We start from the raw sequence: 57,671 nt of genomic DNA on the forward strand, positions 1-57,671 counted from the left end.
GCTGACCGAAAAATGACCGGCTGCACCCGGTATAGATTCAACTGACGTATTGCGTGCATCGAGAGGGAATTAGCGTGATCGATCGGAGCAATGGTGGGCAAGCCGTTCTTGCCTTGAACGCGGTGACGTTCCGCCGCAACGGGATTCAGATCCTCGATGGAGTCGATTTCACGGTCCGAACGGGGGAACGATGGGCGCTGCTCGGTGAGAACGGCGCCGGTAAGTCCACCATCCTGTCGCTCTGCGGAGGGCTCGCGCACCCGTCGAGCGGGACAGTCGACATTCTTGGGCACCGAGTTGGCAGAGTCGACCTTCGCGAAATTCGGTGCCTCATTGGCCACGTCAATCCCAGGCATCCGCTCCGCGGTGCACCGTCGGTCACCGAGGTCGTCCTGACGGGAATCACCGGTACCATCGAGCTTCCAATGAGATGGGAGCCAACCGACACCGATCTTAAAAAAGCCCACTCGCTCATTACCGACATTGGGCTCGATAGCCACCGCGAGGCACCATGGCCCACCCTTTCTCAGGGTGAGCGTGGCCGGGCTCTTATTGCTCGTGCTCTTGCCGGCGATCCCCAGCTCCTCCTGCTTGACGAGCCAACGACGGGATTGGATTTAGCGGCGCGGGAACGACTGCTTGAAACACTCGATGGTCTTGCCGAATCGAACGTCACTTCTCTGCTTGTCACTCATCACCTGGAGGAGCTTCCCGCAACGACAACGCATGCGGCCCTGATCCGGCAGGGTACGTTGACAGCCGCTGGTCCTGTCAAGCAAGTCGTGACGAGCGAGAATATTTCGAAGGCCTTCGACTATCCGATCAGGGTAACGCGGGATGAGGGGCGCTGGGGAGCTCGCCGATCCCGCTAAGGGAAACGAAGGTCTGACTGAAGATGCTGGGTGCCCGCGGGAATGGCAGGAGACTGAATGGGGCTGCTGCCACCGGCCCCGCGGGACAGTCAGGGTCGCCAAGGATTCGGCGTTAGGCACTATTCGTTCAGGGCATCAACGATCGTGCGGTAGCCAGCGGCGGTATTGAGCCCCGACGTTCCCGACGCCTCGGACATGGGAACGAGGTAGACGCGATCGTTCGCGACCGCGGGAACATCCGCGAGCGCCGGGTTGCTCAGGGTCTCTTCAAACGGTTCGAGGCCCATCCCCTGAAAGTCCTCCACAAAGATGACATCAGGGTTGGCAACGGCAATCATTTCGGCATCGATCGGGCGTGTCTGCGTCAGGCCAATGGTCTCCTCCGCATTCACCGCCCCTGCCCGCACGGCCATGCCCGGGAGCATGATCGAATCATCCATTGCCATGATCGAATCTCCGCGCGCCATGAGCGCGAGGAAGCGCGTCCCGGAGTTGGTTGCCTCGGCGTCAATCTCTTCGATGTCGGCAAGGAACTGAGCCGAGAGTTCGGCAGCGAGGTCTTCTTCCCCGAGGGCTTCGCCAAGGAGAACGAGAGTCTCGGCAATGTCTTCCGGTGTCGAGAACGATGATGGGTCGAGGTTGAGCACGGGCACTCCCGTCTGTTCGAGCTGGTCTCCCGCCGTCTCTTCGCCTCCGTGACGAGTCGTGTTGAGAACGAGGTCCGGTCCCATGGCAAGGATCTGCTCCGGATCCGGATCCGTTCCGGGAGGGAGAACCTGCTCCACCTGGGACGCTAGGTCGGGAACCGTACTTGCCTCGGATTGGCTGGATGCTGGAACGGCAATCACCCGCTCCGGGCCGGCGAGCCGCAGTGCCATATCGGCAGTTTCTGCGGAAACCGCAATGATCCTCGCAGGCTCCTCGGCAATCTCGATCTGCTGATCGCCGAGGTCCACTGTGCGCGGCCACGTACCCGGCGATGCATCAACCTGAGCATCCGACGAAGAATCGTCACTCCCCGATACGGCATCGTCATTGCCGCTCGACACATCACCGCCCGGCTCCTCTGTTTGTACCTGGATGGTGCTTGGGCCTGCACCGCTGTCTTCTTGCTCGGTGTCTGCCCCACATGCCGCGAGCGCAAGCGCTGAGACGGCAGCGAGGCTGATGATTTTGGGCGCGGTGATCCGTACTTTCATGGTACTCCTTCTTAAGCCCGCCTAGCGCGGGGCGTTGTTTGTCAATGTTCTGCGGCGCCGACGTGGCGCCGCCCGTTAGACCGCGGTGACCGTGAGGTACCCCGTCGCTTCGCTACGGCGAACGTCGACCGTCACGCCGTAAGCATCGTTCAGCAGGTCGGGAACGAGGATCTCCGCGGGCGGTCCTGATGCCTTGACGCGGCCGCCGTCTACGAGGGTGAGCCGGTCGCAGAACCTCGCTGCAATATCGAGGTCGTGTAGCACCGCGATGATCGTGCGGCTACTCGATTCTTTGATCCACGGCTTAAACAGTCGGAAGACGTCGATCTCATGTCCCATGTCCAGGGCCGAACTCGGCTCATCGACGATAAGGATCTGTGGATCCTGTGCAATGGCGCGAGCAAGGGCTGTGAGTTGGCGTTCACCACCAGACGTGCTTCTCATTGGGCGGTCCCGCCATGCACTAGCACCTGTCATGCGAAGTGCCTCATCAACGGCCTCCTCATCCTCGGCCGTTGGGGACGAGAATCTCCCAAGCCGCGCATACCTGCTCATCTGCACGTATTGCTCGCCCGTGAAGTCAACGGGAGGAGTGTCTTGGGGAAGATAGCTCATGAGGCGGGCACGCTCCTTTGATGAAAGAGATGCCAGCCTCTCCCCCGCGATTCTGATGTCGCCAGACGATGGCACAAGCCCAAGGGCGGCCTTCACGAGGGTGGACTTGCCTGCCCCGTTAGGTCCGATGATCCCGTGAATAAGGCCGGGCGCAAAAGAGGCGTTAACGGAGTCAAGGACGTTCTTGCGTCGATAGCCGGCGCTGACCTCGGTCATCTCCACGGCGCTTGGCGCCTCCGTCCGCGCTTCTCTTGACGCCGTATTCGGCGCCGTCTGCTGTTCGGGCATAAGGCCGGTCATGATTGTCTCCTTGCCTGGGCGAGAACGAGACAGAGCAGGAAGGGCGCACCGATGATAGCCGTCACTGTTCCCGTTTGAAGGACGATGGGGTTGAAGATCATGCGGGCGGCAGTGTCCGCAACGAGGAGGAATATTGCTCCTATCAGGGCGCTAGCCGGGAGAAGGAAACGGTGGTCCGATCCCCAAATGAGCCGCACCACGTGGGGCACGACGAGGCCAACGAAGGAGATCACTCCGGTGATAGCGACACCCGCACCGGTCGCGAGGGCTGCACCGGCAAGAATGATGTGCTTCGTCCTTCCCACATTCATCCCCGAGGTTGCCGCCGTTGCCTCCCCGAGGCTCAGCAGGTTGAGATCCCGGGAGCACAGGAGAACGATGGCGACACCGATAAGCAGAGGCGCAAGGCTCATTCCCACGTCCTGCATGGTCCGTCCGGTCAGGTTGCCATTCAGCCAGAACATGGCAGACCGAGCATCCTCAGCGTCCTCCGCATTCGCGACCGTGGCCGAAATTATCGCCCCGAGGAACGCGTTCAGAGCGATGCCGACCAGGAGGAGCGAAGACGTAGAGCCGGACACGACGCCAACCGCCTGGACGATCGCGACCGCGCCAAGGGATCCGAGGAACGCACCGAGCGGAAGAATGTGCGAACCGGTGCCGGTGACGATAAGTAGAACGGCGACGGTTGCTGCCCCTGCGGATACTCCAGTAATTCCCGGCTCCGCTAGCGGATTGCGGAACACCCCCTGCATCGCAGCGCCAGCGACGCCAAGTCCAGCTCCCACGAGCACGGCAACCAGAACGCGGGGGACGCGCACCGCAGAGACCACCGCATCGGCACCCTGCGCCCCTCCGGGATCCGCGATCATGCCCCAGAGCGCACGCAGAGTTTCACCGAATGGCAGAGAAAGTGGGCCGATCATGACGGCGGCCATGACGGCCGCCGCAAGAAGAATCAGCATCAGTGCGAGCGTTACCGCACGCGAAGAGGTAAGAGTCTGAGGCACACCCACACAGTACCGATAATGAGAATCGTTCGCAATATTAGCGATTGGGGATTGGGAAGTTTGCGGGAAAGAACTCGTTTGGGACAGGGACGAAAGCCGAAGCGGTGGATGCTGGTGCGGGTTCTCGACGGGAGGTGTTCCGCGCCCCACGGGCATCGAGACTTAAAATCGAATCGTCATTCATCCCGCAGACAAGGGTCCCCCAGGGGTCTCCGCGGGAAAGGGGGGGGAAACTAGTCGAGCAGCTCACCCTGTCCACGAGGACGATGCATGAACGAGCCGGGCAGACATTGTCGCCAGGAACTTCTCAAGAGTGAGGGCCCGCCGCGCGGCAGGTCGGCTGGCTGGCAGCTTCAGTTCCCATCACTCGTGCATGCCACCATCCAAAACAACCAATTCAAGCAATGGCTTCGGGTTTCGCATGGTCTAGACGGCCGATTCAGCAATAATTACCACGGGACTCGGTGAGCGCGAGGGAAAAGTTTACTCGCCGGCATCTTCTCCGAGAGAAGTGTTATCCGCTCTTTTCCGCATACCGAAAGACCTGCCCAGGAACACGAGGCCGGCGAGACCGAAAGCAACAATGATTGCACCGCTGCCGGCAACGACTTTTCCCTCGAAGACAAAAGAGAAAACGGTGGCAAAGAGCGCTATCGATACAAGTAGCAGACCGATGTCTCGATTCTTCCTCCACGCGAGATCGCGGTGCTTATTCTCCAGATTTCGCTCCATAGCCGGATCCTATTGCCGTGGTTATGAATAGTTTTGTTTCTTGTTGCGCCGAATGTACCCGGGTGAGCCCCACGCCTCACGCTGCCTTGCAGTCGACCATCGTCGTCAATACGTGCACTGGTACAGCAGTGGCCGCGTTCAAGAATGACCGGAGGGCATGACGCCGATGGAATATCGACATCATGCCCTCGAGTCTCCGGTGGCCGGGATTAGAGGATGCCGAGTTCCTTCACGGCGTCGATCTCTTCCTGGGCGGCCTTGATGTTTCGGTCGATGCCTGCGCGGGTTGCGTCCGATACCTCGAGGTCGGTGACGATCTCCCACTCGCCGTTCTTGGCGATGGTCGGGAAGCCGAAGATCAGGCCCTCGGGACGCCGTACTCGCCGTGCGAGGCGACGCCCGCCGTCGTCCATTCGCCCTCGGGGTGCCGTTGACCCAGTCGTAGACGTGGTCGATGGCTGCGGATGCTGCCGAGGCGGCGGAGGAAGCTCCACGTGCTTCGATGATGGCGGCGCCGCGCTTGGCAACCGTCGGGACGAAGTAGCTGTTCAGCCAGTCAGCGTCGACGGCGTCGATGGCGGGCTTGCCTGCGAGCGTTGCGTAGGAGACGTCCGGGTGCTGATCCGCGGAGTGGTTACCCCACACGACAACGTTCTTGATGTCGGAGATCGCGGTGCCGGTCTTTTCCTTGAGCTGGCTCATGGCGCGGTTGTGGTCGAGCCTCATCATCGCGTTGAAGCGGTCCGCGGGAACGTCCGGTGCGGATGCGGCGGCGATGTAGGCGTTCGTGTTGGCCGGGTTACCAACAACGAGAACCTTGACGTCATCGGCTGCGTGGTCATTGATTGCCTTGCCCTGGGGTCCGAAGATGCCGCCGTTGGCCGCGAGCAGGTCCGCGCGCTCCATGCCCTTCGTGCGGGGGCGTGCACCGACGAGAAGGCCGACGTTCGCGCCCTCGAAGGCCTGGTTCGCATCGTCATAAATGTTGACGGAATCAAGCAGGGGGAAGGCCGAGTCGTTCAGCTCCATTGCCGTTCCCTCGGCGGCCTTGACCGCGGCGGGAATCTCGAGAAGGTTGAGGCGAACCGGAACATCGGGACCGAGAAGGCCACCGGATGCGATACGGAACAGCAGCGCGTACCCAATGTTGCCGGCAGCGCCGGTGACGGTCACGGTTACGGGAGACGTGGTCATGTGTTTACAACTCCTATGTCGAAATGGACCCGGGCGGGGTATCCACCCACAAGTCTAGAACCAATCTAATTGTCTTCTGCGGGCCTTGCGTCCCGATGTTCACGGTAGTAGGCGATAAGCGAACGGGTGGACGGATCCTGATCCGCAAGTGCCGCTTCGTCACCTGCGATCGCGGGACCAAGATCGTTCGCCATCTGCTTGCCGAGCTCAACTCCCCACTGGTCGAAGGAGTCGATGCCCCACACGATGCCCTGGACGAACGTGATGTGCTCGTAGAGGGCGATCAGCTGACCGAGAACCGAGGGGCTCAGGTAGGGGGCCATGATCGACGCCGTCGGCTTATTGCCTTCGAAGACGCGGGCCGGGACGATGGCCTCGGCGGTGCCTTCCGCGCGGACTTCGTCCGCGGTCTTACCGAATGCAAGTGCCTTTGTCTGCGCGAAGAAGTTACCGAGGAACAGCTCGTGCTGGTCCTGACCATCCGTCGCAAACGGATATGTCGGATTGGCGAAGGCAATGAAGTCGGCGGGAATCAGCTGGGTACCCTGGTGGATGAGCTGGTAGAAGGCATGCTGACCGTTCGTGCCGGGCTCACCCCAGAACACTTCACCGGTCGTGGTTGTGACGGGCGTGCCATCCCAGCGCACCGACTTGCCGTTCGACTCCATCGTGAGCTGCTGGAGATAGGCCGCAAAGCGATGCAGGTACTGGGAGTACGGGAGCACGGCGTGCGTGCCAGCATTCATGAAGTTCGTGTAGAAGATGTTGAGCATGCCCATGAGGAGCGGGACGTTCTCTTCCGCGGGTGCATTCGCGAAATGCTCATCCATGGCCCTGAAGCCTGCGAGGAAGTCCGCGAAGTTTTCGGGGCCAATTGCGATTGCGAGGCTCGTGCCAACGGCGGAGTCGACCGAGTAGCGGCCGCCGACCCAGGACCAGAAGCCGAACGCGTTATTGGGGTCGATGCCGAACTCGGCGACCTTGTCGAGAGCGGTCGACACGGCAACGAAGTGCTTGGCAACGGCCTCATCGCCCGTTCCCTCGGGCAGGTTGTCGAGAAGCCAGGCGCGGGCCACCTTGGCGTTCGTCAGGGTCTCGAGAGTCGTGAAGGTCTTGGACGCAATGATGAAGAGCGTCGTCTCGGGGTCGAGGCCGGACAGCTCCTCCCCCGCGTCCGTCGGATCGATGTTCGAAATAAACCGAACCTCGAGGTCTTCCTGCAGGTAGGGCTTCAGGGCCTCGTATGCCATGACCGGGCCCAGGTCGGAACCACCGATGCCGATGTTAACCACGGTTTCGATGGGGCGGCCGGTGATCCCCGTCCATTCGCCCGAGCGGACCTTCGTTGCGAACTCGTAGACGCGGTCGAGGACCTCGTGGACCTGGTCGACCACGTTCTCACCATCCACGGTGATGGTGCTGCCGCGCGGGGCGCGGAGCGCCGTGTGGAGCACGGCGCGGTCCTCGGTCACGTTGATCTTCTCTCCGCTCAGCATCGCGTCCCTGCGTTCTTCAACGTTGGTTTGGCGAGCAAGGTCAACGAGTGCGGCGCGTACCTCGTCGGTGAGGAACGACTTGGACAGGTCGACGTGGAGATCTGCGGCCTGGAACGAGAACTGTTCGGCACGGTTCGGGTTCTGGGCGAACCATTCGCGGAAGTTCGGCGCTAGTTCGCGTGCAATCGTCTCGAGATTCTTCCAGGCCGCTGTTCCTGCGGGGTCAATGGGCGATGCAGTCATGATGGTCCTTCTCAAGTGTGGATGGCGTCACTCAATTCTCACACAAGTTAGGAAACGGTGGGGCGCCTTGAGACGCCCCACCGCAGTTATGGTCACAGCTAACGATCTGGTATCTGATTCGGCGCGAAACTCCATGGAAGAGGCCGCGCACCGCTCAGTTCCAAACTCGGTCGGTGAACCCTAGAATGCCGTGCACTCGGCAACTTCGTCGAGGAGAAGCTGGTATTTATAGACGTTCTCAGCGTTCGATGACACGGCGCCAACAAAGTTGAAGAACGTACCAACGAGGGAGACATTCCATCCGGAACCGTCTTCCACAAGGGCAAAGGCCAGTGCCGGGTGGTCCTCATCGTAGAGAAGCGAGATATCTACGGGTTCACATGTGCCAACCGTGAGCTGTTCGTTCTCAATCTGGATCTGCATGCTCGTTCCGGACACTGCAGGATTGAGGGAGAGGAACAGGGAGTTGATGATCGTGAGTGCGGAATGATCCGAGACTTCGATGCTCGTGGTTGTCAGATTCGACAGGGCAACGAGCTCACCGAAGCTCACTTCTTGGATTTCCGGGATTTCCGACAGGTAGATCGCAAGCCCCAGGAGGCGCTGCTCTGCGAGCGGGAGATATCCCAGCGAATCTGTGATGGAACCGTCCGACAGGGAGTCGACGAACCGTTCGGTGGCTTCCTCCGGTGATGAAGAGGGCTCCGGGGTTGCCATCGTGAACTCACCGTTGCGCTGAATGAATGACTCCCGGTAGTCGCTGTCGGTGAAGTAGTCCCTGTTGAGGTAGGCAATGAAGGACGACACGGGCGAAACGTACCAGCCCTTCTCTTCCTCAACCATGACGAGAATCAGCGGGCCCTCCTCCGAGAAGTCAGCCGAGTAACTGTCGAGCCCCTCCTGCTGGAGACCAACCTTGATCATCGCGGTCAGTTGGTCAGCGTCCTCGACTCCAAAGTTCTGCTGAATCTGCTCATCGGAGTACATTTGCGAAATCAGGTCGCCCGTAATTTCCGCGAACTCATCCTCATCGGTGATCTCCAATGACAGAGTTCCATCGGTGACCGTCACCGCGGTCATTCCGTGCGCAATCTCGACTTCCTCCGACTGGTCAATCTCCAGCGAGAAGTCAACGACCTCCGAGTAGCGGCCCAGGGCCTCGGTGATGTCTTCCTGAGCATCCTCGTTATCGATCGGTTCATCGGTGGAGATAGCCTCCCACGAGTAGCGCATAAGGATCGACGTCATTGCCGAGGCGTACTGCTTCTCAGATGGGGAGATCGAGTCGTAAACAGACGTCAGGTCGCCGCTGTTGACCCGTTCCACGAGCGTCGTCGTGGCATCCGTGGCGCTGTCAGCGCCGTCCGCCGCCTCGGCTTCGGAGGACCGGCCAACCCACCACCAGATTCCAAGGCCCACAAGAACCAGGATGAGCACGACAAGGACCGCGATGATTGCGGTCGAGCGGGACCTCTTCGGCGGGTAGCCGCCCTGCTGGGGCTGGCCGGGAGGATAACCCGGACCGCCCGGGCCACCTGGGCCGCCCTGCTGGGGCCAGTGACCGGACTGTTCGTACTGGCCGGTCTGCGGCGAGTTACCGGACCACTGCAGGTTTTGCTCGTTTGGTGCCTGACCGCCCTGCGGGTGCTGGCCGCCTTGCGGGTGCTGGCCGGTGTGCGGGTGCTGGCCGGTGTGCGGGGTATTGCCGGTCCACTGCAGATTCTGCTGGTTCGGGTACTGACCGCTGTGCGGGGTCTGCCCCGAGTAGGGTGTCTGGCCGGACCACTGCTGGGACTCGTCCTGCGCAGACGCACCCGGTTGCTGGCCACCGCGGGGATCTCCCCCGGCGCCCTCCTTGTGCGGCTGCTGGTTGCCATCTGGTCGGAAACGGTCGTCGCTACTCATGTTCTGCATTATGTCGCACTTGATGGGCCCGTAGGGAGGCCAGAGCGGTATTGGGAGGTGGAGGACTCCCCACTCACGCTGTGCACGGCCCTCCCGCACCGCGGGATGCATCAGCATTTTCGTCCGGCAGCTTGCCTTTCGACCCGGGTTGCTCCAGCCTCCCAGTGTGATCCCGTGTGCGTGAGCCCGGCAGCGGGTTTGCCGCCGACCAGATGGTGAGACTTCCTCCGATGTTGATCAGGAATGCATGCGATCGTGTCCCGGACCTCTTCTCATCACCGCCCGGCTCGTATCGAAGCCCCGGGTATAGGTCTCTCAGCCCTGCGCCTTAGCAACCCAGGGTTGCGTCCCAGAATATGGGCGGAGCGTTGACATTGTTGCACGGCTTTCAGCAAGGATGTTCATAACACTGAGAGATTCGCTGGATTTGTGGAGGGCAGAGCATATACCACGATCGTTTGCCGTTTCTTGCCCCTAAGTCACGTCCCACTTATCTTTTTCATCGGGGACAATAGAGACATGGAACCAGTGAAGATTGCCGTCTTAACCTCGGGTGGCGACGCCCAGGGAATGAATGCCATTGTCCGCTCCGTGATTCGCACAGCCCTGCACGTCGGCGCTAAACCGTTCGCGGTGCGGGAAGGCTGGAAGGGAGCCGTTGAGGGCGGCGATCTGATCCAGGAAATGTCCTGGTCGGATGTTTCCGATATTCTCCACCGGGGCGGCACGATCATCGGCACGGCTCGTTCGGATCGTTTCCGCGAGCGCGAGGGCATGAGGGACGCGGTGAAGAACTTCGTGACCCGCGGTATCGACCGTCTTGTCTCAATCGGTGGTGACGGAACCCAGACGGGCACAAACGAGTTGCGGGAGGAGTGGTCGTCGCTGCTCGAGGAGCTCGTTGATCGTGGTGAGATCACTCGGGAGCAGGCCGATGCTCATCCGAAGCTTTACATTGCCGGCGTTGTTGGCTCGATTGATAACGATCTGGTGGGAACTGACATGACGGTCGGTGCCGACTCGGCACTGCACCGCATCATCGACGCGATTGACGCGATCTCTTCCACCGCCGAATCTCACCGCCGGTCTTTCATCATTGAGGTCATGGGCAGGCACTGCGGCTACCTGGCTCTCATGAGCGCCATTGCCGGCGGCTGTGACTACGTCTTTGTTCCCGAACATCCCCCGGCCGATGGCTGGGAGGATGACATGAGCCGGGTCCTCAAGGAGGGCCGCGACGCGGGCCGCCGCGACTCCATCATCATTGTTGCCGAGGGCGCGATGGACCGGCACGGTGAGAAGATCACATCGGAGCGCGTGAAGAACGCTCTTGAGGAGCGGCTCGGTGAGGCCGCCCGGGTCACGATGCTCGGTCACGTGCAGCGCGGTGGCATGCCGTCCGCCTACGACAGGTGGATGCCGACCCTGCTCGGTTACACGGCAACCCTGGAGCTCATCAACTCCGACGGGGATGCCTACATTATTGGCACTCGCCGCAATCGCCTGGTCAAGCTTCCTCTCATGAAGGCTGTGCAGGATACTCGTGCGGTTAAGACCTACACGGCAGAAGGCGACTATGAGGCCGCAATCGGTGCCCGCGGCACCTCCTACGGCGAGATGGTCAAGACCTTCGATGTTCTTTCCGCTCCGGTTCCGCCGAACGGTCACGCGAAGCCCAAGGGCCGGATTGCTCTGGTCCACGTGGGTGGGCTCGCACCGGGCATGAATACTGCGGCTCGTACAGCCGTGCGTCTTGGTATTGATCGTGGCTACGAGATGGTGGGCATCAAGGGCGGTTTGCCGGGCCTGGTTGACGGCAAGCTGGTTCCCCTGTCCTGGTGGGACGTGGAGTCCTGGTCCAGCACGGGCGGTGCCGCTCTTGGCACCCGCCGCCGCATCCCGTCCATTGACGAGTTCTACGCGATGGGGCGGACCATCGAGGACGCGAAGATCGACGGCATCATGATCATTGGCGGGCTCAACGGCTTCGAGGCCGCGCTGAAGATGAAGGAGGAACGCCAGCGTTTTTCGGCGTTCAAGATCCCGATCATCTGCGTGCCTGCCTCGATCGATAACAATCTGCCGCTCACCGAACTGTCAATTGGAACCGATACGGCGCTGAACACGAACGTTCGGGTTCTCAATCAGATCAAACAGTCCGCCTCCGCTTCCCGCCGCTGCTTCGTCACGGAAACAATGGGCCGCAACAGCGGCTACCTGGCTCTCATGAGCGCCATTGCCTCCGGTGCAGAACAGGTGTACCTGGCAGAAACGGGGATAACCCTGGCACAGCTGGCCGACGATACTGCAAAAATGGTCGAGGCATTTGAGAGGGGCCGGAGCCTCTACCTGGTTGTGCGAAACGAATATGCTTCCGAGCATTACACGACGGACTTCCTCACCCGCGTATTCGAGGAGGAGGGTGCCGGACTATTCGATGTCCGCCAGTCCGTGATCGGCCACCAGCAGCAGGGAGGTAACCCCTCCCCCTTCGACCGGCTCCTCGCCGTCCGCCTCGTTAACAAGGCGATCAGCGCGCTCGACGGTTACCTATCGGAGGGTAAGGATGACTGCACCTATGTCGGCATGACCGAGGGCGAGATCAAGGTCCACCGGCTCTCGCACATGGAAGAGCACTGGGATCCGGAAACGCGCCTGCCGCGTGACCAGTGGTGGCTTGGCCTCAAGGACGTTGCCTACATCGTGTCCGACCCGAACTTCGACAAGCCCGCCCAGGTTCTCCCGATCCTTTCAACGAACATCGGCTAACAAGCGTCGGCTCGTCAGGAGAACAGCGGCTGAGCATGTCGCTCGAGGGACCGGGTGCACGTCTTGTGTGCGCCCGGCTTCTCCGCGCAAGCAGTGCTCGAACCTCCGGATGGTGCGAAGTCCAGCTCAGACGATACGGCGGGCCGCCGCCCACCGGGCCAGCTCGTGCCGGTTGGAGAGCTGGAGCTTGCGAAGCACAGCGGACACGTGGGTTTCAACGGTCTTGATCGAAATGTAGAGGTCGCTCGCCACTTCCTTGTAGGACATGCCTCGGGCGATGAGCCGCATGACTTCCTGCTCTCGTCCCGTCAGGCGATCGAGCTCATCGTCGCGGTCGGCAATATCTCCCGCTCCCGTGCCAAAGGCATCGAGAACAAAGCCTGCGAGGCGGGCCGAGAAGGCAGCATCGCCGTCGTGGACCTTGCGGATTGCGTCCCCGAGCCTCTCCCCCGTCACGTCCTTGGTGACGTAGCCGCGTGCGCCCGCTCGAACGACTGCGACAACATCTCTTGCAGCGTCGGACACGGAGATAGCGAGGAACTTCGTGCCGGGATACATATCAACGCATTCCCGGACGACTTCAGCTCCACCGCCGCCACTTCCCCCTGGCATGTGAACATCGAGGAGAACAACGTTGGGGCGGAGCGCCCGGACGGTATCGATAGCGGAGTCGACATCGTGGGCTTCGCCGACAATCTCGAAGCCCCCAACCCGGTTGAGTTCTCCCAACATTCCGGCCCTCGCGAGCGGGTGATCATCGACGATGACGATGCTGATCATGATTCTCCTCGTGGAATAAGGATATGAACTTCGGTTCCGGGATCTCTTGTCTTGATCGTAGCTGTGCCACCGTGCCTGACGGTGCGGGCCAGGATCGAGTCTTTAACACCGTGCCGATCATCGGGGATCTCACCAAGCTCGAAACCGGTTCCGTGGTCGCGAACGAACAGCTCCAATGCGTCCTTTGAAAACTCGGCATACACGCTGACCGGTGGCTCGCCGTGCCGCACAGCATTAACGACCGCCTCGCGTCCCGCCGCGAGGAAAGCTGCGGTGTGCTCACCGGCCGCGTCTTCGCCGACGGAAACGAAGTCGATCTCGACGCCGTACAGGTCCTCGACCTCGCCCACCATGACCCGCAGGGATTCCGACAAAGATTCCTCTTCGTTCTTCTGACCGTAAAGCCAGGTGCGCAGCTGGCGTTCCTGAACCCTGGCCAAGCGAGTAACGGTTGCCGGATCGCTCGCGCTGTTACGGATCAGGGTGAGGGTTTGCAGAACGGAGTCGTGCAGGTGGGCGGCGATATCGGCGCGGGCGGCTTCTGCAGCGCTCTCCTGACGCGCCACATTGAGTTCTTTAATGATCTGGGCGGCAGCGGGCCACATTCCAACGAGGGCAAGCAGAAGGACCGCGAGACCAACAACGACTGAGGTAAGCATCGTCCGCGGGTCCTCGTTGCGGACCGCGAAGATCAGGACACCAATAACGAGGAGGGCAATACCGGAGATGATCCTGATGGCCTGGACCCGGATCGAGCTGCCACCGATCCTGCTCCAGGCGAGGGCCGCGCCAACGCCGACGCACAGAATGGAAAGAAGTATCCCGAGATTGATCTCAATAATGCTCTGAGTGGCCCATATGACGATCGCGGCAATGGCAATGACGAGGGCAAGGAACAGGAGCCGCACCTGACGGGACGGGCTGAACCGCTTTTCGGTGCGGTCGGGGATTTCCGTGGACGACGCAATGGCAAACACCAGCCACAGGTAAATGAACGCTCCGGCGAACCGGAAGAATCCGAGCGCCACAAAGACGATGCGTACGAGCCAGACGTTGACGCCCAGGTGATCGGCAATGCCCTGGCAGACGCCAAGGATGAGCCGGCCCGACTCGGGTCTTCGCAGCGGATACCTTTCCATACATTGATCTTCGCACGTTAGGAGACCCCGAGGTCACCCTTGCTCGGGTTATCAGGGGAAGATCAGGGCTTCCCCCAATATCGGCAGGCCATCTCCCCGGCAGAGAATATAGACATGGCTGGAGATAGTTTTTTTGATTCAATAAGAGCGTTCGGCGTGACCCGCGCCAGCGACACCCCGTTGGCCGGTGTCTCTGCGGGTCTCGCCAAGCGCTGGAACGTCGACACCCTCGTTGTTCGCGCGATCTTCGTGGCGCTGACTGTCATGGGAGGCGCCGGCATCACCCTCTACGCACTCGGATGGCTCTTCCTCCCGGATGAAACTGACCGCATTCACGGGCAGGAACCCTTCTACGGTCAGGTCACAGCAAGCTTCGTCTTCGGTGTCCTCATCGTCTTCGCTTCTCTCGGTGGCACCGGCTGGGGCTGGGGATGGGGTAATGGATGGCCGGGGCCCTTCGCCCTCCTCATCACCATCGTCGTTGTCGCCGTCGTCATCGTCACTTTGAACGCGCAGCGCGACAAGCAACCCCCGCACGGCACCGGACCAGCAACTGGCCCTGGCACCGCTACCGGCTACGGCTCCCCCTCGGGTCACGGTAGCTCCTCATTCGGCACCGCCACCGGCCCAGCTACTTCAGGCCCCGCTACTTCTGGCTCGGCGAGCTACGGCTCGTCCACCGGTGACGGTGCCACAGCATCATCCACGACCGGTGGCGACGCTACCGACTATTCGTACGATTCCTTTTCGTCATCCACGACCGGTGGCGACGCAACATCGGAGTACACCATGGAACCCCCGACTGACCGTTATGCAACATCCGGCGCAGCCGGCAGCACCCCGCCCGGACCATCGGATACGTCCGGCGCAGCCGGTGCGCCCGGCACTCCACCGGATCGGAGCGAGCTCTACTCGACGACACCCGTGAAGACCGAGACGCCCGATAATCGCCCTGTGGCGGGAACCCGCACGGTTCTCCTTGCACTCGCTTTTATCCTCATCGTTATCGCAGCCTTCACCTACATGAGCTACCAGGACATCGAGTTCTTTAACGATTCGACGATCATGCTTGGCGGATTCGCTATCGTCTCCCTCGTCCTTGGGCTTATCGTCATTGGCTACGGAATAAGCGGCCGCCGCGGCGGCGGGCTCTCGGCCCTCGCCATCATCGCAGCAATCCTTACCTTTCCCGCGGGTGCTCTCATGGCCTTCCCCCAGGCCGAACACCACGTCCTCATGGGTCAAGGATCCTGGTCCCCGACCACGGTCAGCCAGGTCGAGGGCGGGTTCTCCGTCCTCATGGGTGAGATCGAAATCGACGTGACCGATCTGGAAGATTCAGAATTCGATGTGCGAGGCACGATGGGCGACATCAACCTCGTTGTCGACAACGACCAGAAGATCGCGGTCGTCACGGACTTCACGATGGCAGACCTGGAAAACGCGACAGGTAACTACCAAACCGACGCCGGTTTCACCGGCGACACCGTCTACTACGTCGGCGGAATCGACGACATAGAGGACGCAGACATCATCATCCATGTGGACATGATTATGTCCTCCCTGACCATCGAGAGGTAGCCATGACTAAGCAACCCGTTATCGGAACCATCATCATCGGCGTCCTCGTCGTCCTCCAGGCCCTGTGGGCACTCGCCGTGGCGTTCGAGATACCGATCATCAATCGGTTCGACTCCACGCAGATTCTGATCGTCACCCTCCTCGCCATCGCACTCCTTCTCATCATCATTGCCCTCTGGCCGAAATCAGCGAAGAAGGAGGAGCCCCTCCAATACGCTCCCGTCAGCGAAGCAGATGCTGCTGCCGGCATCACTTCCCGCAGGGAAGATATCGTTGCCGACCTACGCTGGATCGACCCCTCCTCCGCACTGACCGTCCCCATCACCACCGGTGGTCAAGCTACCGTCCTCGTCAATCCGCAGAGCCTTGCAATCCGCACGGCGGCCACCAACGTCGACATCGGAACCGATCTCGGTCTCACCTGGCTTCGCCAGTACGGCGGCGAGAACATCTACGTCAGCCAGGGCCTCACCGACCCCGCCCAGGCACTCCTCACCGTCAACGCATCCACCACCAGCCTCACGGTCCGCTCCCGGTAAATTGGACCACGTCCGGTAACGAGGCCCGGTCCCGGTAACGAACGCCAGTCCCGAATCAAGAAAACAACAAAGCTGTTCCCCGCTTGCATGTGCGAGCGGGGAACAGCTTTATCTACACCCTGTGGTGTTACCTTCTGGCTTTCCTTTCGGCAGAACCTTCGCCTACTGACGGAAACCTTCTCGTCCCTACCGAGGAAAGCACTCACCGGTTCACGTCAGCACGCCCTCAAGGAGCGAGGTGCGGTTGCCGAACCGATGGTTGGTTGCCGAGATTGCCTGCTCCTGAATGTAGGGAAGGAGCTCGATGTGGCCCGCGGGGGTCAGCGGATCGGAGTAGATCCCAACATCAATGGATCCATCGATTGCTTCGGCAAGTGCCACCGGGTCTTCGCCGAGGACACGGAAACGGACGCCGTCGGCGGAGACCGACATGCCCTTGGCGCGGCGGTGCCAATCCTCGGTCGACTCGACCGTGAGGAGCACGGCGTTATTCGTAAGGAACTCGGAGACGGATACCGGTAGCGGTTCGGCTGCCGAGACTTCGACACCGGCACCGAGTGCAATGGCACCCGCGGCGCTTGCCAGCACGTCACCGACGGGCTGGCCTGCTCCGAGCCTGATGACGACTCGCGGGAAGCCCAGGTAGCGGAGGATGTTGAGCTCCACGCCAAGCTGCGATGGATCGTGCTCGGCAAGGAATTCTTCAGTGAGCGCCTTGTCCATGCCGGCCAGGGTTTCCTTTGTCCGGGCTAGGTCGGGTAGTTGCTTAGCGATGCTGGCCGCGTCCTGCAGAACAGGATGCGAAACATTGCCGTCGGCAACGCCCCTGAAGTCCGGCTCAACATGTCCAAGTCCGTACAGGTAGCTCGGTCCGCCCGCCTTCGTACCTGTTCCGACGGAGGAACGCTTCCAGCCACCAAAAGGTTGCCTGCGAACAATGGCACCCGTGATCGTGCGGTTGACGTACACGTTTCCGGCGTGGACGTGGTCCAGCCAGTAGGCGATCTCCGCAGAATCGAGCGAGTGAATTCCTGCGGTCAAGCCGAACTCGACCGCGTTCTGCCATTCAATCGCCTCCTGGAGGGAATCGGCTCTCATGACGCCGAGGATCGGACCAAAGTACTCGGTCAGGTGATACTCGGAGCCCGGTTGCACGCCGGAGCGAACACCGGGGGTCCACAGTTTGTCACCGAGCTGACGGGGCTTCACAACCCAAGACTGGCCGGGCTCAAGCTGGGTGAGACCCCGCAGGAGCTTGCCCTTGGCCTCTTCGGTTACCGGCCCCATTTCCGATGATAGGTCGTGCGGGTAACCAATCTTGAGTGACTTCACCGCATCGACCAGCTGGTTGCGGAATCTCTTCGAGAAGCCGATGGAGCCCACGAGAATCACGAGCGATGCTGCCGAACACTTCTGTCCCGCGTGACCGAAGGCGGAGACAACAACGTCCTTGACCGCCAAGTCAATATCGGCGTGCGGGGTGACGATGATGGCATTCTTACCCGACGTCTCTGCAAAGACTCGCAGGTCCGGACGCCAGGAGCGGAACATGCGGGCGGTGTCGATTGAGCCGGTGAGAATCACCTGATCAACCGCCTCAACAAGATGCTTACCCAAGCCCTTGTCAGCACCCGGTACCGACTCGTCGAGGTTAACGAGTTGGAGAACGTCGCGGGACACTCCCGCCTCCCACATGAGCTCGGCAATGAGGGAGCCGATGCGGCGGGTGACCCGGGCTGGCTTGAACAGGACGCTGGAGCCCGTTGCAAGGGCCGCAAGAACGCCGCCTGCCGGGATGGCGATTGGGAAGTTCCAGGGCGGGGTGATGAGTGTGGTCTCGACCGGCTTGAACACGGCGCCATCGACATTCTCGAGCGCGGGTGCCAGCGAGGCGTAGTACCGGGTGAAGTCGATGGCTTCGGAAACCTCAACATCGGCCTGGTCGATGGCCTTGCCTGCCTCCGAGCCGGCGGCCTCGATGAGCCTGCCGCGGTTAGCTTCGAAGACATCTGCGATCTTGAGAAGGACCGCTGCCCTTTCGGTGGCGGGCGTCGCCGCCCACTCCTTGCTGGCATCGATAGCGGTCTCCACCATCTCGTCGAGCTCGGCGAAGGTTGACTGGGTGTGCGTTGTTGCCGTCTGGGTTCCCTCGATTGAGTTCGGGATCCGCTCCGCAATATCCCGCGCCCACGCAAGGTTGGCGGGCAGGGACGGATCAGTGTCCGGGGTATTGGAGAACTCTTCAGCGAAGGGCTCCGGCGCCTTGTTCCGGTCCTGGCGCCGGCGGGGGCCGTGCGGGACGGTGTCCTTGCGAGCGGCGGCCTTCACGAAACGGTCCGCTTCGAGCTCGAATACGGAGCTGTCTTCGAGGGCGAACACGTTCGACATAAAGTTCTCGGGGTGGCGTTCTCCTCGAGCCTGCGCACCAGGTAGGAGATGGCGACGTCGTACTCTTCCGGTTTGACGACCGGCACGTAGTAAAGGAGGGGGCCAACATCATCGCGTACGGCGTTCGCTTGCGGGGTGGCCATACCGGCCAGCATCTCCACATCGACCTCGGTGCCGATCTCGAGGCCATTATCTCGGGCTAGGAGCACACCGTAAGCGAGAGTGAAGAGATTCTGTCCGGCAATGCCGATGCGAACGGCATCGACATTCTCCTTCGTGAGGGAGTCTTCAAGCATAACAAGGTAGTTGGCGTCCGTGTCCTCCTTCGTGGGTTGGACCGTAAGCTCCCACCCCCTCATGGCAGCATCGACTCGCTCCATTGACAGGTTCGCGCCCTTCACGACTCGGACCTTGATCGGTGCCCCGCCCCGGGCGCGGCGTTCCTTCGCCCATACCGTCAGGTCGGCAAGAGCCTCCCTGCCGTCGGGCAGGTACGACTGGAGAACAATTCCCGAGTGATAGGTCAGGAACTCATCCCGATCGAGGATGTTCTTGAACACCGCGATCGTCAGGTGCAGGTCCTTGTACTCCTCCATGTCCAAGTTGATGAAGGTGTTGTTTTCACGGGCTACCCGGAAAACGGGAAGCAACTGGTTGACAGCATGCTCAACGGCCTCGTTGAAGCCGTAGGCGGCGTGGGGGCCAATCACCGAGGAGACCTTGAGCGACACGTAGTCGACATCGTCCCGGCGAATAAGCTCGGTGGTGGCGGCGAGCCTCCGGCTCGCTTCTTCGTCCCGAGGACGGCTTCACCAAGCAGGTTCAGGTTGAGCCTCGATCCGTCGGCCCGGAGCTTGGCAATGGTCGGGCCAAGCTTCGATGGCGTGACATCTGCGACCAGGTCGCCGACGAGGGCAGCAAACAGCTGGGTGGCGACGGTGCGGGCCAGCCCGGGTGCGACGGGCGCAATCCTGCCGCCGCCCTTCGCGAGTACCGACAGATACCCGGGTAGGAAGGAAGCGTCCTTGCGGGACATTTCATCGAGCTTCTCCGCAACAACATGCTCATCCTCGGGGCGAATCACACCATCGACGAAGGACACCGTGTAGTCGAGGCCACCCGGATGGTCCAGCACCTGCGACAGAAGTTTCGACGCATACGGAGTGGAATACTGTCGGGCATTATCCGACCACTCCTGCGCCTTGGCTATTGATCGCGTTACGAGATCCATCATTCAACCTTTCTAATCCACCCGAATCATGGCAGCCCAGCTCGACAGTGAGGCGAGGGCAATGCCAAAAGCGGCGAGAGTAAACGAGTCCCACCAGCGACCGCGAATATCGGGAACAATTCCGGGTGGTAGGCACATGCGTAAGAGTGCGAGGCCAATCATGCTGGCCGCGAGCGCGCGCGTTGCTAGGACCGGCCCTGCGGTGAATGCCAGTACGACAACGATGCCGATCCACACCGACATCACGCCATAGAGGGCCGGTGCCGGTACGCGCTTTTCTCCCATACGATTACTGTATCGGTTGGAGGAAAACTTGATCACAATTTGCGGCACCGGACTGGCGGGCCTACGAATCGCGGCAGAACTGCGAGAACGTGGATATGACGGGCTTTTGAGGGCTATCGAGAGGGAGGGCATTCCACCCTACGATCGGCCACCCCTGACCAAAGTCCTATTTGGGGAGTATAGAAAACCGCTTTCCGCCGAAGGTCTCGGTGAGCTCTCCCAGCTCTGCGATGAGGTCATTACCGCCAATGTTGAATCGCTCGACGGCACCGCGGTGGTCGCAAACGGCACCCGCTACGAATCGGACATAACGGTCCTTGCGCTGGGGGCCGATGCTCGCAACGCTATCGGCGGCGCACTGACCATCAGGACCCGCGACGACGCGGCAAAGCTTCGCGCTGTCGAAGGTCAGGTCACGATTGTGGGTGGCGGCTGGCTCGGAAGCGAACTGGCTTCGTCCTACGCGGAAGCAGGCAGGCAGGTGAACCTCGTTGAGATCGCGGAAGACATCCTGCCCGTCCTCGGCCCGGGGGCAAGAAAGGTCCGTGTGGCACTCGAGGACCTGGGAGTAAAGATTCTCCGTCAGATTCCCGACAATCCCGGGACTCTCGTCGAGGCAACCGGCGCTATCCCCAACACGCTCGGACTGGACCTCACAACAGACGGATGGGGCCGCACCAACATGCCGGGTGTCTACGCGGTTGGCGACTGCGCCGAGATCTCCATCGGCCCCTCCTCCGGCCATTGGAACACTGCCCTGCACCAGGCAACCAGGGTCGCCGAGGCAATCATGACCGACCCGCATGCCGACCCCGTTCCGTTAACCCCCGATGTGTTCTCAACCATTGCGGGACTGGAGCTTCTCTTCATCGGGCATGCGGCAGGCACTCCCGTGGTCCTCGAGGACGGCTCCCGTACCCTCTGGATCAAGGACGGCAGGCTGTCTGGCGGGCTGACCATTGACCGTCCCGCCGACGGCGTTGCCTTGCGCAAGAACATCGGCGCATCCCTCTCCGAAGAAGCCGCCGCCGATCCCCTACCGCTGAAGAAGATTCTTCGCGCCCAGCAAACCGTATAGAAACCGCAGAACGGCGGCGCGATAGCAACACGGAGAAGCGCCCGGGAGAGATGCCTTGTGGCTCCCTTCCCGGGCGCTATCTACGACGTCTGAGCGAGCTTCCTTCGTGAACCTGTGGATGCATTCTCGACGTGAGGTTCACTCCTCAAGGCGGCCCTAATTAGTGGGCGAAGTGTCTGGTTCCGGTGAAGTACATGGGGACCCCGGCCTCGTTGGCGGCCGCGATCACTTCTTCATCGCGGATGGATCCGCCGGGCTGGACAACGGCCTGCACGCCAGCATCAAGAAGAACTTCGAGACCATCAGCAAAGGGGAAGAAGGCGTCGGAAGCGGCGACGGAACCGCGTGCCCGCTCCTCGCTCCCGCCGGTGCCGGACTGGGCGCCGCCCGCCGAATCGACGTCGGATTCCACGGCCACACCCAGCGTGTTGGCGCGCTCGACTGCGAGGCGGCAGGAATCAACGCGATTGACCTGACCCATACCAACACCAACCGACGCTCCGTCCTTGACGAGAAGAACGGCGTTGGAGCGGACGGAACGAACCGTGCGCCACGCGAACTCAAGATCCGCGAGGGTAAGCCCATCCGCTTCCGGGCCAGCAACGTGCGACCATCCCTCAACCCTGTCGCCCGGCTGGTCGACGAGATCGCGGGACTGGACCAGGTAGCCGCCCGAAATCTGGGTGATATCCTGGGTTTCATCGTTCTGCGTGAGCTTGAGGATCCGCAGGTTCTTCTTCGTTTGAAGAAGCTCAAGAGCATCGTCGTCGTAGTCGGGTGCAGCAATGACCTCGGTGAAGATCGGCTTCACCTGCTCAGCCATCGCCTTCGTCACGGTGCGGTTCGCGGCAATGACACCGCCGTAGGCGGAGACGGGATCGCAGGCGTGCGCGGTTGCGTGAGCAACCGCAATGTCGTCGGCGGTCGCGATACCGCAGGGGTTGGTGTGCTTGATGATCGCAACGGCAGGGCCCTCGTGATCGTAGGCGGCTCGGACTGCCGCGTCGGTGTCGCGATAGTTGTTGTAGCTCATCTCCTTGCCACCAAGCTGCTCAGCGTTGGCGACACCGCCCTTGCCGGTGGCGGAGATCCAGGCGGACTGGTGCGGGTTTTCGCCGTAGCGGAGCGTCGCCGTCTTGGGCAGGGCAACGCCGACGTAGTCGTCGGTGGTCAGTTCCGACATCCAGTTCGCAACCGCAGCATCATATGCCGCGGTGTGGGCGAAGGCCTTGGCTGCCAGCACCCGGCGCTCCTCGGGAGTGAAGCCGCCGCGATCGAGTGCGGCAATCGCATCGGCGTACTGATTGGGGGACGTCAGGACAGCGACGGAGGCGTGGTTCTTGGCTGCGGCGCGGACCATGGCGGGGCCGCCGATGTCGATCTGTTCGATGCATTCCTCGGTGGTGGCACCGGAGGCCAAGGTTTCTTCGAAGGGGTACAGGTTGGCTACGACGATATCGATCGGCTCAATGGAAAGCTCCGACATCTGTTCCACATGTTCGGGCTTGGTGCGATCGGCCAGGATGCCGCCGTGAATGATCGGGTGCAGGGTTTTGACCCGGCCCTCGAAGCATTCGGGGAAGCCCGTCACGTCACTAGCTTCGGAGACGGCGATGCCGGCCTCTCGGATCACGCGGGCGGTGGCGCCGGTGGAAACGATGTCGATGCCGGCGCTACTGATTGCTTTGGCCAGGTCGACGATGCCGGCCTTGTCGAAAACGGAAATGAGTGCGCGAGTCATGGTTCTCCTCATGGACGTTCTACCGCTATGCCCAGGCGTGCGACGCGGTAGTCGCGGCTACTCCCCGATGGTCATCCATCTTTCTCGCCAGTTGCAGCCGAGACGAGTCTAGCGGATCGACTTCCTCCGTGAAGCGAGGATTAGGCCCGTCCCACTTGCCAGAAGGATCGCGGAGATACCAAACAGGTACTCGGTTTCAATACCCGTGTAGGGAAGCTCCTCGGCACCATCATCGGCGTCGGTTTCCGTGTCGAAGATACCGCGATCAATAAGGTCGTTCGTGGCCCTGGAAATCAGGGAGCTCAGATTGCTGGTCGGCTTGCCCGTGATGATGATATCGCGCGCAGCATCATCGAAGTTCCCGTGCGAGTCAAAGACGGTGTAGACGATCCGGTAGGTGCACGGATATCCGTGCGGACATTCGACCGGGTTGAACCAGTCGCCCCAGCCGGTGATTTCGGCAACCAGGTCGAAATCGACGTCGTCAACGATCTGTAGGCCACGGAGCAGGTCCGCTTCCGTCAGATCATCACGGGATACCGCGGTGATCGGTGCAATTGGGGAAATCACGGGCGACTGCTGCACCGGAGGCGTCGTCGGGAAAATCGGGCCCGGGTCAACCGGGGTTGTCGGATCCACGGTCGGCTCTTCGGTCGGTTCATCCGTGGGATCATCCGTGGGCTCGTCCGTGGGGTCATCCGTGGGTTCCTCGGTGGGATCATCCGTGGGCTCGTCCGTCGGTTCCTCGGTCGGTTCATCCGTGGGATCATCCGTCGGTTCCTCGGTGGGATCATCCGTGGGCTCGTCCGTCGGTTCCTCGGTCGGTTCATCCGTGGGAGTCACCGTGGGTTCATCGGTCGGCGCGGTCGTCACATCATCGGACGGAGCCTTCGTCGGATCCTCGGTGGGTTCCTCTGTGACATTGACAGTCGGACTGATGGTCTCAGGATAAGAGGGTATGTCAGCGGCAACAGCCGTCGCGCCGACGAAAAGTCCAGAGGTCACGAGAGCCGCTCCACACGCGGTTCCCCTTACCCAATGACGCATCAGATCTCCATCCGTTGAGGCTATGGCTATTTAAGCACGAGGTTTTGCGGCATGACCAAAGTCATAACGTATTGCACATTCTTCTATTCGACAGGAATCGAGAGCCCAGGCTGTCCGTTTAACGTACCGGGATCATCTGCGGGGCTGTTAAGGATCGCTCGGCGACCCGAGATCCGCCAACCGTCCCGCACCATCGCACCAACCGTTTGAACAAGCTGAGCACGCTCGGCAACCTTGATCCGTTCGAGAAGGGTCTCTTCCGTGTCACCGTCGAGTACGGGAACTGCGCACTGGGCAAGGATCTGGCCGGTGTCCATGCCGTCATCAACAATGAACAGTGTCGCCCCGGCAATCTTCACTCCGTAGGCCAAAGCGTCGGCCGGACCGTGAATACCGGGAAAAGCGGGAAGGAGCGAGTTGTGGGTGTTAATGATCCGCCCGGGGAAGGCCGCCAGCGTCGCGCTTCCCAGCATCTTCAAGAATCCTGCAGAGACAACCAGATCCGGCTGCGCTTCCGAAAGTCTGGCGGCCAGGGCCCGGTCCCATTCGTTCCGCTCAGCGTAGTCGGAGACCTTCAGAACGGCGGTGTCGATCCCCACGTCCTTTGCGATCTCCACTCCCCCGCAACCATCCCGGTCGGCGACAACGAGAACAACATTGGCCCCGTAGGCAGGGTCCTCGCACGCCTCCATGAGCGCCGCAAGATTCGACCCGCCGCCCGAGATTAGAACGGCAAGGCGCGCCCGGTTAGTCATTCTTCTTTCCTTCAGCATCCGGGGCCGTACGAGCGGTGATCGCAGTGATTGCGGTCGACGTGTCATCGACCGTCACCGACGGGCTCTCTCCCCCATTGTCTTCCATGGTGTCCCCCTCGTCGGTCACCACCAGCTTTGTCTCACTACCCGTCTCATCGTGATGATTGCCCTGACCATTGCCACGAGTGACCGGCGCACTCACGCTGCCACCGTTTTGCACATCGTCGGTGTCATGAGCATTCTGAGCAACAACGGACTGCTTAGAGTCAGCGGCCTTGGCGCGGATCGTGCTGGCCTTGTCTTTCGCCATCCCCAAAACCTCGCGATACTTCGCGACCGAGGTGCGGTGAGCCAGGATCATGCCGAGAAGGAACGGCACGCCGAGGATCAGGGCTCCCATGCCAGCGGCGATTGCCGGCTCGGCACCCGTTTCGCTCATGCGTTCCGGGCCGATGGAACCCCGGGAGGCCAGGGCAAGGAAGGAGCACCCAAGCGCCACAATACCCACCTGGATTGCGCCCGTCAGGGCGGCTTCTCCAAGGGCCGGGAAGGCCCTCGCCTGCCGCATGCCCACAAAAAGTAAAACGAGTACGACGATCGCAAGGATGAACGGGGCACCATCCCCCGGCTGCGGCAGGGCGCCAAAGAGCGGGATCGCTGGAAGCGGTGCCGACTCAACGCCTAGTACAGAGAATGAGCTCCCGGTGCCAATGGAGAAGCCTGCGCCAACAAGGTAGGCCAGTGTCCAGAGAATAAAGGTCGGTAGGTATGAGAGCTGGAAGACCCAGAGCATGACGTTCGAGTGCCATTCCAGGATGTAGTAGCTGTTGATCGTGACGATCTGCGACCACCCGGCGATAACTGCGGCAACGAAGACGAGCGTGGCAAGAATGAGTCCGACGGCAAGGGCGCGCCGCCCGAGCATGAGTCCGTCGTATATGGCTCTGCCGGCCGGTGTTGTGAAGAAGCCGGTCCCGAGCCAGTCGGTGCGGTTCTTGGACGTGAGGACGGCAAGGAAAGCCATCGTCGCGGCGCCAATGCAGGCCTGCCACCAGCTTGTTCCGGTCGGGGTGATTTGCCCAAGAACCGCGGGGACCGCGGCGGAGGCTGCTATAAGAACCAGAATGTCGATCCAGTCGCGCACCGGCAACTTCCTGACAAACCCCACGAAAGCTACGAAAGTGAGAAGAGTGATGAGGAGCGGCGGCAGGGAGATTGCGACGCCGTCAAAGTGCAGGGAGCCGCCGAAGGCCGTAAGCCACCAGCCGGTTGTGATTCCCGCGACGTCCTGCCAGGACGTGGTACCGAGCGCCGGTGAATCCGCCATAACCGTGTATGCGAAGATGCCAAGCACGACAACGATGGCCCACCCGTAGAGGATGGGCTGAATCGCTGCGAACGCGAGGCGAATCGGGCTAGTACGAGCATCGGCTTTCATCGCTTCCATAATTCCAGTGATTGCGCGCCGCTTCGATTAACAACTCACCATCTCATTCATGAGAGGACTCTCATCAACCCTTCCTCCCCTCCTCATTCACACCCCCTTTAATGGATAATAGAAAACGAGTTAAAGGAGAAACCGTGTCACGAAAGCTGTGGATCGCCACCGGAACCCTCGGTGCGATTGGGGTCGTCGCCGCCACCAATATGGTGGGCGCAGATGCGACGGTCGTGGAAACACCCGCGGTATACATCGCCCCGGAGAAGGCGGCCGACGCCGAAGCGAACACCTCAGCTGATCACACGGCGGAAGCCACGTCCGACAGCGCCGACATCGACACGATCTCGGTCACGGCGGTCTCCGCGACCACGCCCGAGCCCGCACCGGCACCGGCGACCTCCGGCTCGACCGCCACGAAGTCCGCTCCAGCACCGGTCCAGCAGGCACCCGCCCAGCCCGCTCCGGTCGCTAACGCACCCGTCCAGCAGGTTGCTCCGTCCACCCAGTACTCGGCCGACTCCGGCTACTCCGCCGTCAGCGCATACTCGGCAGTATCCGCTGAATCAGCCGACTAAGGTCCGCCTAGCTCAGTGCCCGGAAGCGTTTCGCCTCCGGGCATTTGCTTTCCCCACGAGAAGTACCTTGCAGGCGGTGCGTAACTCCCGGTTCTCGTGGTAGGCCGAAGGCGGTGCAGAGTTGGTCTCCGCACCGCCCTCGATAGCGTTATCTGGTGAGTGCCCGATTCTCGGTAAAACCGATCGGTCACTCCCGCCGGCTACGTGCCCTGGAGGATGCTCCTCGCGAGGTTAGCTGTCTCGGTCGGGGTCTTGCCGACGGAGACGCCGACGGCCTCGAGGGCTTCCTTCTTGGCCTGCGCGGTTCCGGCAGAGCCGGAAACGATGGCACCCGCGTGGCCCATCGTCTTACCCTCGGGAGCGGTGAAGCCTGCCACGTAGCCGACGACGGGCTTCGTCACGTTTGCCTTGATGAACTCGGCTGCGCGCTCTTCGGCGTCGCCACCGATCTCACCGATCATGACGATCAGCTCGGTCTCGGGGTCAGCCTCGAATGCTTCGAGAGCATCGATGTGGGTCGTGCCGACGATCGGGTCGCCACCGATGCCGATGCAGGTAGAGAACCCAACATCGGAAAGCTCGTACATCATCTGGTAGGTGAGGGTGCCCGACTTGGAGACGAGGCCGATCTTGCCGGTGCCGGTGATGTTCGCCGGGGTAATACCAACGTTGGACTGGCCGGGGGTGATAATGCCAGGGCAGTTCGGGCCAATCAGCTGAACGCCCTTCTGCTCCGCGTAGGCGCGGAACTCGGCAGTGTCGGCGACGGGGACGCCCTCGGTGATGATGACAACGAGTCGCATCCCAGCATCGATGGCCTCGATGACTGCGGACTTCGTGAATGCCGGGGGCACGAAGATGACGGAGACATCGGCTCCGGTCGTCTCCTTCGCGTCGGCAACGGTTCCGAAAACCGGGACCGAAACCTGGCCCGCTACCGCGCCGCCGGGGCCTACGGGAACAACATCGAAATCGACCGTCTGGCCGGCCTTCCTCGGGTTCGTTCCACCAACGATCTGGGTGCCTGAACCCAGCATGCGAGCGGTGTGCTTGCGTCCTTCAGAGCCAGTGATGCCCTGGACGATGACCTTGGAGTTCTTGTCGAGAAAAATAGACATGCCTTAACTTCCTTACGCCGCGAGCTCCGCAGCCTTCGCGGCTGCTCCGTCCATCGTGTCCATGATCGTCACGAGGGGGTGTGCCGCCTCTTCGAGGATCCGGCGTCCTTCCTCAACGTTGTTGCCGTCCAGGCGCACAACGATCGGCTTCGTAGCCGTGTCACCGAGGATTGCGAGAGCCTGGACGATGCCGTTGGCAACCTCGTCGCAGGCCGTGATTCCGCCGAAGACGTTGACGAACACGGAACGGACCTCGGGATCGCCAAGGATGACGTCGAGGCCGTTGGACATGACCTCGGCGGAGGCGCCGCCACCGATGTCGAGGAAGTTAGCGGGGCCAACCCGGTACTGCTCGCCCGCGTAGGCGACAACGTCAAGGGTCGACATGACGAGTCCGGCACCGTTACCGATGATGCCGACCTGACCTCCTTCAAGCTTCACGTAGTTGAGGCCCTTTTCCTTGGCCTTGGCCTCGAGGGGATTCTCTGCCGACTTGTCGACAAGCTCTTCGTGATCGGGGTGACGGAAGCCCGCGTTGTCGTCGAGGGAAACCTTGCCGTCAAGAGCAATGATCTTGCCATCGGGCGACTTGACAAGGGGGTTCACCTCGACGAGCGTGGCATCCTCTTCGACGTAGACCTTCCAGAGGTCGAGGATCACGGGAACGATCTTCTCAGCGTCCTCAGCATCAAAGCCAGCCTGGTTCACGATGTCGCGGGCGACCTCTTCGGTGATGCCAACGGTCGGGTCAACGGGCACCTTGGCGAGTGCATCGGGACGCTCGACAGCCAGCTGCTCGATCTCCATGCCGCCTTCCTTCGAGCACATAGCAAGGTAGCGGCGCTCGGAACGGTCGAGGAGAACGGAGAAATAGTATTCCTCAGCAATATCGGCGCCCTCGGCGATCATGACGCGATGCACGGTGTGGCCCTTGATGTCCATGCCGAGGATCTGGGAGCCGGCTTCTTCCACCTCCTCCGGTGTGCGTGCCAGTTTGACGCCGCCGGCCTTACCTCGGCCGCCGGTCTTCACCTGCGCCTTCACGACGAACAGGCTGCTGTTGAGTTCTTCTGCTGCTTGACGAGCTTCCAGAGGAGTTGTAGCTACACGACCAGCAAGCACGGGCACCCCGTGCTTGGCAAAGAGGTCGCGAGCCTGGTACTCGAAGAGGTCCACGGAGGAGGTCCTTCCCATTGTGTCACGGTGTCTCGACTTCGAGACATCAGCTCAAGGATAGCAAGGGACCGGCCTTTCTGTGACCTGATTCCCAGTTTATTCCACGAACGAACGGAAAGCTCCGTCAACCGTCTCCGCGAAGAGGTACATTCCCTCAATATTTGGGTGCGTCTGGTCCGCCTGAAGCATCTGCGGCTGGGCCGAAACTGCGGCGTGCCAGTCGGCAACCGCAACGTTCGGGTACTCGCTCGCAATCTCACGAATATAGTCGTTCGACGCATCGATAAACGTGGACAGTCCGTAGATCGTCACGATGACAATCATCCGGTCCGGCCCAAGCAGCTCGATGGTTTGACGAACAACATCCGGGTCGGGGATGCCGGCATTCGTACCGAAGTCCAGGATGACAGCACGGCGGATCGTGCCATCGGCGAGGCCCTGCTCAACGAGAGCGGGAGCCTGATGCCACTGCCGGTTGGACTTCGCAATGAAGTTGATTCCGGGGAACTGGACCTCGAGACCATCGGCAGAGGTCACGATCAGGGAATCACCAATCGCGGTGATCTCATCACCGGTCGGCATGGTCCAATCCCCCTCGGGAGTCTGGCCGCCATTTCCGTTATCGGGATCTTCCGAGCCTTCGGATTCACCCGGGTTCTCGGAACCGTCAGGATCCTCGGATCCATCCGGATTGTCCGTGCCATCCGGGCTCTGCGAAGCATCCGGGTTCTCAGATCTCTCGGGTTATCGGAGCCTGGGTTATCGGTGCCGGGAGCATCGGGGTTGTTGACGTTTTCGGAGCCCTCTCCCCCGTTTGCATCTTCGGGTCCCGCCGGGTCTCCGGACGGATCGGGGGCGGTGTTGTTTTGCTCCTCGAAGCGCTTCTCGTTCTCCTCGATCTCGAGCTGGACGGAGGACTTCTCGGGGCGCTGGCGACGGCGATTCCGGTTCCCGCGACCATGATGGCGCCGGCAACGGTTAGGCCCACGGCGGCCGGGCTCCTCGTGGCGATGTGGTTGACGGCGATCGAGATGGTTTCCTTGAAGCCGTTCTTGCGGATCGGGGTTTCGATGTAGTGGTAGGAGAACTCGCAGATACCGAAGGTCACAGCAACGGCGAGAGCGGAGCGAATCCAGAACTCGGTCGTGCCGGGGGCGGCGGGCCATAGCAGAGAAGCCATGACGAGGATCGGCCAGTGCCACAGGTAGATCGCGTAAGAACGCGTGCCGACCCACCGCGATACTCGGTTGTCGGAGATCTTGGCAAGCCGTGAGCCGGGGGCGAGCATGGCGGCGATAAGTGCGACGGTGCAGATCGAGGCGAGGAGGATGCCGCCGCGGTAGGCGATCATCGACTGGTCTTCGAGCACGAGGAGCAAAGTCATGAGGCCCACGAAGCCGGCGATGCCGACGATCTGGCTGTAGCGCTGCCATGTTCCCACCATCCACGTGCCGCTCGGTGGTGCCCACGAGAAGGCGAGGGCAATGCCGAGCGTCAGGCCAAAGAGGTGGGTGTCGGTGCCGTAGTAGACGCGCGTGAGGTTCATCGGGTCCGCCATGATCGCCATGAGCAGTGCCGAAACTCCCGCCAGGCCAAGGGCTAGCCCCACGCGGGTCTGCCAGGTGCGGATCATCATGATGATGAGGATGAAGAGCGGTGGCCACAGCAGATAGAACTGTTCTTCAACGGCAAGCGACCAGAAGTTCTTAAACAGCAGCGGCGATGTTTGGTCGAAGTAGGACGAGCCGTGGGCAATCTCCAGCCAGTTGGAGGAGAACGTGAGGGCACCGAGAACCTGCCTGCCGATCCCCACCAGCAAGTCCCGGTTGATCAGGGCGGCCGCGGGTACAACGGTGACGACAAGGAAGATCAGGGCGGGTAAGAGCCGCCGGGCTCGGCGGGTCCAGAATCCCTTGAGATCAACTTTCTTGGTTTTCCTGACCTCGCGGAGCAGGAGCGTGGTGATGAGGAAGCCGGAGACAACGAAGAACACGTCGACACCGAGGAAACCACCGGGCAGGGCTCCGGGGGTGATGTGGTAGATGACGACGGCGATAACAGCGAGTGCTCGCAGGCCGTCAAGGCCGCCGATAATGCCCCCGGGTCGGCCATCGGGTGGCGGCCTCGCCGCCTCCTTGGTGCAGATGTTTCTGCGGTGCTCATGATCACCTCTTTCCGGATTCTGTCCGCCACTTTAGTAGCGAACTGCCAGCGCGTCGCACTGTACTCGCCGAACCTCATGAAGTACCAGACCGGCGGCGATGTGCAGGATTAACGCCAACTGCTATCAACGGAAAACAAGGAAGATCATGCAGGCAGGATGTCTGATGGTCCCTGGGATAGCGCATGTCCTGCGACGCGCTGAACCGCGATGGGACCGGTGGGACGAGAGGACCCCGGGGCTCGTCCACCTTTCGGTGTCATAGCTCCCGGGGCCATCACGCGTGTGGGCTATTCCGGCAGGGTAAGCGGCGCCATGGAAAGCATGAGTCGCTTTGTTTTCTTTCCGTCGAAGTCGACCTTGGCGACGCGGTTGGAGCCGGTGCCTTCCAGACCGACAACCGTGCCGGGGCCGAAGGAGCGGTGGATCACGGTGTCGCCGATCTTGAGGGAAGCGAGGGCGCCGAGGCTCTCCTCTTCCTTCTGGGCACGTTCGGCGCGGGCCTTCTTGGCCTCTTCCGCGGCGGCCGCGCGTTCAGCTTCCAGTTCGGCCTTGCGCGCCTCGAACTTTGCGAGATCTTCCGGCGTCAGGGAATCCTGGGGCCGGGTCGATGGCTTCTTGCGTTTCGGTCCACCATCGAGCCGCCCGGGCTTGACCTTGCCGATGGGGGCGGGAGCGTAGGAGGACGATCCGAAGTCGGGATCCGAGTAGCGGGAGCCACCGGAGTAGCTGGACGACGTGGATCGGCGAAGCACGTCACCCGCGGAGTGCTCTCTGCGCCAATCGACGAGTTCATCGGGGATTTCGTCGAGGAACCGGGACGGCGGCAACTCCTGGGGCGCACCCCACTGGCTGCGGACTGCGGCGCGCGTGATGTAAAGGGTTTCGCGGGCACGGGTCAGCGCCACGTACGCGAGACGCCTCTCTTCGGATAGTTCGAAGGGATCGGCAAGCGATCTCATGTGGGGGAAGGTGCCGTCCTCGAGGCCGGTGACGAACACGGTCGGGAATTCAAGACCCTTGGCGGTGTGCACGGTCATGAGGGTCACTTCGCCGTCGTTTTGCGCATCTTCATCGGGTAGCTGGTCCGAGTCGGAGACGAGAGCAACGTGTTCGAGGAAGTCGCCGAGCGTGGCCTCGGGATTCGTCGTGCGGAACTCGGCTGCGACCGAATGGAGTTCGGCCAGGTTATCGACCCTTGCCTCGTCCTGCGGGTCATCGGAGTTGCGTAGCTCCTCCATGTATCCCGTCTTCGCCATAAGCTCGTCGAGGGTATCAGCGGGCGCCGCTCCCTCTTCCGAAGCGGCGCGTGCCTCTTCCAGGACGGTGCGGAAATCGACAATCGTCTTCTCGGCACGTGGCGTGAGGCCGGGGACTGCACCGCGCGGGGATTCGGGGTTGCCGACGTCGGCAATTGCGCCGCCGAACGACATCCCATGCATTTGGGCGTGTGCCGCAACAGCATCTTCGGCCTTGGCTCCGAGCCCGCGGCGCGGGGTGTTAAAGATCCTTCGCATCGCCACCGTGTCATCGGGGTTGGCGATGACCTGAAGGTAGGCGAGGGCGTCCTTGATTTCCTTGCGTTCGTAGAAGCGGGTGCCGCCGATCAGCTTGTACGGGATCCCCGCGCGGATCAGCATCTCTTCCAGGGCACGGGACTGTGCATTGGCGCGGTAGAAGACCGCAATATCGGACCACTTGCGCTTGCCGGACTTGTGCATGGCCTCGAGCTCTTCAATGAGGAAGCGTGCCTCGTCGTGCTCCGAGTCGGCAACGTAGCCGATGACCTTGTCGCCCTCCCCCTGGTCCGTCCACAGCCTCTTGGCCCGGCGGTTCGGGTTGTTGGAAATAACGGCGTTCGCGGCGGTCAGGATGTTCTGGGTAGACCGATAGTTCTGTTCAAGCAGAATCGAGGTGGCTGCCGGATAGTCCTCTTCGAAGGACTCGATGTTACGAATCGTGGCGCCACGGAACGCATAGATCGACTGGTCGGCGTCACCCACGACGGTAAGTTCGCCAGCATCCGGCCCGGTACCGGTAAGGATCTTGATGAGAACGTACTGGGCGTGGTTCGTGTCCTGGTACTCGTCAACGAGAATGTGGCGGAACCTGCGCTGGTAGTGCTCGGTAATGGCGGGATGGGCCTGGAGCAGGTTGACGGTCGTCATGATGATGTCGTCGAAGTCCAGAGCGTTCGCCGACTTCAACCGGCTCTGGTAGCCCCGATACGCCGCGGCAACCGTCACGTCCGCCTCGTCGTTCAGGCTCCGTGCGAAGTCATCCGGGTCGACAAGTTCGTTCTTCAGGTCCGAGATCCTGCGTAGCAGGCTCTTCGGGGTGGCCACGCGGGAGTCGATGCCCTCTTCTCGGCAGACCTGGTTCATGAGACGCAGGGAGTCGGCCGAGTCGTAGATCGTGAACGTCGACCTCATGTCCAGAGCTTCGTGCTCGGCACGAAGAATGCGCACGCAGGCCGAGTGGAAGGTCGAGATCCACATGCGGTGCGCAACCGGGCCGAGGAGAGATTGGAGCCGCTCCTTCATTTCCTTCGCGGCCTTGTTCGTGAACGTGATGGCGAGAATCTCACCGGGGCGAGCCCGGCCCGTTTCCACGAGGTGCGCGATGCGGTGCGTGAGCACCCGCGTCTTACCGGAACCGGCACCGGCGATCACCAGGAGCGGACCGCCGGAGTGAATGACGGCGGCCTTCTGCTGCGGATTGAGGCCCTCAATGAGGCGATCCGCCGCGTCTGCGGATCCTGATGGCGCAGGAGCGTACCCGCCAGGAGCTCCACCTGCCCGAGCAGGCGCCCCACCCGCGGGAGCGGTGGGGGTAGCTGGTTTTTGTGCGGCGGCTTGGGCCGCTACCTTTTGGCGGAGCCGTTCAAGGGCGGAAATCGGTTCGGGAGTCATAGATCTTTCGGGTTATCGCAAACGGGTTCGGACTACCTCGGGCGAGGACTGGTTACCTCAGACGAGGACGGCAATGGCTACGTTAACGACAACGAGCCCGGCAATGCCGCCAAAGAAGCCAGCGGACAGCTTCTCGTCGCGGCGCTCACCCCAAATAGCGAGGCCGGAGACGACGAGGGCCACAACTAGCTTAATGCCGATCTTCATGTGGTTGACGTCGCCGTCACCCATCTCGATCACACCAACAAGCAGGAGGCCGGAAAGAAGTGCACCGAGTGCGCCGTGGAGCAGGCCCTTCGGCATTTCCTTCGTTTTAAGAGCGGACAGGGCGTAACCGAAAACGAGTGCCCAGGAAAGCAGGTGAACGATGAGAAGAAGTGAACGCACGATATCCATGCCTGCCAGCCTAACGCCTGCCCCGGACCTCCTCGACCTCCGCTCCAGTGCTTCGCCGGAGAGAATACCCACACCGAAGGGTGGACTGAGTTCAGGTAAAGCGTGGGCCGAGTCCGCACCATGCAAGAACCAAGCTCAGGCCAAGCAAGAACCGCGTTCAGACCAAGTGGGAACAGAGTGTGGCCCAAGCCGGAACAGAGTGCAGGCCAGGCGAGAACAGAGTTCAGCTGGGGAGACGACCGCATACCGGTCAGTGAAAACCGGGTCGTCGCCGGGCGCGAGTTGATCGTCTCCCCAATTAACTGGGCGTGAGCCAATGCCGCTCCCAGAGACACATGCGAGGGCTCCAAAGCCGGAAAGTACGTGGCTCGCTAGAGACGAAAGACGCGCGGCCGAAGCCGCGCGTCTCAGTCAGTTTTGGTGCCTTGTCGGCTAGCCGTGGGTCTTAGACCCGGGCTCCATTGTTCCGGCGTCCTTCGGCCATGATGGTCGAGCCCATGAGGAGCATCCAGACACCGACGCCGATCGCGAACAGCGCGACGCCGTATGCGAGGACGGAGGTGAAGAGCGAGGAGCGGAGGAACGAGGCGTTCATGAGCGTGGTGCGCTGAGCACTGTACGCATCGGCAGCTTCCTGATCGCCAGCCTCCTCAGCCTCGGAGGCGAGGGTGCCAAGCGTGGCGTAGGTTTCGCCGTCGGAGATGGCGAGGGCGTGCTTCTTGATGACCTCTGCCTGCGCGAATGCGGAGATCGGGCCGGAGACCTGGTTGCCAGCAGCGAACGATGCGTCAGACGAGACCGTGATGTTCTCTTCCTTCAGCTGGCTCGTAACCATGAACCATGCGGTTGCACCAGTGGCAACGAAAAGGATGCCGAAGACCAGAGTGACGATTCCGGTGATCTTCCCAAGCTTAGTTGTCATTACTTCCTCCTTTGGGCAACTGTTGCGCTACCCGCCTGTCGAGCTGGCCGTTGCCTGCCCTGTTGACTACAAATTTATGGCCCGCGAAAAATTCGGACAAGTATACATTTGTTACCTCACGCCAGCGTTGCGGAAAACTGGCGGGATCTCGGTAACAATTCGTAACCCCTCGTGTCCGTCATCACCCTTTTGACCCAATTGTCATAAATATTTATTCGCTGAACTGGGACAATCTGGGCATGAATCTTTATATTTTTCGAATATATACAGCCGAAGCCGGGCGGACAAAAGTCCTAAAAAATGGAGTAGTTTTGAGCGAATCAGGGGAAAAGAGCCATTCCACAGTCTGGAATGGCTCTAAACGGGGAACTCCGATCGGACTCTCACTCGAGGGCGGCGCTCTCCAAGGACGGCGCCGCTCCTCACGTGCGAGAGTGTTTCCCACGTGCGAGAGGGTTTCCCACGTGCGGGAGTGCTTCTCGCACAGTTAAAGCGGTGAGGCCCGCTATCCGCGGGCCTCACTGGCTAACTACTCCCACTCGATGGTGCCCGGGGGCTTCGAGGTCACGTCGACAACAACGCGGTTGATCTCCTCCACGCTGTTGGTGATTCGGTTCGAGATCTTTGCGATCACGTCGTAGGGCAACCTGGACCAGTCCGCGGTCATGGCATCCTCGGACGTGACGGGGCGGAGCACGATCGGGTGACCGTACGTGCGACCATCACCCTGGACACCGACGGAACGAACACCGGCAAGCAGAACGACGGGGCACTGCCAGATCTCAGAGTCGAGTCCGGCCGCGGTGAGTTCTTCGCGGACAATGAAGTCGGCGCGGCGCAGAATGTCGAGACGTTCGCGGGTGACCTCGCCGATGATGCGGATGCCGAGGCCGGGGCCCGGGAAGGGCTGACGACCAACGATGGCTTCGGGAATGCCAAGCTCGCGGCCAACGGCACGGACCTCATCCTTGAACAGTTCGCGTAGCGGCTCGCACAGCTCGAACTCAAGATCGTCCGGCAGGCCGCCAACGTTGTGGTGCGACTTGATGTTCGCGGCGCCATCTCCTCCGCCGGACTCGACAACGTCCGGGTACAGGGTGCCCTGAACGAGGAACTTAACCCCACCCTCTTCTTCGGAGACCAGGCGGGTGGCCCGCTCGAAGGAACGAATGAACTCGCGGCCAATCGTCTTACGCTTCTCTTCCGGATCGGTGACACCGATAAGAGCATCGAGGAAGACCGCGGAGTCGTCGACCGTAATGAGTTTGACGCCGATTGCGGTCACGAAGTCGCGCTCCACCTGCTCGCGTTCACCCTGGCGGAGCAGGCCGTGATCCACAAACACGCAGGTCAGCTGATCGCCAACAGCCTTGTGGACGAGGGCTGCGGCCACGGCGGAGTCAACGCCGCCCGACAGGCCACAAATAACCTTCGCATCACCGATCTGGGCTTTGATCCGGGCAACCTGCTCATCAATGATCGAACCGGTTGACCAGGTGGCATGAAGGCCCGCACCCTCACCGAGGAAGCGCTCGAGGAGCTCCTGACCGCCGGGGGTGTGCCGGACCTCGGGATGCCATTGGACGCCGTAGAGCTTGCGCTCGCGGTCTTCGAAGGCAGCGACGGGGGCACCTGCGGAGGTCGCGGTGACCGTGAAGCCCTCGGGGCTTCGGAGACCGCGTCTCCGTGGCTCATCCACACGGACTGGTCCGGACCGTCGCCGAGGAGGCCGCCGGTGACCTCAATATCGGTGTGACCGTATTCGCGTTCGCCCGTCTTGTCGACGGTGCCGCCGAGAGCGTTCGCCATGGACTGGAAGCCGTAGCAAATGCCGAGCACGGGAACGCCGGCATTGAGTAGCTGGGGGTCGAGGGCGGGCGCGCCCTCTTCGTAGACGGAGGACGGACCCCCGGAAAGGATGAGGGCGGCCGGGTTCTTGTCGAGGAGCTTCTGAGTATCGATCGAGTGCGGCACGATCTCCGAGTAGTAGCCCGCTTCCCGGACCCTGCGGGCAATGAGCTGCGCATACTGTGCGCCGTTGTCGACGACGTAGACGGTCTGCTGTTCCATGTTCTCCTACCTTTCGCGCTCTGACTTGAGGCGCGAGATCTGTGCGCGGCGCAGGGCCCTGCCCTCCACCGCATCGAGGGCACCCGGAAGGTCCTCTCGGTACCAGGTTGCTGCCTTCCGCTCGAGAACGAACGACAGAACCGGGACAACACCTGCGATTATGAGGTAAATCATACGGCTAAAGCTCCACCTCATGACCGACCAGAGGTTGAACACGGCAAGCACGTATACGACGTAGATCATGCCGTGCACGATCGCGACCCAGGTGCCGATGACGGGCTCGTGGTTGCCGTTCACGTCGACGAGGTATTTGAGGACCATCTCCACCACGAGAAGCAGGAGCCAGAAGCCGGTCACGTACGCCATGACCTTGTAGAACAGGAGGGCAATTGCTGATTTCTTCTCGGCTCCCTCCCTCGCCAATCGAGCTTGCTCACGCTCTTCACGCGTCGGTTCGGGCAATGCTGAGGCCACGTCATCTTCCTTTACTGATCGCAGGATCTCCTGCCCTCCATACTACGACCGAAAAACTCCAGCCAGCACACGCCCCAAACAACAGGTAAGCAACGGCACTTCTTCCGCAAGTATCAGATGCCTGCCCACGCCCGCCATCGCCCCCATTTACGACCCCGAAGAACTGACTTTCACCGGTAAATTTCCGCGCTAAATAGCCGGTGATCACCACCCCAATTTCTGGGCAGGCAACGGCCCGTCCAGTGGACTAGTCTGTCTGAGTGTTTTCATTTCCTCCGGTTGTCGACAAACCGCTTCCGGCGCACCGACCGCGCGCCATCATGGTCGACCTCATCGCCACTTCAAAGAAGCAGGTGGCAGCAGGCGTAGCCTTCCGGTCCATCCAGGAAATCGTTGGAGCCATCACCCCGGTTGTTCTCGGAATTGCTCTCGACTCGGGAATGGAACACGGGGCAACCTCGGCCGTGTGGATCGTCGCCGGCTGGCTGGCAACCCTCGCCCTCATCCAGGCGGTCACCATGGCGTTTGGTCACGGCTTTGAAATTGTCCTGTGGATGAGAACATCCCTGCGTTCCATCACTCAGGTCCACAACCACGTGACCAGGTCCGGCCCAGCAATCCTGCGCAAGAAGTCGACCGGCGAGGTCGTCGCCACAGCGATGAGCGACGCCGAGCACGTCGGTAACCTCGTCGAATTCATCCCCCGCCTGATCGGCGGGCTCTTCGCCTTCCTTACCGTCGCCATCGTGCTGCTCAACCAGAACGTCACCCTCGGCCTCGTCGTGCTCATTGGCGTTCCGATCATTACGGCGGCCGCCTCGCTTCTCATTAAGCCGCTGCAGTCCCGCCAGCAGGTCCAGCGTGACGAGCAGGGCAAGCTCACCGCACTTGGAACGGACACCGTGGCGGGCCTTCGCGTGCTCCGCGGCATCGGCGGCGAAACCCAGTTCGCGGCTCGCTACTCGGAGCAGTCCCAGAAGGTCCGCGAAGCCGGCAATGCCGTGGCTCGCCTGCAGTCGTGGATCGACGGCCTCCAAATCCTCATCCCCGGCATTTTCACCGCCTTCGTCATGTGGCAGGGCGCCCTGCTGGCCATGGATGGGGAGCTGACCATCGGTGACTTCACTGCCCTGTTCGGCCTCACCATCTACCTGGTGCGCCCCCTCCAAATCGTCATGATGGTGGTGACCCAGTTTGGTCGCGCCCGCGTTGGAGCCCGCAAGATGTTCAACATCTTCCGCATCCAGCCCATCTCCGGAACCCTCGAGGAAAGGCTCGCCGCGGAGAAGGACGCCGAGCGCTCGGTGGAAAATAGTACCTCGGCAACAGCTGAAACGTCGGGGGCATCACAGCCCGCTCGAGCCTCGCAAACCGTCGTTCCGGGCACCGTCAGTCCGTCCGACGACGTTCACTTTGCCTCCGCGACCGCTATGCCCGGGCACAATCCGTTCAAGGGACCGATCGTTGACACGACCACCGGGATCACCATTCGACCGGGCGTTGCTACCGCGATTGTGACAACCAATCCCTCGGATGCGGCAGAGCTTGCCGAGCGTCTTGCTCGCATCGATGACGAGGTCTCGGACGTCACCGTTTCCGGTATCGATATACGGACCATGCCGCTGGCTCTCGTGCGCAAGCGAGTACTTCTAGCAAGGGCCACTCCCGAGCTGTTTGGTGGCCAATTGCGTTCCGTTATTGATGCACGCACGCCGTACGAGACGATCGACCGGCCGCTCGCAGCATCCCGTGCGGCCGTGTTCGGCCCGGCCGCCGCCGAGTCCCCTGCGAATGAGTCGAGGGATCCGGACATCATGTCGTCGCTTGAAGCTTCGGATGCTCACGACGTCCTGTCGTCTCTCGATAACTCCCTGTCGGGTGAGATCACGGAGAAGGCCCGCTCGCTTTCCGGCGGTCAGCGTCAGCGCGTCGCACTGTCGCGTGCCATCCTGGACGATCCCGAGGTCCTCATTCTCGTTGAGCCCACCTCCGCCGTTGACTCCCACACGGAGGACCGGATTGCCAAGAGGCTCATGGAACGCAGGAGCGGCAAGACCACCGTGCTCACGTCCGGTTCTCCCCTTCTTCTCAACCGTGTCGACGAGGTCGTTCTTCTCGAGAACGGTGAGGAGATCGTCCGGGGCTCGCACGATGAGCTCCTTCAAAAGTCCGCCGCAGGCGATCCCCTGGCGCAACGCTACGAGTGGGTCATCACCCGCCAGACAGGTGAGGAATCATGAACCAGGTTCTCCCCATTGCCGACAACCGTCAGGTTCTCGCCTACGCCAAGGAGATCTTTTCTCGGCACCGGTGGCGTTTCCTCACGGTCATCATCATCCATGCGCTCGCTTCGGTGAGCGCCCTGGCCGTCCCCTATATTGTCGGCCTGCTCGTTGACGCCGTCGTGGACGGCACGACGCGCGGCTACGTCAACGGAGCAATCCTTATCGTTGTTGGCGCCTACCTGCTTTACTCATTCCTCACGCGAGAAGTTCAGTTACGCACGAGGATCCTGGGCGAGCAGGTCTTCGCGGAAATCCGCGAAGAGTTCCTCTCCTCGGTAACCTCGCTTCCCCTGTCGACCGTCGAGTCGGCGGGCACCGGCGACCTCCTGTCGCGCACAACCAATGACGTGGACCGGATCCAGTGGGTTGTTCGCTTTGGTCTTCCCGCTCTCATTACCTCGGCGATCACGATCGTCGTTACAATCATCATGGCAATCATTGCCTCGCCTCTCGTTTCCCTGTCCCTCCTGATCGGGATTCCCTTCATCACCCTGTCCGCCATCCGCTACCTGAAGCGCGCCCGACCCACGTACCTGTGGCAGGCCCAGGCATGGGCCGGCCTGAACTCGGTTGTTGCCGAGTCTGTTGACTTCGTGGGGACCATTGACGCAATGGACCTGGGCGAGTCCCGCAGGAAGCGCATGAAGTCGATCATTTCGAAGGACGCATGGGATTCCGAGGTGCGGGCCGCGAAGCTCCGCATGGAGCTGTTCTTCTTCCTGTTGCTTGGAACGGCGCTCCCGACCGCGGTCGCGGTTGTCTGGGGAGCCCACCTCATCTCGCTCGGCTCCGTCACGATTGGCATGGTCACCACCGTCGCCCTCTACACGGCCCAGCTCCGCAACCCCCTCGTCGAGTTCCTCATGTGGATGGATGAACTGCAGGTCGCGTCCGTGTCGCTCGCTCGTATCGTCGGCGTCCGCCTCGTCGACACCGACCGCACCCCAACCGGTGCACAGCCCGAAGGCCGCGACATCGTTGCCTTGGACGTCACCTACGCCTACACCGAGGGACGCAACGTCCTCCACGGAATCAACCTCGACCTCATTCCGGGCGAACGCCTGGCGATCGTCGGGCCCTCCGGCGCCGGCAAGTCCACCTTCGGCCGTATGCTCGCCGGCATCCACCCTCCCACGGGTGGCTCCGTCACCGTCGGCGGCGTTCCTCTGGTCGACCTGACCGAGGACGAGCTCCGCAAGGAGGTCGCACTCGTCACCCAGGAGCACCACGTCTTCGTCGGCACGCTCGCCCACAATCTGCGCCTCGCCAAGCACGACGCCACCGATGGTGAGCTCGAGCAGGCCCTGCGTTCCGTCGATGCGCTCGGTTGGGTACAAGAACTCGAGAACGGCCTCGAAACGGAAGTGGGTTCGGGAGCCAAAACGCTCACCCCTGCCCAGGCCCAGCAGCTCGCCCTTGCTCGTCTCGTTCTTCTCGATCCCCACACGGTTGTCCTGGACGAAGCCACCTCGCTTATCGACCCGCGCTCCGCGCGATCGCTCGAGGCGAGCCTCTCAGCAGTTCTTTCCGGACGCACCGTTGTTGCTATCGCCCACCGCCTCTACACCGCACACGACGCCGACCGAGTCGCCGTGATCGAAGACGGTCTCATTAGCGAACTCGGCACGCATGATGAACTCGTGGCAGCGGGTGGTGCGTACGCAAAACTCTGGGAAACTTGGCACCGAGAGCGCTGACCTCCGATGTTCATTTTGCCCCAGTTTCACACCACAAGCATTCAGTAAAATCCGCAAAAGTGGCCGGTCGCACATCGGTCAATGCTTTTCGCTTTCGTTGAACCCACCTGCAGTTTCCAGGCTCTTCGCGGTTGAGGGTGTAGCGGTCGTTCGCGCGTCGTTCGTTGGATAGGGGTCGAGGTCTTCCGATGATGGGGTTCCTACGCCGCCCATCGGGAAGACCTCGACGTGCCTGACGCTTCCTTCACGTGCCCTGACCTGATTACATTCACCGGCCTAGACGAGCTCGGTCTGGAGGTGCTCGGCCAGCGCCTGGAACCTGACGGTCGCGCGCGTGGCCGAGGGCCTGTCGGTGTCGTGGAACACCGCCAACGCGGCGGTTCTGGCCGAAGGTAGATGCCTGCTGATCAAGGATCCGGGCCGGTTCGACGGCGTGCGAATCGTCGGCGTCGATGAGCTCGTGTGGCGCCACACTCACCTGGGCGACAAGCACGTCACCGTCGTCATCGACCTCACCCCGTTCGGCTCTGCGGGCTTGGCGCACCCTGCACACCGGCGCTGACCTCATCACCGACAAGCAGCAGGCCCGGATCAGGGCACTCTTTGCGGCCGAGGAGCACGTGGAGGTCGAGGCCACCTGGGGCGTCTACCAACAGATGATCACCGCCTACCGAACACCCGACCGCATTGCCGGCCGAGTACTCATGACCCAGCTCCTCACCTCGCTCAGCTCCGGCGTTCCCGCCGCGCTGGAGGAGGTCCGTACCCTGGGACGCGCCCTGAAGAAACGCGCCGCCCACGGCCTGGCCTACTTCGACCGCCCCGGCACCAGCAACGGCGCCACCGAGGAGATCAACCCACGACTCGAGCACCTATGCGGCTCCGCCCTCGGCATCCGCAACCTTACCAACTTCATCGCAGAGCACTCCTGGAGCCCGGCGGATTCAAGCCTCGACTGCACCCTCAATTGCGCAGAGCCAGTTTCGTGCTCTGCCAGCGAACCCAGCCGAGCGTGGCAAGTTCGAGATCATCGATCGTTCTCTTTGGTCCCGTCTGGACTGGCCTACGTACAAGCTCGACCTTGTCATAGCCGTTTACACTTTCGGCAAGGACGTTGTCGAAGCTATCGCCCAAGGAGCCGATCGAGGGTGTCGCGCCGATCTTGGCGCGACACTCCCCGTAGCGGATAGATGTCAATTGCGCGCCCGCATCTGAATGGCACCGCAGTTCCGGCAATTTTTTTCCACGAGACCAGGCCACCATCTCAATCACATCAAGTACAGTCTTAATCTTCATGTTCAAAGCTCCGCGCCAGCCGACGATCACGCGGTCGAACACGTCGATAATGAAGCACACATAGACAACACCCTGCCCCGTCGGAACGAGCGTGAGGTTGGTGACCCAGAGCCGGTTTGGCGCCTCAGTTCCAAACACCCGGTTCACCAGATCAGGATGTCGCACCACGTTCGAGCAAGGCTTGGTAGTCGTCACTCGTTACTCCCGACGCATATCCTCGACACCGAGTAAATTCATGAACCTGGCCGTCTGGTCACGGCCGATATCGATGCGAGCACGCTTCGCAACTTTCCAGAATTTGCGCACACCGTAGACGAAGTCGTTCTCCTCCCACAGTTCAAGTAGCTGCGGCGCAATCTCAGCATCACGGAGTTGTTGTGCTGAAGAAGGCCTACCGTTCGCGGCGTAATTCGTTGACAGGGCCACCTGCACGAAACTGCAAAGACACTCAACCCCGAGACAACGACCGGCCAAAGCATCATACTTATTCCAGTTGATGAAATCGACTAGTTCTTGTGTCAGCGGCCCTGCCCCGCCCCAAAGAACGACGCAGCACACTTTAAGATTTCATTCGCACGATTGAGTTCTTGCACTTCTTACTCAAGTTCCTTCATACGTGTCTGCTCACCGGTAGTGATTGCGACCTTCACACCGTCATCAATGTCGGCCTGACAAACCCACGACCGCACCAATTCCACTGCGTACCCCAATTGATCGGCGACACCTCTCACGGTTCCCTGCGAAGTGCCAAGCTCCGCCCGCATCGTACACACCATCCTGACCACAGCAACCATCTCTTCAGCCAAGTAGCGGCGCGCCGTGTTCTTATGTTAGTTCATGCTCCCATTCCCTTTCCAAAGTCAGGAACTTACGACAAAACCGGGGTGCTTGAAGAACTTCGATTAGTTGAGTGGCGTTCGAGTGGTCGACCGAGTTGCCGGGTGATGAATCCTATCACCACTGGGCAGCCAACGCTTTCCAACGACAGGTCCAAAGACCTACTCTTAGAAGGCAACCATCTTGGTGCCGACTTTTCCAGACCGGGTTGCCCCTTCAACGACGTTATTGATTGGACCTTCCATGCCCTCAGCACGCTCAGTTCCTCTGGCTCTCACGGCACTCGCGGCCGGTGGTTTTGCTGTGGGAACAACCGAGTTCGCTTCCATGAGCCTGATCCCATGGATTGCTACCGACCTTGGGGTGACCAATCCGCAAGCCGGATGGGCGGTGAGTGCGTACGCGATCGGTGTTGTTGTCGGAGCTCCCCTGCTGACAGCGTTGACGAGCAGAATGGACCGCAAGAACCTGCTCATTTGGTCGGCCGGGATCTTCTCAATGGGAAACCTGTTGACTGTCTTTGCCCAGGATCTACCAACCTTGCTCGCGGCTCGGTTCTTGACCGGGCTCCCCCACGGCATCACCCTCGGCATTGCCGCTGTCATCGCGGCCAGCCTCGTGAGCCCAGATAAGCGCGGCACCGCAATGGCCCGCACCATGCTCGGCCTCACGATCGCCAACATTATTGGTGTGCCTGCCGCAACCTGGGTCGGTTCGACCTTCGGGTGGCGGTGGGCATACGTCATCATCGCCAGCATCGGGATCCTCACTATCCTTGCTTTGCTCAAGTTCCTGCCCCCTGTGCCAGCATCGAGGACGTCCTCGGCACGCGCCGAGCTGAAGTCCATGACGCGCCTCCAGGTCTGGGTCCCGCTCCTTGCAGGCGCTGTTGGTTTTGGTGGTTCGTTCGCTTTCTACACGTACATCACGCCCACTATGACCGAGGTCGCGATGATCCCCGAACCGTACCTACCCTGGGTTCTCGTTCTCTATGGGTGTGGCATGACGGTCGGGTCACTCGTTGCCGGCCCCTGCATCGACCGTTCCATCGACAAGTCGGCGCTCGCGGGAGTGTTGGGGATGGCGGTGATCCTTTCGCTCATGGTTGCCTTCATGCACATCTGGTACATCGTTCTCCCCCTCATGTTCCTCAACGCGATAGCCATGAGCCTCTTCACCACGGGCCTTCAGGCACGGCTCCTGCGGGCAGCAGCAGACGCTCCGAACATGAGTGCCGCCATGAACCATGCCGCCTTCAACGCGGCCAATGCACTCGGCGCCTACCTGGGTGGTCTCGTTGTCACGGCGGGCTGGGGATACCGCGCACCGACCGCAATAGGTGTGCTACTGGCTCTTGTCGGCACGATCATTCTCGTCATCGCACTCTTCTTCAATCGCCACAGCCACATTCCCACCTTCACCGCCCCGGACAGTGTCACCTCCGACAGAAACGATCTTGCCAAGGTCGACCACTAACTACTGATCGAGTAAAAAACATCTTGAGCAGAACGGATGGCGTAACCGCAGCAGATCCTCCTATGACCGAAGATCATGGCAGCCGCGTCGAGTAGCACCGTATGGACTTCACGAACGCGCGCACGGTAGGTACCACCCTCCGAAGCGATTTCAAAGAGGCGATGATAGTTAACACTTACGATACTCTGACGGCAGTTCGGTAGACCCCTGCTGCGATCGAGAATGTCGAATCCGTCCCTGGCGGTAGTAGCGCAGGCTGATGCGAGCGAGCACGTGGCCGCACTAGCGCCGGCGTCGGCTCTTCAGAAGTAACCCGCTACAACCTCTTCCCCAGTGAATTGTGGGAGCTTCTCAAGGGCGAAATTGATGAGCGGGAAGCCATGGCACAGCAACTGACTGCCTACCGTCAAGAAAAGGCGGCCGAACGGCACCGACAGAAGTCGCGGCTCTCTTCACGTTTTGGCTCTCTTCGCCTACCTCAAGACCTGAGCGAGCCTTCCAAGGCTTCGTTGTTGCGCCATCGCCTGGTTGGATACAGTTTGGCGTAACTCTGCGTGGCACGATATTGGGTGGTGGGCAATGAGTATTGTCAACGCCAACAAGTCAGGCCGTTTGCTATCCCCTTAATTTATTGTCCTCAGATTCACTGAGGAATTCTTCCGCCCACTCATCGAGCAGTTGCTCCTCGCGTTTCGACTTGACCGTGGAACGAAGGATTCGGAACCAGATAAATAGGGCAAAGCCCGCGAAGATCACCCATTCCACGGCGTAGGCAGCGTTTTGAAGGTTGAAGCCGCCCTCGTCGGTCGGCTTGGGCGGGGAGGCATGCTGAACGCCGTCGGCGCTCGTCCGCTGCGCCGTGAATTCAGCGGGTTCGCGATTATCGATCTGAGTTTGGTTCACGGATTCCGGGGTGAACTCGACAAGATAGCCGGAAAGGATCGGACCGCCCCAGGCGTTGACGAGCTCCGCTGGTGAGATAGAAACGGCGGTTTCTTTGGTCAGACCACCGATTGAATCCTCGGGTGCTGCAAGGTAGCCAAAGACCGTAACTTCACCAGAAGGCACCGCTGGAAGCGGCGCACCAGGCTCTACCCAGCCACGGATAACGGGGACGGCGCCACCGGCATCCGGACCCTCGGTAACTGTCAATTCCGCAAGGACGAGTTCGGCGGGGTTGCTGTCGACCGCGCGGTCGAGAACGCGGAGCTGGTATTCGGAGAACGTGCCGGTCACATAAACCGGAGAAGCGTATTCATCCGCCCTCATGTTCGTCTGCAAACGCAGGGTTTCATCGAGCGGCAGGGCCGGGCCCGACAGCTTCTCTTCGTGCTCGGCTGTGATTCTTTCGGCACCGCGAGCCGTGGCTCGTTCGAGCTGCCAGTAGCCGAGTCTGATGCAGACAGCCGCCGCGATAGCAAGGAGAATGAAGAGAACAATCATCTTGGGAGTGAGTGCTTCTCTCACCCAATCACTTCGCCGGCCACTCGTTGACATGGGACGATCCTATGTCACATTTGCCATGATCCAAGAAATTAGTGGGACTTATGGCGGATAATGGTTGTAAGATCTGAAGCTTCGCGGAAGGAAGACGCTCGTGACTGACTCTCTGTACCTCGCCTCAACAGAACAGGTGACCGGAGGAATTGAAATTGCCCGACAGATAGTCGAGATCCTACGCACGTCCTACGACAGGGTTGGCGTGTTCCGCCCCTACTACAACGGAACTCCGGAGGATGACGTCATCGTCAAGGAGTTCAACGCGGGCTACGGCACCGCACGCGATCACTACTTCGAAGATGAAGCGTCCGCCATGAACGCCATCATTCGTGCCTACCGCAAGTACTCTCTCGACTACGACGCCGTTCTTGTTGTTGGACACACCCAGGGTGACCCGGTTAACCCGGGCCTGATTTCCCGTTCTGGACGCACCGCCGCCAACCTTGGCACGACCGTCGCAATTGTTGCCGACGGCAGCAAGCGAAGCGTTGAGCGTACCGCAGGCTACATTGATCTCGCGGCGGCTGAAATGTCGGGGCACACGTTCCGGTTAGCGCCGTCGTTGTCCTTCAGGCCCAGGACGGTATCCGCGAGGAAATCACCGCCGACCACCCGGAGGTTCCCGTCTTCACGGACAGGATCGACGAGTCGATCCTTGAGGTGTTCAAGCAGAAGCCGACCATCCGCACCCCCCTCGTGTTCCAGTCGGAGCTCATGGAGCGCGCCCGAGTTCAGCGCAGGCGGATTGTCCTGCCGGAGGCCGACGACGATCGCGTTCTCCAGGCTGCATCAATCATCCTCACCAACGACGTCTCCGACATCGTCTTCATTGGCGACGAAAAGACTATCCGCGAGCGCGCAAACAACCGCGGCTACAACATCGACGATGCTCTCATTGTTGATCCGGCGGATCCCGCCTATCTGTCTCGCTACGTTCCGGAGCTGGCCCGCCTGCGCGCCAAGAAGGGCATGACGGAAGAGCAGGCCGCCGAGAAGCTCAAGGACCTCTCCTACTTTGCGACGATGATGGTTCACATGGGTGATGCTGACGGCATGGTTTCGGGCGCGAACCACACGACCGCCGAGACAATCATTCCGTCGTTCCAGATCATTAAGACGAAGCCGGACACCTCGATTGTGTCATCGGTGTTCTTGATGCTCATGGCTGACCGGGTTCTGGTGTACGGCGACTGCGCTGTTAACACGAACCCGACTCCGGCCCAGCTTGCCGACATCACCGTCTCCTCCGCGGAGACCGCGATCCAGTTCGGTGTGGACCCCCGTATCGCACTTCTTTCTTACTCGTCGGGCGCTTCGGGCACGGGCGCCGATGTTGAGGCCGTTGTTGAGGCAACGAGGCTTGCTCGCGAGAAGAACCCGGATCTGCTCATTGAAGGCCCGATCCAGTATGACGCTGCGGTTGACCCGAACGTCGCCAGGAAGAAGATGCCAGACTCCCCCGTTGCTGGCAGGGCCAATGTGTTTATCTTCCCGTCACTAAACGCTGGCAACATTGGCTACAAGGCCGTTCAGCGTTCCTCGGGTGTCGTGGCCGTTGGCCCGATCCTGCAGGGTCTCAACAAGCCCGTGAACGATCTTTCCCGCGGTGCCCTGGTGGATGACATTGTCAACACCATCGCTATCACGGCCGTCCAAGCACAGAACTAGCTCGAAAGGCAATTCATGACAGTCCTCGTCATCAACTCCGGCTCCTCCTCTATCAAGTACCAGCTCGTCGATCCGGAGTCGGGCGATGCGATCGCGGTCGGCCTTGTCGAGCAGATCGGCGAGTCCTCTTCCCATGTGAAGCACACCTATCAGGGTGAGAAGCACGAATACGACCTTGTTCTTGCCGACCACGGGGAGGGCCTGCGTTTCGTTCTCAACCTGTTCGAGAAGATTGGTCCTCAGCTGTCCGAGGCCGGCATCAAGGCCGTCGGTCACCGCGTTGTCCAGGGCGGTAACCACTTCGATGGTCCGGCGCTTGTCACCGATGAGGTCCGTGACCTCGTTGAGGAGCTTGCTCCGCTCGCTCCTCTGCACAACCCCGCGAACCTCCGCGGTATTGATGTTGCTCGCGAGCTTCTCGATGTTCCGCACGTTGTCGTCTTCGACACGGCCTTCTTCCAGACCCTGCCCGAGGAGGCTGCCCGCTACGCTCTGAACCGCGAGGTTGCAGACAAGTACGCTGTGCGCCGCTACGGCGCGCACGGCACCTCCCACCAGTTCGTGTCACAGAAGGTTGCCGAGTTCACGGGCCGGGACGATCTCAAGCAGATCGTCCTTCACCTCGGCAACGGCGCATCCGTCTCCGCGGTTGTAAACGGTGAAGCCGTTGACACCTCGATGGGTCTTACCCCGCTCGAGGGTCTGGTCATGGGAACCCGCACGGGCGATATAGACCCTGCTGTTATCTTCCACCTGAGCCGCGTTGGTGGCATGAATGTTGGCGAGCTCGACAACCTGTTCAACAAGCAGTCGGGCCTTAAGGGCCTGGCCGGTGAGAACGATATGAGGGCCGTGTGGGCTCTCGCGAACGGTGGCGACAAGTTCGCCCGCGAGGCGCTCGACATTTACGTCCACCGCCTCGTCAAGTACATCGGTTCCTATGCCGCTGTCATGGGTGGCCTGGACACGATTGCCTTCACCGCAGGCATTGGCGAGAACGACGAGTTGCTTCGCGCCGAGGTCATCGAGCGTCTCAACTCGTTCGGCATCAAGCTCGACCTGGAAGCCAATGACGTCCGTAGCGACGACATCCGCCAGATCTCGACGGACGACTCGTCCGTCCAGGTCCTCATCGTTCCCACGAACGAAGAGCTCGCCATCGCCCGTCAAGCCATGGACGTCATCAGCAGGTAGCCCAAACGAAGAAGCGCTCACAAAAGTCAGCTTCCTTCTCTCACCGGTGGCCAGGATTCGTCCTGGCCACCGGCCGTTTCCCTACTCCTTGCTAGCTCTTTCAGTAGCTTTTTCACAAGATCCCAGGTCAAGCTATAGCGGTTTGCGTACCGCCTGCCGGGATAGTTACACCCTTTCCACCCGCGGCACGCTTCAGGATATTCACGCCAGCCAGTTGTCGGTGCTGGGCATCCGGCTCTACCCGGATATCGGGTTCCCATGTCTTCTGCCGGGGGTAGTGTTGGAATGGCAGGTACCTAGTTGAAAGAGATGATGGGTAATGTTCCTCAGCGCTGACCTCCTTGACCGTATTCACTCCCGTGCAGACGAGGTGGATAAGAACAATGTCTTTCCCGATGAGGACCTGAAGGAACTGAAGGACGCAGGTTATCTGACCGCCTATGTTCCCAAGGAGTACGGCGGGGGCGGACTAACCACGGAAGAGATCTGCGTTGAGCAGACTCGCCTCGCCCAAGCAGCACCGTCCACTGCTCTTGCCATCAACATGCACCAGATCATCGTTGGCCTCGGTCGTCACCTGGTCGCTAACGGCATGGACTCCGGCAAGCAGATCCTCGAGGGTGCCATGGCCGGGGACGTGTTCGCCTTCGGCATCTCCGAACCCGGTAACGACCTTGTTCTCTTTGGCTCGATCTCCGAGGCCCGTCCCGACGGGGAGGGCGGATACTCCTTCCACGGCCTCAAGGTCTTCACGTCCCTGTCCCCCGTATGGACGAAGCTCATGACGTTTGCTCGCGACGATACGGGCGAAGATGGTCCCCACTCGGTTTTCGCCATCCTGAACCGCGAGGACGGCGGGTTCACAATCAAGGATGACTGGGACACCCTGGGCATGAGGGGAACACAGTCAAACTCGACGTTGCTTGAAGGTGCGCATGCACCCGCCTCCCAGGTCCTCCAACGCGTTGCTCCCGGGCCCTCCTATGAGCCGGTGATCTTCGGTATCTTCGCCTACTTCGAGGTCTTCCTTGGAGCCACCTACCTTGGCATCGGCAACCGAGCCATTGAAGTTGCGGCCGAGAAGGTCAAGACCCGCAAGTCCGTCCTCCACCAGGACGTATACGCCAACGACCCGGACATTAGGTGGCGGCTCTCGGGAGCAGCTCTCCGCATGAACTCGGCAACTGCGGAGATCACCCTCCTCGCACGAGATCTCGATGAAGGAAGGGACCGCGGCGCCCTCTGGTACCCGCAGCTTTCCGCCGGTAAGAACGCTGCCGCGGAAGCCTCCCTCTACGCGGTCGACCAGGCGATCCGCTCCAGCGGTGGATCCTCCTACTCAAACTCCAACGAACTCTCCCGCCTCCACAGGGACGTTCTCGCCGGCCTCTTCCAGCCCTCCGACCAGGAATCCCTCCACGGCTCGTGGGCCAACGTCGTGCTCGGTCCCATCGAGGAGAAGGACTGAGGCGGTTCAGCCAGAAGGTACTCCCTAGCTCGTCCAGTTAAATAACGAAGAACGAGGTGCGGGTCGAATCCTTGATATTCGACCCGCACTCGTCTCGCAAAGCGACTACAACTCCATGGACGCTACCAGCTGAGCCTTACTTCTGCCCTAACCTTTGGCATGCCGAGGCTGACGAGGTTTGCCTTTTCCTCTTCGATCTCGGCGGTGACGTCCTCATGGCCGAGGAAGGCCGTGGAGATCATGAGCTTGATGCGGTTGAGTTGGTTCACCGGGGAGGCTCCCGCATCGTAGTCGATCGAGACGACATTGGCCTGCGGATATTTGGCTCTCAGCGCCTTGAACTGACCTCTGCCAACGACGTGGTTGGGGAGGCAGGCAAAGGGCTGGGCGCAGATGATGTTGGGGCATCCGTTCTCGATCATGTCCATCATGTCTGCAACGAGGTACCAGCCCTCCCCCGCCTGGTTACCGAGGGACACGATGTCTTGGGCCTTGTCTCGCAGCTCCTGGATCGTGGCTCCCGCTTCGAAGCGGGACGACTTCTCGAAGGCTTCCCGGGCCGGCTTCTCGTACTGCTGAAGGATCCACAGGCCAAGCTTTTGCATATTGGCCTGCTTCGCAGTGACGGAGCCGAGTGTGTCTCGCTTCCAGTCGGCGGTTGCGAGAGAGTTGTGGAAGAACTGGGCAAGCGAGGGAAGCTCAGCTTCGCAGCCTTCCGCCTCAACGGTTCCCACCGCGTTGTTATTCGCGTCGGGATGGTATTGGACGAGGATCTCTCCGACAATACCGACGCGTGGTTTGCGCGGGATGTCTTGGAGCGGTAACTCATCGAATTCTCTGACGACCTGCTTAAGCATCTTCGTGAACGTGGTTCGTTTACCCAAAGCCTCGGAGTACCCGGTTTCGAAGAACTCCTGGGCGATCCGATCCCACTTCTCGTAGAGCGCGGTCGCATTGCCGTCGATCTGGTAGGGCCGGGTGCGTAGGAGTACCTTTTGGAGGACGTCACCAATCGTCACAGCCTGGAAGGCGCGGTGCAGCATCGGAACCGAAAGCGTGAATCCGGGGTGTTCTTCCAGTCCCTGAGCGGAGGCCGCGATCACGGGAACCTGGGGATATCCAGCATCTGCCAGCCCCTTGCGGAGCATGCCGGCATAGTTGGTCGCACGGCACATGCCACCGGTCTGGGTGATGATCACTGCCGTCGAGTCGGGATCTTCGATCCCGTCCGTGAACTGGGAGATCAACTGTCCAATGACAACGATGGCGGGGTAACAGGCGTCGTTGTGGACGAAGGTGAGGCCGTTCTCGATGTTGTCCCGCGAGGCGTGCTCGAGGAGCTTCACGTTGTATCCGGCTCTGCGCAGGGCCGGAGCGAGGAGACGGAAGTGGATCGGTGCCATTTGAGGCGCCAGGATCGTGTATTCCTTCTTCATCTGCTTCGTGAACGCCACCCGAGGATACTTCTCCGGTAGCTTCTCGGATGTTCCTGGAGTATCGGTGTCTTCCGGTCGGGTGGAAATGTTCTCGGATTCCAGTCGTTCATCGGCGGCCGCGGCGAGCGAGCGGAGCCGGATCCTGGCGGCACCGAGGTTCGACACTTCGTCGATCTTCAGTCCCGTGTAGACATCACTCTTCGCCTCGAGGATCTCGATGACCTGGTCGGAGGTCACGGCATCGAGCCCGCACCCAAACGAGGTGAGTTGGACGAGTTGCAGGTCGGGCCTGTCACCAACCGTGGCGGCCGCTTCGTAGAGCCGGGAGTGGTAGGACCACTGATCACGCACCCGGAGGGGGCGTTCAAGTTCACCGAAGTTCACGGCATCCTCGGTCGGCACCGCCATCCCCAACCCAATGATCACATCGGGGATGCCGTCGTTAATTTCGGGGTCAAGGTGGTAGGTCCGACCAACATGACGGTGCCGCGGATCGGGCCGCCCGCGGCCAGCCCCGCCACCGTCTGAGTGGCAACCGCCTGGAACACCGAGGCCGCTATGTCCTCGTGAGGAACGCCCTGATTAAGAAGCGGCTGAACATCCGTCTTTGCGAACACACCGCACCGGGAGGCAATCGGGTACAGCTCCGTGTAGCGGGAGGCGAGCTCGTTGAGCCCGGCAGCATCCGTTGCCAGTAAGGATGCCATCTGGTCAACAAAGGCGCCGGTACCTCCGGCGCACGTGCCGTTCATCCGCTGCTCGGGTGTGGGGTGCAGGTAGGTAAGCTTCGCATCCTCACCACCCAGCTCGATGATGACATCGGTGTCAGGATATTGGCGGCGGGTCACCTCGGTCTCCGCAATGACCTCTTGCACAAACGGCACATCCAGTTGCTCCGCCAGTGCCATACCGCCCGACCCGGTGAAAGCTGGTTGCACTTCAGCATCGCCAAGTTCCCTACTAACGTCCTGGAGGAGCTTCGCGAGCTCAGCCCGCACGTCAGCGTTGTGTCGGCGGTAGTCACTGAAGACCGTCTGCTCTCCATCGAGCACCACGGCCTTCACAGTCGTCGAGCCAACATCGATCCCGAGTTTCAGCATGTGCACAGTCCTTCCACTCATGCCGCCGTATCGAGAATCAAGTAGACTTTCATTCATGTTGAAATTAAATTCGCAACTTGGCACAAACCGCCACAACTCGCCACTCCCACTGGCGAGTATCCTGGCAAAGTTTCCGTCAGCCCGAAACTTTGGGCCGTTGGTCTCTCTTTCATGAGCACGTCGCGCGGCCCCCGCGCGGCGCGTGGGGAGATTCGGGAAAGGCTCGTTAAAGCCGCTCGTTCCTGCTTTTGGGAGCGCGATTATGGCACGGTGACGGTGCGTGAAATTGCGCATGAGGCGGGCGTCGATCCGGCTCTGGTCAGCTACTACTTCGGCGGTAAAGCGAACCTGTTCCGGGAGGCCATGTCCCTGCCCGATGATCCGGTGGACCTTGTCATGGGAGTGTTCGAGGGTGACAGAGCCACGCTCGGCTACCGGGCTCTCATGACGGCAATGGCACTGTGGGAAGAGTCTGGTATGTCGAGCACTGTCAAGGTTCTCATCCGTTCCCTTCTCGGCTCCGAGTCCACCATGTCGGACTACCGGCAGTGGGTGGATGAAGCGGTCGTGACCCCCGCCGCCCGCATCCTCGGCGGCGAACACGTCCGGTACCGGATGGAGAACGGGATCTCCCACATCATCGGCCTGCTTCTCGTGCGGTACATGGCCGAGGTTGAACCGATTGCCAGTATGTCCCGGGAAGAACTAGCCGCCCGCCACGGGCCCGTGGTCCAGGCTCTCTTCATGGGTCATCTCGCAGGCCCCGGCCCACTCACCGCCGCACCCTCGTCCCAAGAGTTCCTTAACACCAGCGAAGTCAAGGACTTGCCCAGTGACAAAGAGAAGGAACGACCGAGCGACGTATAAGAGGTTCGAAGAAGCTCAGCGCACGATACACGGTTTGTGAACGGTCCAAAAGTGCTTCGTCAGCAGACGATTAATGCTCTTCTAGCGGACGTCATGTGGTTCGCTAGCGGTCCAAGAGTTTTTCGTTAGCGGACCATGAGCGATTCGGTGGCGCCTTCGAAGATGTCGGGTGACTGGGTTTCCCCTGTCATCTCAAAACCTTGTTGACGGTAGAACTCGATGGCCTCATCGTTCCCGTCGAGGACCCAGAGCTGGCAGGGAGCCGAACCGATCGCGTAGTTAAGGAGGGCGGTGCCGATCCCCCGCCGCTTGTACTCGTCCAGGATGTAGAGGGCGCCAACCTCAAGGAGGCGAGCGTGGCCCGGGCCGAGCGCTCTCGCGCTTGCGAGGCCCACCATCTTTCCTTCCCATAGGGCCACCCAGTAGGACACACCATCGGGCTCGGCGAGAGCTTTCGGGTAGATCTCCAGCATGCGATCCCGTTTGGAGTCGATGAGACTATCGGGGAGCTTGCCGCGGTACGTCTCGTCCCAGCACGTTGCATGCAAAGTTGCCATGTCCTCGACGTCAAGGACGGTGGCGGCACGTATTCCAAGAGATCGCATGGAACATGTGTAGCACACGAGGTTCCACTCCCCCGCATTGGCAAGCAATGCGGGTCATTCCACGGAACAAGTCCGCCTTTGAAAAGGCGTGACGCTGTGCGTTCTTTCTCGGGCAACATCCGTTCTCAAGGGGCGCGAATGCGTGAGCGGGGTTACGCTTTCTTCACCCGAGTTATCGCAGGCCGCGGTGCTCAGTTCAAGGTCTCACCGAAGGAGTTACGGACCTATGAGAAGAAATAAAACGTTATGGACCGGCGGTTTAGCCGCAGCCCTTGCCTTCACCCCATCGATTGCATCCGCAACAACGACCGATTCCGATACGGAAGCGGCCGCTCTCGACCACATCACCGTGCTTGCCACAACCGATACGCACGGCACGATTCTTGATTACGACTACTTCACCGGAGAAGAGTTCGGTGCCTCGAACCCCGACAACGCGCGTGGCATGGAGCGCCTCTCCACCGCGATCACGGAGATCCGGGACCAAGAAGGAGCCGAATCGGTTCTCCTGCTCGACAATGGCGATGCTAATCAGGGCAATCCGCTCGCCACCGTTTATCACGCCAACCGTGGCGATGGCACCGTTGACCCGGTTGCCGCCGTCTACAACCACCTCGACTACGACGCAGGGGTCGTTGGTAACCACGAATACAACTACGGACTTGACGACCTCGACCAGTACGAAGACAACCTGGACATGGCACTCCTTGGCGCCAACGTCATCGAAGACGCCACCGGCGACGTCTACCACACGCCGTGGACCATGATTACCAAGGAGACAGCCCAGGGCGACCCCGTCGACATTGCCGTGATCGGCGTTGTTACCCCGGGCGTACGGATCTGGGACAGGCTCCACGTGGATGGCGTCCTCACCTTTGAGGATCCCGTCGAATCTCTTCAGAAGTGGGTTCCCGAAGCCGAAGAGGCAGGCGCGGACGTTGTTATCGTCCTTGCCCACACCGGCCTCGACAACCCCGGCTACGAATGGGATCCGGCCGATCTTGAAGAGAACGTTGCCACGTCCATCGCCGAGAACGTTGATGGCATCGATGTCATCGTCGGCGGGCACTCCCACCAGACCAACAACGCACAGGTCTATCTCGAGACCCCCTCAGGGCGACAGGTGCTCTTCACCCAGCCCGGTTACCATGCTCGCTTTGCGTCCTGGGTGACGATTCACCTCGACGAGGGTGCCGATGGTAGCCCGGAGGTTGTCTGGGAAAACAGCGCCAAGCCTGCCGCAGAAATGCTCCAGGCCTCGATGTACGAGAAGGACCCGGAGATAGCCGCGGTGATCGAGGACTGGCACAATGAGACCCTCGCCTGGGTTGCCACCGTCGTTGCGCAAGCAACGGAGGACATGCCGGCGGCGAGCTCACGCTACGAAGACACCGCGATCCTCGACTTCATTCAAAAGGTCCAAACCGATGAAGTCGCACGAGCCCTCGAAGGCAACGCGGAGTACGCCGATGTTCCGATCCTGTCGATCGCAGCGCCGTTCTCCCGCACGGCCGTCTTCACCGAAGGCGACGTGACCGTGGCCGACATGGCTGCCCTGTACATCTACGACAACACGTTGATGGCAGTCGAAATGACGGGCACCGAGGTGCGCGACTATCTCGAGTACGCGGCCCGCTACTACGAGCAGGTTGAACCCGACACGGAAATCACCGACTGGGATGACGTCACGAACGCCGTATACCCGGATGTTCCAAATGGAATCCCGGACTACGCCTACGACGCCATGTCCGGCATCAACTACCACATCAACATCTCCAAACCCCTCGGCGATCGCATCGAGAACCTCAGCTACGACGACGGCACGCCGGTTGGCGCTGATGATCGTTTCGTTGTTGCTCTCAACAACTACCGTCAGTCCGGAGGGTCCGGATATCCGCACGTTGTTGACGCCGATATTGTCTACAACGAACAGATGGCGATCCGGGATCTCATGATCGACTGGGCAATCGCCGAGCAGGTCATCGACCCGGCCGACTTCTTTGTTGAAAACTGGTCGGTCTCCGCCTCCTCCGTCGAAGATCCGGAGCCCGTCACCGGCAATGTCTTTGAGCTCTCCAACGACTGGACGTCCGGCAGC

Annotated in this window: 43 protein-coding genes, 5 pseudogenes and 1 riboswitch (1 of these 49 cut by a window edge); of the genes and pseudogenes, 16 read left to right on the forward strand and 32 right to left on the reverse strand. The window is 61.0% G+C overall.

All coding sequences use genetic code 11. The annotated features are described in order from the left end of the window. Positions 1-74: 74 nt before the first annotated feature. Entirely contained in the window at positions 75-872 is a 798-nt protein-coding gene (locus EJ997_RS05700; protein ID WP_228201602.1) for an ABC transporter ATP-binding protein, read from the forward strand. A 119-nt stretch (positions 873-991) separates the two neighbouring features. Here the strand turns inward: EJ997_RS05700 and EJ997_RS05705 are convergent, their stop codons facing one another. The 7 genes and pseudogenes from EJ997_RS05705 to EJ997_RS05735 all read right to left on the reverse strand — a co-directional run bounded on the left by EJ997_RS05705 (position 992) and on the right by EJ997_RS05735 (position 9,566). After that, the gene (locus tag EJ997_RS05705; RefSeq protein ID WP_126703710.1) at positions 992-2,071 is read right to left on the reverse strand and encodes an ABC transporter substrate-binding protein; all 1,080 of its coding nucleotides are present in this window, start codon (positions 2,069-2,071) and stop codon (positions 992-994) included. Between the two features lie 75 nt (positions 2,072-2,146). Next, positions 2,147-2,986 carry an ABC transporter ATP-binding protein gene (locus EJ997_RS05710; protein ID WP_126703711.1) on the reverse strand — a complete coding sequence of 280 codons (840 nt, stop codon included), beginning with the start codon at positions 2,984-2,986 and terminating at the stop codon, positions 2,147-2,149. Continuing rightward, positions 2,983-3,996 (reverse strand): FecCD family ABC transporter permease, encoded by a 1,014-nt coding sequence (locus EJ997_RS05715; protein ID WP_206501853.1) that lies wholly within the window; start codon positions 3,994-3,996, stop codon positions 2,983-2,985. The genes EJ997_RS05710 and EJ997_RS05715 overlap by 4 nt, the downstream gene beginning before the upstream one ends. Positions 3,997-4,479: 483 nt before the next feature. After that, on the reverse strand, positions 4,480-4,728 hold the full coding sequence (locus EJ997_RS05720) for a hypothetical protein (RefSeq protein WP_126703712.1): 249 nt from the start codon (positions 4,726-4,728) through the stop codon (positions 4,480-4,482). Positions 4,729-4,937: 209 nt separating this feature from the next. Continuing rightward, positions 4,938-5,922 (reverse strand): annotated as a pseudogene (locus EJ997_RS05725) (malate dehydrogenase). Between the two features lie 65 nt (positions 5,923-5,987). Beyond that, on the reverse strand, positions 5,988-7,661 hold the full coding sequence (gene pgi / locus EJ997_RS05730; protein WP_126703713.1) for a glucose-6-phosphate isomerase: 1,674 nt from the start codon (positions 7,659-7,661) through the stop codon (positions 5,988-5,990). Between the two features lie 180 nt (positions 7,662-7,841). After that, positions 7,842-9,566: a cell division FtsX domain-containing protein gene (locus EJ997_RS05735; protein WP_126703714.1), complete on the reverse strand. Its 1,725-nt coding sequence runs from the start codon at positions 9,564-9,566 to the stop codon at positions 7,842-7,844. Positions 9,567-10,085: 519 nt separating this feature from the next. Between EJ997_RS05735 and EJ997_RS05740 the strand changes: the two genes are divergently transcribed. Then, positions 10,086-12,335, forward strand: coding sequence for a 6-phosphofructokinase (locus tag EJ997_RS05740; protein ID WP_126703715.1), 2,250 nt, complete (start codon positions 10,086-10,088; stop codon positions 12,333-12,335). 126 nt (positions 12,336-12,461) lie between these two features. On the opposite strand, the gene EJ997_RS05745 is transcribed toward EJ997_RS05740, so the two are convergent. Both EJ997_RS05745 and EJ997_RS05750 read right to left on the reverse strand, forming a co-directional pair. Beyond that, entirely contained in the window at positions 12,462-13,118 is a 657-nt protein-coding gene (locus EJ997_RS05745; RefSeq protein ID WP_206501890.1) for a response regulator, read from the reverse strand. Next, on the reverse strand, positions 13,112-14,254 hold the full coding sequence (locus EJ997_RS05750; protein ID WP_126703717.1) for an ATP-binding protein: 1,143 nt from the start codon (positions 14,252-14,254) through the stop codon (positions 13,112-13,114). The genes EJ997_RS05745 and EJ997_RS05750 overlap by 7 nt, the downstream gene beginning before the upstream one ends. A gap of 114 nt (positions 14,255-14,368) precedes the next feature. Here EJ997_RS05750 and EJ997_RS05755 point away from each other — a divergent pair, with 114 nt between their 5' ends. Beyond that, complete coding sequence (locus EJ997_RS05755; RefSeq protein ID WP_126703718.1) at positions 14,369-15,835, forward strand: PspC domain-containing protein; 1,467 nt, start codon at positions 14,369-14,371, stop codon at positions 15,833-15,835. A 2-nt stretch (positions 15,836-15,837) separates the two neighbouring features. Next, positions 15,838-16,374: a hypothetical protein gene (locus EJ997_RS05760; protein WP_126703719.1), complete on the forward strand. Its 537-nt coding sequence runs from the start codon at positions 15,838-15,840 to the stop codon at positions 16,372-16,374. A gap of 210 nt (positions 16,375-16,584) precedes the next feature. Here the strand turns inward: EJ997_RS05760 and EJ997_RS13945 are convergent, their stop codons facing one another. Genes EJ997_RS13945 through EJ997_RS05770 form a run of 4 tightly spaced genes read right to left on the reverse strand, consistent with a single transcriptional unit; the run spans position 16,585 to position 20,278 of the window. Further along, positions 16,585-18,762 (reverse strand): aldehyde dehydrogenase family protein, encoded by a 2,178-nt coding sequence (locus EJ997_RS13945; RefSeq protein ID WP_323052634.1) that lies wholly within the window; start codon positions 18,760-18,762, stop codon positions 16,585-16,587. Further along, positions 18,699-19,493 carry a proline dehydrogenase family protein gene (locus EJ997_RS13950; RefSeq protein ID WP_323052635.1) on the reverse strand — a complete coding sequence of 265 codons (795 nt, stop codon included), beginning with the start codon at positions 19,491-19,493 and terminating at the stop codon, positions 18,699-18,701. Before EJ997_RS13950 ends, EJ997_RS13945 begins: the two co-directional genes overlap by 64 nt. After that, entirely contained in the window at positions 19,469-19,996 is a 528-nt protein-coding gene (locus EJ997_RS13955; RefSeq protein WP_323052636.1) for a hypothetical protein, read from the reverse strand. The genes EJ997_RS13950 and EJ997_RS13955 overlap by 25 nt, the downstream gene beginning before the upstream one ends. A 9-nt stretch (positions 19,997-20,005) precedes the next feature. Next, positions 20,006-20,278, reverse strand: coding sequence for a DUF3017 domain-containing protein (locus EJ997_RS05770; protein WP_164719827.1), 273 nt, complete (start codon positions 20,276-20,278; stop codon positions 20,006-20,008). Between the two features lie 28 nt (positions 20,279-20,306). Between EJ997_RS05770 and EJ997_RS05775 the strand changes: the two genes are divergently transcribed. Next, on the forward strand, positions 20,307-21,356 hold the full coding sequence (locus EJ997_RS05775; protein WP_164719829.1) for an FAD-dependent oxidoreductase: 1,050 nt from the start codon (positions 20,307-20,309) through the stop codon (positions 21,354-21,356). A 160-nt stretch (positions 21,357-21,516) separates the two neighbouring features. On the opposite strand, the gene purH is transcribed toward EJ997_RS05775, so the two are convergent. From purH to EJ997_RS05795, 4 genes are all read right to left on the reverse strand, one after another. Next, entirely contained in the window at positions 21,517-23,097 is a 1,581-nt protein-coding gene (gene purH, locus EJ997_RS05780; RefSeq protein ID WP_265936844.1) for a bifunctional phosphoribosylaminoimidazolecarboxamide formyltransferase/IMP cyclohydrolase, read from the reverse strand. 22 nt (positions 23,098-23,119) lie between these two features. After that, positions 23,120-23,202: riboswitch (ZMP/ZTP riboswitch) on the reverse strand. Positions 23,203-23,205: 3 nt separating this feature from the next. Next, positions 23,206-24,102, reverse strand: a complete 897-nt coding sequence (locus EJ997_RS05785) for an LPXTG cell wall anchor domain-containing protein (RefSeq protein WP_126703723.1) — start codon at positions 24,100-24,102, stop codon at positions 23,206-23,208. A gap of 125 nt (positions 24,103-24,227) precedes the next feature. Then, the gene (purN, locus tag EJ997_RS05790; protein ID WP_126703724.1) at positions 24,228-24,899 is read right to left on the reverse strand and encodes a phosphoribosylglycinamide formyltransferase; all 672 of its coding nucleotides are present in this window, start codon (positions 24,897-24,899) and stop codon (positions 24,228-24,230) included. Further along, on the reverse strand, positions 24,892-26,346 hold the full coding sequence (locus EJ997_RS05795; protein ID WP_126703725.1) for a cell division protein PerM: 1,455 nt from the start codon (positions 26,344-26,346) through the stop codon (positions 24,892-24,894). The genes purN and EJ997_RS05795 overlap by 8 nt, the downstream gene beginning before the upstream one ends. Before the next feature lie 134 nt (positions 26,347-26,480). On the opposite strand from EJ997_RS05795, the gene EJ997_RS05800 reads away from it, so the two are divergent. Next, positions 26,481-26,915 carry a hypothetical protein gene (locus EJ997_RS05800; RefSeq protein WP_126703726.1) on the forward strand — a complete coding sequence of 145 codons (435 nt, stop codon included), beginning with the start codon at positions 26,481-26,483 and terminating at the stop codon, positions 26,913-26,915. A 200-nt stretch (positions 26,916-27,115) separates the two neighbouring features. Here the strand turns inward: EJ997_RS05800 and sucD are convergent, their stop codons facing one another. The 4 genes from sucD to EJ997_RS05820 form a co-directional block, all read right to left on the reverse strand. After that, complete coding sequence (gene sucD / locus EJ997_RS05805) at positions 27,116-28,033, reverse strand: succinate--CoA ligase subunit alpha (RefSeq protein WP_126703727.1); 918 nt, start codon at positions 28,031-28,033, stop codon at positions 27,116-27,118. A 12-nt stretch (positions 28,034-28,045) separates the two neighbouring features. After that, complete coding sequence (gene sucC / locus EJ997_RS05810) at positions 28,046-29,209, reverse strand: ADP-forming succinate--CoA ligase subunit beta (RefSeq protein ID WP_126703728.1); 1,164 nt, start codon at positions 29,207-29,209, stop codon at positions 28,046-28,048. A 96-nt stretch (positions 29,210-29,305) separates the two neighbouring features. Further along, complete coding sequence (locus tag EJ997_RS05815; protein WP_126703729.1) at positions 29,306-29,791, reverse strand: SGNH/GDSL hydrolase family protein; 486 nt, start codon at positions 29,789-29,791, stop codon at positions 29,306-29,308. A gap of 148 nt (positions 29,792-29,939) precedes the next feature. After that, the gene (locus EJ997_RS05820; RefSeq protein WP_126703730.1) at positions 29,940-31,355 is read right to left on the reverse strand and encodes an acyltransferase family protein; all 1,416 of its coding nucleotides are present in this window, start codon (positions 31,353-31,355) and stop codon (positions 29,940-29,942) included. Here EJ997_RS05820 and EJ997_RS05825 point away from each other — a divergent pair. Next, complete coding sequence (locus EJ997_RS05825; RefSeq protein WP_126703731.1) at positions 31,245-31,484, forward strand: hypothetical protein; 240 nt, start codon at positions 31,245-31,247, stop codon at positions 31,482-31,484. The two genes, EJ997_RS05820 and EJ997_RS05825, sit on opposite strands and share 111 nt — an antisense overlap. A gap of 176 nt (positions 31,485-31,660) precedes the next feature. On the opposite strand, the gene EJ997_RS05830 is transcribed toward EJ997_RS05825, so the two are convergent. The 5 genes and pseudogenes from EJ997_RS05830 to EJ997_RS05850 form a co-directional block, all read right to left on the reverse strand. Beyond that, positions 31,661-34,282, reverse strand: a complete 2,622-nt coding sequence (locus EJ997_RS05830; RefSeq protein WP_126703732.1) for a UvrD-helicase domain-containing protein — start codon at positions 34,280-34,282, stop codon at positions 31,661-31,663. A 57-nt stretch (positions 34,283-34,339) separates the two neighbouring features. Next, on the reverse strand, positions 34,340-34,678 hold the full coding sequence (locus EJ997_RS05835; protein ID WP_126703733.1) for a hypothetical protein: 339 nt from the start codon (positions 34,676-34,678) through the stop codon (positions 34,340-34,342). A 445-nt stretch (positions 34,679-35,123) separates the two neighbouring features. Further along, positions 35,124-35,600: an aromatic ring-opening dioxygenase LigA gene (locus tag EJ997_RS05840; protein ID WP_126703734.1), complete on the reverse strand. Its 477-nt coding sequence runs from the start codon at positions 35,598-35,600 to the stop codon at positions 35,124-35,126. Between the two features lie 529 nt (positions 35,601-36,129). Next, positions 36,130-37,670: pseudogene (guaA, locus tag EJ997_RS05845) on the reverse strand (glutamine-hydrolyzing GMP synthase). 6 nt (positions 37,671-37,676) lie between these two features. Beyond that, entirely contained in the window at positions 37,677-38,144 is a 468-nt protein-coding gene (locus EJ997_RS05850) for a DUF3817 domain-containing protein (RefSeq protein WP_206501857.1), read from the reverse strand. Positions 38,145-38,404: 260 nt separating this feature from the next. On the opposite strand from EJ997_RS05850, the gene EJ997_RS05855 reads away from it, so the two are divergent. The 3 genes and pseudogenes from EJ997_RS05855 to EJ997_RS05865 form a co-directional block, all read left to right on the forward strand. Next, the gene (locus EJ997_RS05855; protein ID WP_126703735.1) at positions 38,405-40,384 is read left to right on the forward strand and encodes an ABC transporter ATP-binding protein; all 1,980 of its coding nucleotides are present in this window, start codon (positions 38,405-38,407) and stop codon (positions 40,382-40,384) included. After that, entirely contained in the window at positions 40,381-42,126 is a 1,746-nt protein-coding gene (locus EJ997_RS05860) for an ABC transporter ATP-binding protein (RefSeq protein ID WP_126703736.1), read from the forward strand. The genes EJ997_RS05855 and EJ997_RS05860 overlap by 4 nt, the downstream gene beginning before the upstream one ends. A gap of 316 nt (positions 42,127-42,442) precedes the next feature. Then, positions 42,443-43,216, forward strand: a pseudogene (locus tag EJ997_RS05865) (transposase); the annotation flags it as partial. Here the strand turns inward: EJ997_RS05865 and EJ997_RS13430 are convergent. After that, a pseudogene (locus tag EJ997_RS13430) lies at positions 43,108-44,216 on the reverse strand (IS3 family transposase); the annotation flags it as partial. The pseudogenes EJ997_RS05865 and EJ997_RS13430 overlap by 109 nt on opposite strands. Before the next feature lie 286 nt (positions 44,217-44,502). Here EJ997_RS13430 and EJ997_RS05880 point away from each other — a divergent pair. Next, positions 44,503-45,735, forward strand: coding sequence for an MFS transporter (locus tag EJ997_RS05880; protein WP_126703739.1), 1,233 nt, complete (start codon positions 44,503-44,505; stop codon positions 45,733-45,735). A 615-nt stretch (positions 45,736-46,350) separates the two neighbouring features. On the opposite strand, the gene EJ997_RS05885 is transcribed toward EJ997_RS05880, so the two are convergent. Together EJ997_RS05885 and EJ997_RS05890 are read right to left on the reverse strand one after the other, a co-directional pair. Continuing rightward, the gene (locus EJ997_RS05885; RefSeq protein ID WP_164719833.1) at positions 46,351-47,202 is read right to left on the reverse strand and encodes an SURF1 family protein; all 852 of its coding nucleotides are present in this window, start codon (positions 47,200-47,202) and stop codon (positions 46,351-46,353) included. A 208-nt stretch (positions 47,203-47,410) separates the two neighbouring features. Further along, complete coding sequence (locus EJ997_RS05890; protein WP_126703741.1) at positions 47,411-47,776, reverse strand: hypothetical protein; 366 nt, start codon at positions 47,774-47,776, stop codon at positions 47,411-47,413. Between the two features lie 134 nt (positions 47,777-47,910). On the opposite strand from EJ997_RS05890, the pseudogene pta reads away from it, so the two are divergent. The 3 genes and pseudogenes from pta to EJ997_RS05905 all read left to right on the forward strand — a co-directional run. Further along, a pseudogene (pta, locus tag EJ997_RS05895) lies at positions 47,911-48,903 on the forward strand (phosphate acetyltransferase); the annotation flags it as partial. A 15-nt stretch (positions 48,904-48,918) separates the two neighbouring features. Further along, entirely contained in the window at positions 48,919-50,097 is a 1,179-nt protein-coding gene (locus EJ997_RS05900) for an acetate/propionate family kinase (RefSeq protein WP_126703743.1), read from the forward strand. A gap of 319 nt (positions 50,098-50,416) precedes the next feature. Next, positions 50,417-51,565 (forward strand): acyl-CoA dehydrogenase family protein, encoded by a 1,149-nt coding sequence (locus tag EJ997_RS05905; protein ID WP_126703744.1) that lies wholly within the window; start codon positions 50,417-50,419, stop codon positions 51,563-51,565. A 122-nt stretch (positions 51,566-51,687) separates the two neighbouring features. Here EJ997_RS05905 and EJ997_RS05910 read toward each other — a convergent pair whose 3' ends face one another. Continuing rightward, positions 51,688-53,427 carry a hypothetical protein gene (locus EJ997_RS05910; RefSeq protein WP_407644341.1) on the reverse strand — a complete coding sequence of 580 codons (1,740 nt, stop codon included), beginning with the start codon at positions 53,425-53,427 and terminating at the stop codon, positions 51,688-51,690. Further along, a complete protein-coding gene (locus EJ997_RS14065; RefSeq protein WP_407644342.1) occupies positions 53,424-54,101 on the reverse strand; it encodes a BadF/BadG/BcrA/BcrD ATPase family protein in 678 nt (225 codons plus the stop codon). Before EJ997_RS14065 ends, EJ997_RS05910 begins: the two co-directional genes overlap by 4 nt. Before the next feature lie 171 nt (positions 54,102-54,272). Between EJ997_RS14065 and EJ997_RS05915 the strand changes: the two genes are divergently transcribed. Continuing rightward, the gene (locus EJ997_RS05915; protein ID WP_126703745.1) at positions 54,273-54,968 is read left to right on the forward strand and encodes a TetR/AcrR family transcriptional regulator; all 696 of its coding nucleotides are present in this window, start codon (positions 54,273-54,275) and stop codon (positions 54,966-54,968) included. A 125-nt stretch (positions 54,969-55,093) separates the two neighbouring features. On the opposite strand, the gene EJ997_RS05920 is transcribed toward EJ997_RS05915, so the two are convergent. Next, entirely contained in the window at positions 55,094-55,573 is a 480-nt protein-coding gene (locus EJ997_RS05920; RefSeq protein WP_126703746.1) for a GNAT family N-acetyltransferase, read from the reverse strand. 226 nt (positions 55,574-55,799) lie between these two features. On the opposite strand from EJ997_RS05920, the gene EJ997_RS05925 reads away from it, so the two are divergent. Next, a protein-coding gene (locus EJ997_RS05925) for a bifunctional metallophosphatase/5'-nucleotidase (protein ID WP_126703747.1) crosses the window boundary here: on the forward strand, positions 55,800-57,671 show its 5' portion. 642 nt of this gene lie beyond the right edge of the window; the window shows 1,872 of its 2,514 coding nt (coding positions 1-1,872); its start codon is at positions 55,800-55,802; the stop codon falls past the right edge of the window.

Source organism: Flaviflexus ciconiae, assembly GCF_003971195.1.
Taxonomy (GTDB): domain Bacteria; phylum Actinomycetota; class Actinomycetes; order Actinomycetales; family Actinomycetaceae; genus Flaviflexus; species Flaviflexus ciconiae.

Coding starts and splice junctions, on each gene's coding strand:
- EJ997_RS05705 (WP_126703710.1), bottom strand. CDS start 2,071: ATGAAAGTACGGATCACCGCGCCCAAAATCATCAGCCTCGCTGCCGTC.
- EJ997_RS05710 (WP_126703711.1), bottom strand. CDS start 2,986: ATGACCGGCCTTATGCCCGAACAGCAGACGGCGCCGAATACGGCGTCA.
- EJ997_RS05720 (WP_126703712.1), bottom strand. CDS start 4,728: ATGGAGCGAAATCTGGAGAATAAGCACCGCGATCTCGCGTGGAGGAAG.
- pgi (WP_126703713.1), bottom strand. CDS start 7,661: ATGACTGCATCGCCCATTGACCCCGCAGGAACAGCGGCCTGGAAGAAT.
- EJ997_RS05735 (WP_126703714.1), bottom strand. CDS start 9,566: ATGAGTAGCGACGACCGTTTCCGACCAGATGGCAACCAGCAGCCGCAC.
- EJ997_RS05740 (WP_126703715.1), top strand. CDS start 10,086: ATGGAACCAGTGAAGATTGCCGTCTTAACCTCGGGTGGCGACGCCCAG.
- EJ997_RS05750 (WP_126703717.1), bottom strand. CDS start 14,254: ATGGAAAGGTATCCGCTGCGAAGACCCGAGTCGGGCCGGCTCATCCTT.
- EJ997_RS05755 (WP_126703718.1), top strand. CDS start 14,369: ATGGCTGGAGATAGTTTTTTTGATTCAATAAGAGCGTTCGGCGTGACC.
- EJ997_RS05760 (WP_126703719.1), top strand. CDS start 15,838: ATGACTAAGCAACCCGTTATCGGAACCATCATCATCGGCGTCCTCGTC.
- EJ997_RS13945 (WP_323052634.1), bottom strand. CDS start 18,762: ATGTCGAACGTGTTCGCCCTCGAAGACAGCTCCGTATTCGAGCTCGAA.
- EJ997_RS13955 (WP_323052636.1), bottom strand. CDS start 19,996: ATGATGGATCTCGTAACGCGATCAATAGCCAAGGCGCAGGAGTGGTCG.
- EJ997_RS05770 (WP_164719827.1), bottom strand. CDS start 20,278: ATGGGAGAAAAGCGCGTACCGGCACCGGCCCTCTATGGCGTGATGTCG.
- purH (WP_265936844.1), bottom strand. CDS start 23,097: ATGACTCGCGCACTCATTTCCGTTTTCGACAAGGCCGGCATCGTCGAC.
- purN (WP_126703724.1), bottom strand. CDS start 24,899: ATGACTAACCGGGCGCGCCTTGCCGTTCTAATCTCGGGCGGCGGGTCG.
- EJ997_RS05795 (WP_126703725.1), bottom strand. CDS start 26,346: ATGGAAGCGATGAAAGCCGATGCTCGTACTAGCCCGATTCGCCTCGCG.
- sucD (WP_126703727.1), bottom strand. CDS start 28,033: ATGTCTATTTTTCTCGACAAGAACTCCAAGGTCATCGTCCAGGGCATC.
- EJ997_RS05815 (WP_126703729.1), bottom strand. CDS start 29,791: ATGCCGACCGGTGATGAGATCACCGCGATTGGTGATTCCCTGATCGTG.
- EJ997_RS05830 (WP_126703732.1), bottom strand. CDS start 34,282: ATGACTCCCGAACCGATTTCCGCCCTTGAACGGCTCCGCCAAAAGGTA.
- EJ997_RS05835 (WP_126703733.1), bottom strand. CDS start 34,678: ATGGATATCGTGCGTTCACTTCTTCTCATCGTTCACCTGCTTTCCTGG.
- EJ997_RS05840 (WP_126703734.1), bottom strand. CDS start 35,600: ATGACAACTAAGCTTGGGAAGATCACCGGAATCGTCACTCTGGTCTTC.
- EJ997_RS05860 (WP_126703736.1), top strand. CDS start 40,381: ATGAACCAGGTTCTCCCCATTGCCGACAACCGTCAGGTTCTCGCCTAC.
- EJ997_RS05880 (WP_126703739.1), top strand. CDS start 44,503: ATGCCCTCAGCACGCTCAGTTCCTCTGGCTCTCACGGCACTCGCGGCC.
- EJ997_RS05900 (WP_126703743.1), top strand. CDS start 48,919: ATGACAGTCCTCGTCATCAACTCCGGCTCCTCCTCTATCAAGTACCAG.
- EJ997_RS05905 (WP_126703744.1), top strand. CDS start 50,417: ATGTTCCTCAGCGCTGACCTCCTTGACCGTATTCACTCCCGTGCAGAC.
- EJ997_RS14065 (WP_407644342.1), bottom strand. CDS start 54,101: ATGCTGAAACTCGGGATCGATGTTGGCTCGACGACTGTGAAGGCCGTG.
- EJ997_RS05915 (WP_126703745.1), top strand. CDS start 54,273: ATGAGCACGTCGCGCGGCCCCCGCGCGGCGCGTGGGGAGATTCGGGAA.
- EJ997_RS05920 (WP_126703746.1), bottom strand. CDS start 55,573: ATGCGATCTCTTGGAATACGTGCCGCCACCGTCCTTGACGTCGAGGAC.